This window comes from Rodentibacter pneumotropicus DSM 21403 (assembly GCF_000379905.1).
In the GTDB taxonomy this organism is placed as follows: Bacteria; Pseudomonadota; Gammaproteobacteria; order Enterobacterales; family Pasteurellaceae; genus Rodentibacter; species Rodentibacter pneumotropicus.
The window spans coordinates 1-57671 of record NZ_KB904044.1; the positions used below are offsets into that span (position 1 = coordinate 1).

Annotated in this window: 51 protein-coding genes, 4 tRNA genes, 1 pseudogene and 1 riboswitch (1 of these 57 running past the window's edge); of the genes and pseudogenes, 26 read left to right on the forward strand and 30 right to left on the reverse strand. The window is 40.7% G+C overall.

The features are described 5' to 3' along the window. On the reverse strand, nucleotides 1-167 hold a 167-nt coding region (locus A3GE_RS11025), incomplete at its 3' end, for an HTH domain-containing protein (protein ID WP_033259695.1). A gap of 386 nt (nucleotides 168-553) precedes the next feature. On the opposite strand from A3GE_RS11025, the gene A3GE_RS12340 reads away from it, so the two are divergent. From A3GE_RS12340 to A3GE_RS12530, 3 genes are read left to right on the forward strand one after another with little or no spacing between them, the layout of a single operon-like run. Beyond that, nucleotides 554-757 (forward strand): hypothetical protein, encoded by a 204-nt coding sequence (locus A3GE_RS12340; protein ID WP_026215372.1) that lies wholly within the window; start codon nucleotides 554-556, stop codon nucleotides 755-757. After that, nucleotides 754-1422, forward strand: a complete 669-nt coding sequence (locus A3GE_RS12525; protein WP_018355904.1) for an SEL1-like repeat protein — start codon at nucleotides 754-756, stop codon at nucleotides 1420-1422. Before A3GE_RS12340 ends, A3GE_RS12525 begins: the two co-directional genes overlap by 4 nt. A 45-nt stretch (nucleotides 1423-1467) precedes the next feature. Then, nucleotides 1468-1716 carry a DUF6396 domain-containing protein gene (locus A3GE_RS12530; protein WP_077658213.1) on the forward strand — a complete coding sequence of 83 codons (249 nt, stop codon included), beginning with the start codon at nucleotides 1468-1470 and terminating at the stop codon, nucleotides 1714-1716. A 76-nt stretch (nucleotides 1717-1792) separates the two neighbouring features. Here the strand turns inward: A3GE_RS12530 and A3GE_RS0103560 are convergent, their stop codons facing one another. The 5 genes from A3GE_RS0103560 to uvrD all read right to left on the reverse strand — a co-directional run bounded on the left by A3GE_RS0103560 (nucleotide 1793) and on the right by uvrD (nucleotide 8062). Then, nucleotides 1793-2776, reverse strand: coding sequence for a peptide ABC transporter ATP-binding protein (locus A3GE_RS0103560; RefSeq protein WP_018355905.1), 984 nt, complete (start codon nucleotides 2774-2776; stop codon nucleotides 1793-1795). Beyond that, a complete protein-coding gene (dppD, locus tag A3GE_RS0103565; RefSeq protein WP_018355906.1) occupies nucleotides 2773-3774 on the reverse strand; it encodes a dipeptide ABC transporter ATP-binding protein in 1002 nt (333 codons plus the stop codon). Before dppD ends, A3GE_RS0103560 begins: the two co-directional genes overlap by 4 nt. A gap of 9 nt (nucleotides 3775-3783) precedes the next feature. Next, nucleotides 3784-4671 carry an ABC transporter permease subunit gene (locus A3GE_RS0103570; protein WP_018355907.1) on the reverse strand — a complete coding sequence of 296 codons (888 nt, stop codon included), beginning with the start codon at nucleotides 4669-4671 and terminating at the stop codon, nucleotides 3784-3786. 14 nt (nucleotides 4672-4685) lie between these two features. After that, entirely contained in the window at nucleotides 4686-5687 is a 1002-nt protein-coding gene (locus A3GE_RS0103575) for an ABC transporter permease subunit (protein ID WP_018355908.1), read from the reverse strand. Between the two features lie 194 nt (nucleotides 5688-5881). Then, complete coding sequence (gene uvrD / locus A3GE_RS0103580; protein WP_018355909.1) at nucleotides 5882-8062, reverse strand: DNA helicase II; 2181 nt, start codon at nucleotides 8060-8062, stop codon at nucleotides 5882-5884. Nucleotides 8063-8182: 120 nt separating this feature from the next. Continuing rightward, nucleotides 8183-8271: riboswitch (TPP riboswitch) on the forward strand. Between the two features lie 49 nt (nucleotides 8272-8320). Here uvrD and A3GE_RS0103585 point away from each other — a divergent pair. Continuing rightward, the gene (locus tag A3GE_RS0103585) at nucleotides 8321-9361 is read left to right on the forward strand and encodes an ABC transporter substrate-binding protein (protein ID WP_018355910.1); all 1041 of its coding nucleotides are present in this window, start codon (nucleotides 8321-8323) and stop codon (nucleotides 9359-9361) included. A gap of 88 nt (nucleotides 9362-9449) precedes the next feature. Here A3GE_RS0103585 and fdhD read toward each other — a convergent pair whose 3' ends face one another. Next, nucleotides 9450-10262: a formate dehydrogenase accessory sulfurtransferase FdhD gene (gene fdhD / locus A3GE_RS0103590; RefSeq protein ID WP_018355911.1), complete on the reverse strand. Its 813-nt coding sequence runs from the start codon at nucleotides 10260-10262 to the stop codon at nucleotides 9450-9452. Nucleotides 10263-10532: 270 nt separating this feature from the next. Between fdhD and fdnG the strand changes: the two genes are divergently transcribed. From fdnG to fdhE, 4 genes are all read left to right on the forward strand, one after another. Further along, on the forward strand, nucleotides 10533-13616 hold the full coding sequence (gene fdnG, locus A3GE_RS0103600) for a formate dehydrogenase-N subunit alpha (protein ID WP_136125928.1): 3084 nt from the start codon (nucleotides 10533-10535) through the stop codon (nucleotides 13614-13616). Between the two features lie 3 nt (nucleotides 13617-13619). After that, complete coding sequence (gene fdxH / locus A3GE_RS0103605; RefSeq protein WP_018355914.1) at nucleotides 13620-14543, forward strand: formate dehydrogenase subunit beta; 924 nt, start codon at nucleotides 13620-13622, stop codon at nucleotides 14541-14543. Then, nucleotides 14536-15246, forward strand: a complete 711-nt coding sequence (locus tag A3GE_RS0103610) for a formate dehydrogenase subunit gamma (RefSeq protein ID WP_018355915.1) — start codon at nucleotides 14536-14538, stop codon at nucleotides 15244-15246. The genes fdxH and A3GE_RS0103610 overlap by 8 nt, the downstream gene beginning before the upstream one ends. Before the next feature lie 64 nt (nucleotides 15247-15310). Then, complete coding sequence (gene fdhE, locus A3GE_RS0103615) at nucleotides 15311-16222, forward strand: formate dehydrogenase accessory protein FdhE (protein ID WP_018355916.1); 912 nt, start codon at nucleotides 15311-15313, stop codon at nucleotides 16220-16222. A 42-nt stretch (nucleotides 16223-16264) separates the two neighbouring features. Here fdhE and rimI read toward each other — a convergent pair whose 3' ends face one another. The 3 genes from rimI to A3GE_RS0103630 are packed head-to-tail and all read right to left on the reverse strand — an operon-like array spanning nucleotide 16265 to nucleotide 17698. Continuing rightward, a complete protein-coding gene (gene rimI, locus A3GE_RS0103620) occupies nucleotides 16265-16705 on the reverse strand; it encodes a ribosomal protein S18-alanine N-acetyltransferase (RefSeq protein WP_018355917.1) in 441 nt (146 codons plus the stop codon). A gap of 4 nt (nucleotides 16706-16709) precedes the next feature. Next, nucleotides 16710-17114, reverse strand: coding sequence for a DNA polymerase III subunit psi (gene holD, locus A3GE_RS0103625; RefSeq protein ID WP_026215373.1), 405 nt, complete (start codon nucleotides 17112-17114; stop codon nucleotides 16710-16712). A gap of 5 nt (nucleotides 17115-17119) precedes the next feature. Next, a complete protein-coding gene (locus tag A3GE_RS0103630; protein ID WP_018355919.1) occupies nucleotides 17120-17698 on the reverse strand; it encodes a hypothetical protein in 579 nt (192 codons plus the stop codon). Nucleotides 17699-17809: 111 nt separating this feature from the next. On the opposite strand from A3GE_RS0103630, the gene rsmC reads away from it, so the two are divergent. The 5 genes from rsmC (at nucleotide 17810) to A3GE_RS0103655 (ending at nucleotide 23819) form a co-directional block, all read left to right on the forward strand. Continuing rightward, nucleotides 17810-18802, forward strand: coding sequence for a 16S rRNA (guanine(1207)-N(2))-methyltransferase RsmC (rsmC, locus tag A3GE_RS0103635; RefSeq protein WP_018355920.1), 993 nt, complete (start codon nucleotides 17810-17812; stop codon nucleotides 18800-18802). 6 nt (nucleotides 18803-18808) lie between these two features. Beyond that, nucleotides 18809-19750 carry a LacI family DNA-binding transcriptional regulator gene (locus A3GE_RS0103640; protein ID WP_018355921.1) on the forward strand — a complete coding sequence of 314 codons (942 nt, stop codon included), beginning with the start codon at nucleotides 18809-18811 and terminating at the stop codon, nucleotides 19748-19750. Between the two features lie 310 nt (nucleotides 19751-20060). Beyond that, entirely contained in the window at nucleotides 20061-21479 is a 1419-nt protein-coding gene (gene treB / locus A3GE_RS0103645) for a PTS trehalose transporter subunit IIBC (RefSeq protein ID WP_018355922.1), read from the forward strand. Nucleotides 21480-21613: 134 nt separating this feature from the next. Continuing rightward, on the forward strand, nucleotides 21614-23242 hold the full coding sequence (gene treC, locus A3GE_RS0103650; RefSeq protein WP_018355923.1) for an alpha,alpha-phosphotrehalase: 1629 nt from the start codon (nucleotides 21614-21616) through the stop codon (nucleotides 23240-23242). Nucleotides 23243-23321: 79 nt separating this feature from the next. Further along, nucleotides 23322-23819, forward strand: a complete 498-nt coding sequence (locus A3GE_RS0103655; protein ID WP_018355924.1) for a YbhB/YbcL family Raf kinase inhibitor-like protein — start codon at nucleotides 23322-23324, stop codon at nucleotides 23817-23819. A gap of 23 nt (nucleotides 23820-23842) precedes the next feature. Here A3GE_RS0103655 and uhpC read toward each other — a convergent pair whose 3' ends face one another. From uhpC to rng, 5 genes are all read right to left on the reverse strand, one after another. After that, the gene (gene uhpC / locus A3GE_RS0103660) at nucleotides 23843-25114 is read right to left on the reverse strand and encodes an MFS transporter (RefSeq protein ID WP_018355925.1); all 1272 of its coding nucleotides are present in this window, start codon (nucleotides 25112-25114) and stop codon (nucleotides 23843-23845) included. Between the two features lies 1 nt (nucleotide 25115). Then, a complete protein-coding gene (uhpB, locus tag A3GE_RS0103665) occupies nucleotides 25116-26627 on the reverse strand; it encodes a signal transduction histidine-protein kinase/phosphatase UhpB (protein WP_018355926.1) in 1512 nt (503 codons plus the stop codon). Then, nucleotides 26624-27232, reverse strand: coding sequence for a response regulator (locus tag A3GE_RS0103670; protein ID WP_018355927.1), 609 nt, complete (start codon nucleotides 27230-27232; stop codon nucleotides 26624-26626). Before A3GE_RS0103670 ends, uhpB begins: the two co-directional genes overlap by 4 nt. 123 nt (nucleotides 27233-27355) lie before the next feature. Beyond that, nucleotides 27356-28744: a hexose-6-phosphate:phosphate antiporter UhpT gene (gene uhpT / locus A3GE_RS0103675; protein WP_026215374.1), complete on the reverse strand. Its 1389-nt coding sequence runs from the start codon at nucleotides 28742-28744 to the stop codon at nucleotides 27356-27358. A gap of 190 nt (nucleotides 28745-28934) precedes the next feature. Beyond that, a complete protein-coding gene (gene rng / locus A3GE_RS0103680) occupies nucleotides 28935-30410 on the reverse strand; it encodes a ribonuclease G (protein WP_018355929.1) in 1476 nt (491 codons plus the stop codon). Between the two features lie 131 nt (nucleotides 30411-30541). Here rng and cmoB point away from each other — a divergent pair, with 131 nt between their 5' ends. Next, complete coding sequence (gene cmoB, locus A3GE_RS0103685) at nucleotides 30542-31507, forward strand: tRNA 5-methoxyuridine(34)/uridine 5-oxyacetic acid(34) synthase CmoB (RefSeq protein WP_018355930.1); 966 nt, start codon at nucleotides 30542-30544, stop codon at nucleotides 31505-31507. Nucleotides 31508-31557: 50 nt separating this feature from the next. Here cmoB and A3GE_RS0103690 read toward each other — a convergent pair whose 3' ends face one another. Next, on the reverse strand, nucleotides 31558-33828 hold the full coding sequence (locus A3GE_RS0103690; RefSeq protein ID WP_018355931.1) for an NADP-dependent malic enzyme: 2271 nt from the start codon (nucleotides 33826-33828) through the stop codon (nucleotides 31558-31560). A gap of 165 nt (nucleotides 33829-33993) precedes the next feature. On the opposite strand from A3GE_RS0103690, the pseudogene A3GE_RS11425 reads away from it, so the two are divergent. The 3 genes and pseudogenes from A3GE_RS11425 (at nucleotide 33994) to A3GE_RS0103705 (ending at nucleotide 36639) form a co-directional block, all read left to right on the forward strand. Beyond that, nucleotides 33994-34640 (forward strand): annotated as a pseudogene (locus A3GE_RS11425) (DUF1919 domain-containing protein). 104 nt (nucleotides 34641-34744) lie between these two features. Beyond that, complete coding sequence (gene rsuA, locus A3GE_RS0103700; protein WP_018355932.1) at nucleotides 34745-35449, forward strand: 16S rRNA pseudouridine(516) synthase RsuA; 705 nt, start codon at nucleotides 34745-34747, stop codon at nucleotides 35447-35449. Continuing rightward, entirely contained in the window at nucleotides 35446-36639 is a 1194-nt protein-coding gene (locus A3GE_RS0103705; protein ID WP_018355933.1) for a Bcr/CflA family multidrug efflux MFS transporter, read from the forward strand. The genes rsuA and A3GE_RS0103705 overlap by 4 nt, the downstream gene beginning before the upstream one ends. 36 nt (nucleotides 36640-36675) lie before the next feature. Here the strand turns inward: A3GE_RS0103705 and A3GE_RS0103710 are convergent, their stop codons facing one another. The 3 genes from A3GE_RS0103710 to A3GE_RS0103720 all read right to left on the reverse strand — a co-directional run bounded on the left by A3GE_RS0103710 (nucleotide 36676) and on the right by A3GE_RS0103720 (nucleotide 39980). Continuing rightward, a complete protein-coding gene (locus A3GE_RS0103710) occupies nucleotides 36676-38109 on the reverse strand; it encodes an alanine/glycine:cation symporter family protein (RefSeq protein ID WP_018355934.1) in 1434 nt (477 codons plus the stop codon). 175 nt (nucleotides 38110-38284) lie between these two features. Beyond that, the gene (nagK, locus tag A3GE_RS0103715) at nucleotides 38285-39199 is read right to left on the reverse strand and encodes an N-acetylglucosamine kinase (protein WP_018355935.1); all 915 of its coding nucleotides are present in this window, start codon (nucleotides 39197-39199) and stop codon (nucleotides 38285-38287) included. Between the two features lie 61 nt (nucleotides 39200-39260). After that, complete coding sequence (locus A3GE_RS0103720) at nucleotides 39261-39980, reverse strand: phosphatase PAP2 family protein (protein WP_018355936.1); 720 nt, start codon at nucleotides 39978-39980, stop codon at nucleotides 39261-39263. 68 nt (nucleotides 39981-40048) lie between these two features. Between A3GE_RS0103720 and ribA the strand changes: the two genes are divergently transcribed. After that, nucleotides 40049-40708 (forward strand): GTP cyclohydrolase II, encoded by a 660-nt coding sequence (gene ribA, locus A3GE_RS0103725; RefSeq protein ID WP_018355937.1) that lies wholly within the window; start codon nucleotides 40049-40051, stop codon nucleotides 40706-40708. Nucleotides 40709-40756: 48 nt separating this feature from the next. Here the strand turns inward: ribA and argG are convergent, their stop codons facing one another. Both argG and A3GE_RS0103735 read right to left on the reverse strand, forming a co-directional pair. Further along, nucleotides 40757-42091 carry an argininosuccinate synthase gene (gene argG / locus A3GE_RS0103730; RefSeq protein ID WP_018355938.1) on the reverse strand — a complete coding sequence of 445 codons (1335 nt, stop codon included), beginning with the start codon at nucleotides 42089-42091 and terminating at the stop codon, nucleotides 40757-40759. A 186-nt stretch (nucleotides 42092-42277) separates the two neighbouring features. After that, the gene (locus tag A3GE_RS0103735; protein WP_018355939.1) at nucleotides 42278-43144 is read right to left on the reverse strand and encodes a phosphoribosylaminoimidazolesuccinocarboxamide synthase; all 867 of its coding nucleotides are present in this window, start codon (nucleotides 43142-43144) and stop codon (nucleotides 42278-42280) included. Nucleotides 43145-43320: 176 nt separating this feature from the next. Between A3GE_RS0103735 and prfC the strand changes: the two genes are divergently transcribed. Continuing rightward, nucleotides 43321-44901, forward strand: a complete 1581-nt coding sequence (gene prfC, locus A3GE_RS0103745) for a peptide chain release factor 3 (RefSeq protein ID WP_018355941.1) — start codon at nucleotides 43321-43323, stop codon at nucleotides 44899-44901. Nucleotides 44902-45075: 174 nt separating this feature from the next. On the opposite strand, the gene A3GE_RS0103750 is transcribed toward prfC, so the two are convergent. The 7 genes from A3GE_RS0103750 to gloB form a co-directional block, all read right to left on the reverse strand. Next, nucleotides 45076-45150: transfer RNA gene (locus A3GE_RS0103750), tRNA-Gln, on the reverse strand. Between the two features lie 46 nt (nucleotides 45151-45196). Beyond that, nucleotides 45197-45271 (reverse strand) — tRNA-Gln (locus tag A3GE_RS0103755). Nucleotides 45272-45300: 29 nt separating this feature from the next. Further along, nucleotides 45301-45385, reverse strand: a tRNA-Leu gene (locus A3GE_RS0103760). A gap of 3 nt (nucleotides 45386-45388) precedes the next feature. Continuing rightward, nucleotides 45389-45465: transfer RNA gene (locus A3GE_RS0103765), tRNA-Met, on the reverse strand. 120 nt (nucleotides 45466-45585) lie between these two features. Continuing rightward, nucleotides 45586-46317 (reverse strand): phosphodiester glycosidase family protein, encoded by a 732-nt coding sequence (locus A3GE_RS0103770; RefSeq protein ID WP_018355942.1) that lies wholly within the window; start codon nucleotides 46315-46317, stop codon nucleotides 45586-45588. Continuing rightward, nucleotides 46301-47620, reverse strand: a complete 1320-nt coding sequence (hemA, locus tag A3GE_RS0103775; RefSeq protein WP_018355943.1) for a glutamyl-tRNA reductase — start codon at nucleotides 47618-47620, stop codon at nucleotides 46301-46303. The genes A3GE_RS0103770 and hemA overlap by 17 nt, the downstream gene beginning before the upstream one ends. Before the next feature lie 132 nt (nucleotides 47621-47752). Further along, entirely contained in the window at nucleotides 47753-48454 is a 702-nt protein-coding gene (gene gloB / locus A3GE_RS0103780; RefSeq protein ID WP_018355944.1) for a hydroxyacylglutathione hydrolase, read from the reverse strand. A 21-nt stretch (nucleotides 48455-48475) separates the two neighbouring features. On the opposite strand from gloB, the gene A3GE_RS0103785 reads away from it, so the two are divergent. Next, nucleotides 48476-49204, forward strand: coding sequence for a class I SAM-dependent methyltransferase (locus A3GE_RS0103785; RefSeq protein WP_018355945.1), 729 nt, complete (start codon nucleotides 48476-48478; stop codon nucleotides 49202-49204). 93 nt (nucleotides 49205-49297) lie between these two features. Next, nucleotides 49298-51061, forward strand: a complete 1764-nt coding sequence (gene ycaO / locus A3GE_RS0103790) for a 30S ribosomal protein S12 methylthiotransferase accessory factor YcaO (protein WP_018355946.1) — start codon at nucleotides 49298-49300, stop codon at nucleotides 51059-51061. Nucleotides 51062-51169: 108 nt separating this feature from the next. Here the strand turns inward: ycaO and A3GE_RS0103795 are convergent, their stop codons facing one another. Together A3GE_RS0103795 and A3GE_RS0103800 are read right to left on the reverse strand one after the other, a co-directional pair. After that, on the reverse strand, nucleotides 51170-52804 hold the full coding sequence (locus tag A3GE_RS0103795; RefSeq protein ID WP_018355947.1) for a phosphoethanolamine transferase: 1635 nt from the start codon (nucleotides 52802-52804) through the stop codon (nucleotides 51170-51172). 127 nt (nucleotides 52805-52931) lie between these two features. Then, nucleotides 52932-53726, reverse strand: a complete 795-nt coding sequence (locus A3GE_RS0103800; protein WP_018355948.1) for an IclR family transcriptional regulator — start codon at nucleotides 53724-53726, stop codon at nucleotides 52932-52934. A gap of 229 nt (nucleotides 53727-53955) precedes the next feature. On the opposite strand from A3GE_RS0103800, the gene yiaK reads away from it, so the two are divergent. From yiaK to A3GE_RS0103825, 5 genes are all read left to right on the forward strand, one after another. Further along, nucleotides 53956-54954, forward strand: coding sequence for a 3-dehydro-L-gulonate 2-dehydrogenase (gene yiaK / locus A3GE_RS0103805; RefSeq protein WP_018355949.1), 999 nt, complete (start codon nucleotides 53956-53958; stop codon nucleotides 54952-54954). 79 nt (nucleotides 54955-55033) lie between these two features. Beyond that, a complete protein-coding gene (locus A3GE_RS0103810) occupies nucleotides 55034-55498 on the forward strand; it encodes a NanQ anomerase/TabA/YiaL family protein (RefSeq protein WP_018355950.1) in 465 nt (154 codons plus the stop codon). A gap of 9 nt (nucleotides 55499-55507) precedes the next feature. Continuing rightward, nucleotides 55508-55990 (forward strand): TRAP transporter small permease, encoded by a 483-nt coding sequence (locus A3GE_RS0103815; RefSeq protein ID WP_018355951.1) that lies wholly within the window; start codon nucleotides 55508-55510, stop codon nucleotides 55988-55990. Further along, the gene (locus A3GE_RS0103820; RefSeq protein ID WP_018355952.1) at nucleotides 55987-57267 is read left to right on the forward strand and encodes a TRAP transporter large permease subunit; all 1281 of its coding nucleotides are present in this window, start codon (nucleotides 55987-55989) and stop codon (nucleotides 57265-57267) included. The genes A3GE_RS0103815 and A3GE_RS0103820 overlap by 4 nt, the downstream gene beginning before the upstream one ends. Nucleotides 57268-57340: 73 nt before the next feature. Beyond that, on the forward strand, nucleotides 57341-57671 hold the start of the coding sequence (locus A3GE_RS0103825) for a TRAP transporter substrate-binding protein (protein WP_018355953.1). 656 nt of this gene lie beyond the right edge of the window; only the first 331 of its 987 coding nucleotides appear in the window; the start codon lies at nucleotides 57341-57343; its stop codon lies off the right edge, out of view.

The window sequence follows — 57671 nt, forward strand, 5'->3', positions numbered from 1 at the left end:
TTAGGTGAATCGGTGTGTTGACGTTGATAGTTGGGAATCTCAATCATATTGAGATATTTTTTGACGGTACGACGGCTGAGTCGAAGTTTTTCAGCGATTTTACGCTGAGAAAGCCCCTCTTTATGATAAAGGCGACGTATTTTTAAGATGGTTTCCATGCAAAGCATACCAGGTTATTCCCTGTTTAAATAACAAGGAGTTTATCAAAAGATGCAGTGGATCACTTTTCGATGATCTTACTGCATCAGCCTGGCGCATTTTTGCATGATCATTAACACAATGTATGAAGTTTTATCATTCCAATAAGTTGAGAAAGTTCATTAAAAAGTATAAATACTAAATTGTAGCAATCCCCGTTTCAATATGTCTCCGGCATCGTACAGGGCAAGTATTATGGGATATCAACCATAACTTTTGCCAATCTTGGGACAGGAAAAACAATAAACAATGGGGGAAGGAGGCTATTGAGACGAACTTAACAGCACAGCGTAATACCTTTACCCGTGAACACTATCCGCCTAATCCCTCGTTGGTTGAAAACAGCAAACTCCTGATGGCACAAATCCTGAGCACCTATGAACAGCCGGATGTTGAAGACATTATGAAGGTCTATTTAAAAAACATTAAACAGACTACCAGATATATTTACACGGAAAATCAATATTTTCGTTTTCCACCGTTAGTGAGGGAATTTATCGCCCATTGGGAGAAAATGAAAAATGGCGGACGGAAGAGCCGATTCATTAGTTTACCGTGACCAATTCCTCGGATAGCGGGATTGGCGTAGGCACTTACACCACGAATGAAATGTTCAAATTATTGGGTAAGCAAGATATGATGCCGAACGTGGCAAGAGCGATTAAACAACAGAAGTTGGAATTTGAGTTGGCTGTATGCAAGGGCTATGAAGCGGTTTTGTATAATCAAAAAATGATATCACCGACCCCGGAAGGACGCGCGGCAGCGGAGGCGAAATATCAAGCCAATGAACAAGAAATCAAACGCCTTGAAAAGGACATTGCCGAGCTTAAAGCAAAACAATTACCGGCAACCGCTTATTACAATCTTTATGGTTATTTAGATGTAGGTTATGGGGTACGTACGGAAAAAGACGGGAAATATGCTTATCTACGCAAAGCGGCGGATTTGGGAAGTCGGGAAGCGCAATATTTTGTATCTGACATACTCGGCGGCATAAATGATGAAAAAACATCAGAAATGCGCATAAAATTAATCGATCAGCTACGAGCCTGTGCTTCAGGGCAAGGATTAGGCGATGCTTCTGAAATGTTAGGACTTAGATTAGAAAGAATATCAACAAGCATTAGAGGCTTTTCATCAGGGGGGGAAAATGGGAGCTCTCTTTCTGCAAATATTTTAGCTAGGGTCTTTAATAACACAAGAAGAAAAATACTTAGATAATTTAATCTTAAAGAAGACAATGAATGCTCCCGTCGATATAAATCTATTTGGAAATATTTAGCTTATAAAGACTACCTCCAACCCAAAGTTCCGGATCTAGATGAGATTGTACCATTACCTCCCTCCCCCTTACCCGAATGGGACGGCAAAATTGCTTTCCAGCGTTGGTTTGAAGGAGAGGCACCACCCAAACCCAGTGAGGTGCTGATGATGAAACTGGCAAACCAAGCCGGACTTCGGGTGGATAACGGACTGGATTTAGAAACAGGTTTGCCCAAAAAACCGACAAAATAGTCAAAAAAACGACCGCACTTTTTTCGTTCAGCAATCTGCTCTAGCCTCAAGTGCGGTCATTTTTCTTCGTATTTTACTACTCAATGTGGAAACAGGAAATCTGCTTTCCGCCATCATATTGTTCAAGGGAAGGCTTTTCTTCACGGCATTTTTCTGTGGCCTTCCAACAACGGGGACTAAAGGCACAGCCTTTTGGCGGATTAATTGGGCTTGGCAATTCGCCGCCAAGTTTAATGCGCTCTCTTCGCAAATTAGCAGAAAGACGAGGCGTAGCAGAAAGTAAAGCCTGTGTGTAAGGATGTTGCGGATTAGAAAAAATCTGCTTTGTTGTGCCTTTTTCCACACAACGTCCAAGATACATCACCATCACCTCATCGGCAATATGTTCCACCACAGAAAGATCGTGGGAAATAAACACATAAGAAAGCCCTAATTCATCCTGTAAATCCATCATAAGATTAAGCACTTGCGCCCGTACAGAAACGTCTAACGCAGATACCGGCTCATCTGCCACCACAACATCCGGTTCTAACATTAAGCCACGCGCAATCGCGATACGCTGGCGTTGTCCTCCGGAAAACATATGAGGATAGCGATCATAAAATTCCGGACGTAAGCCCACTTTTTCCATGATAGACAGGACTTTTACCTTCCGCTCTTGAGCAGAAAGTTTTGTATTGATGATTAACGGCTCTTCCAAAATTGAACCGATTTTCTTACGAGGATTCAATGAGGCATAAGGATTTTGGAAAACAATTTGAATTTTTTTACGGCGTAAGGTTTTGATTTCCGAATTATTCTCTAAAAAATTCTGTCCGTTGTAATACAATTCGCCCTCTGTAGGCTGTTCAATCATTGTAAGTAAACGCCCCAACGTGGATTTACCACAACCGGACTCCCCCACTACAGCAAGGGTTTTCCCTCGCTCTAATTGAAAAGAAACCCCGTCTAAAGCCTTTACCTGCTGAGTTTTTGCAAATAAGCCTTTTTTAACTGGATAATATTTTTTTAACCCGATTGCACTCAGTAAAGGAGCATTGTCTTTGATATGATTTGTCATTGATTCTTTTCCTTTACGCCAATAACCGGCTCACCATTGGAATTCAGTGGCGTATGGCATTTCACTTTACGATTATCGATCTGATGCAATTCAGGTTCAACTTGGCGACAATATTCCTCTGCATAAGGACAACGAGGATTCAATAAACATCCGCTTGGTCGGTCATAACGCCCCGGAACGACACCCGATAACGACTGCAAGCGTGATTTTCCTTCTGCAAATTCAGGTAAAGATCGCAATAATGCTTGCGTATAAGGATGTTTAGGTTCACGGAAAATATCCTCAGCACGCCCTTCTTCAACCACTTGACCGGCATACATCACCACAATTCGATGAGCAGCTTCGGCAACGAGTGCAAGATCGTGGGTAATTAAAATTAACGACATACATTCTTTTTTCTGTAAATCAAGTAATAAATCCACAATTTGCGCTTGAATCGTGACATCTAATGCAGTGGTCGGCTCATCGGCAATCAATAGTTTTGGCTTACACGCAATCGCCATGGCAATCATCACACGTTGGCTCATCCCACCGGAAAGTTGGTGGGAATAAACATCAATACGTGATTCCGGATCAGGAATACCCACCAAACGTAATAATTCCAAAGTGCGTTCACGACGTGATTGTTTTGATCCTCCTTCGTGGACTTTTAGTGCTTCCATAATTTGGAAACCTACCGTATAGGCTGGATTTAGACTGGTCATCGGATCTTGGAAAATCATTGTCACATCCGCTCCAATCAAGGATCGTTTGTCTTTGTCACTCAGTGTTAATAAATCTTTATCTTCAAATACTAAAGAATCAGCAGAAACCCGTCCCTGATAATCAATTAATCCCATAATCGCAAGGGAACTCACTGATTTACCTGAACCGGATTCACCGACAATACCTAGCACTTCACCTTGCTCCACTTGGTAACTCACCCGATCTACGGCTTTAAAGGCGTTTTTTTTCTCACCGAAATGAACAGAAAGTTCTTTTACTTCTAATAATGCCATTCTGCCCCCCTATTGTTTCAGTTTTGGATCGAGGGCATCACGTAAACCGTCACCCATTAAATTAAACGCCAGTACCAAGGATAAAATCACTAAACCCGGAATAGTGACCAACCAATTAGCCGCCTGCATAAAACTACGTGCTTCGGAAAGCATAGTGCCTAATTCCGGTGTCGGCGGTTTAGCACCAATACCAAGGAAACCAAGGGTAGCAAGCTCTAAAATCGCATTAGAAATTCCCATGGTCATTTGCACAATAAGGGGGGCTAAACAGTTAGGCAAAATAACGATAAACATCAGACGTAACACACCCGCTCCTGCCACCTTAGATGAAGTCACATAATCTCGATTTTTTTCATTCAGCACAGCGGCACGGGTTAAACGGACATAACTTGGAATAGACACCACTGCAATAGCCAGCGTAGCGTTCACCAAAGAAGGCTCTAAGATCGAGACGACAACAATGATCAGCAATAAGTTTGGAATGGCGAGCATAATATCAATTAAACGCACAATAAGCGTATCTAATGCGCCACCATAATACCCTGCAACCAAGCCCAAGCTCGTGCCTAATAAACAAGAAATGAGCACAATGCCAAATCCGGCAAAAACTGAAATTCTGGTGCCATAAATAATACGTGAGAGAATATCGCGACCGATATCATCAGTACCGAGTAAATAAGTCACATTGCCACCTTCATACCAAGCCGGAGGTAATAATAGTGCGGTGCGATTTTGTTCAGCCGGATCAAAAGGGGCAATATAGGGGGCAAATAGGCTGATTAATACCACCATTAAAATAAAAATTAACCCGATAAGCGCCCCTCGATTTTGATTAAAATAAAACCAAAATTCTTGTAGGGGTGTTCTAGGCGCTAGCATTGACGTCGTGTCTGTCATTTTTTCTCCCACAATTAATGACGAATACGCGGATTCACCACGCCGTAAAGTAAATCAATGGTTAAATTCACCACAATAATAATCGTAGCAATAATTAAAACGGAGCCCTGTAGTACGGGATAATCCCGAGCATGAATAGCATCGATAATCCATTTGCCAATACCCGGCCACGAGAAAATCGTTTCCGTCAATACCGCACCGGAAAGCAATTGACCGACAATTAATCCCACCACAGTCACCACCGGAATCAACGCATTACGCAAAGCATGTATAATCACAATGCGTGTATAACTTAGCCCTTTCGCTTTAGCCGTACGAATATAATCTTCGCCTAACACTTCCAACATAGCAGAACGGGTCATCCGAGTAATAATCGCAAGGGGGATTGTGCCTAATACAATCGCCGGCAAAATCAAGGATTTCACCGCATTTTCAAAGGTACCCGGTACACCGGAAAGCCAAGTATCAATCAGCATAAAACCTGTTGGTGTATCGATCCAAAAATCGTTCTCTAAACGTCCCCCTTGCGGTAAGCCAAGGGAAGGAGACACATATAAAATAAGGATTAAGCCCCACCAAAAAATCGGCATTGAATAACCGGTCAATGAAATGGTGGTCACTGTATGAGAAATCCAGCTGTCTTTTTTTACCGCAGCGATTGTACCGAGAATCACGCCACCGAGTAACGACCAAAACAGTGCAAAAAAAGCCAACTCAGCCGTGGCGGGGAAAAGAGTAAAGAACTCTGTAAGAACAGGCTGTTGTGTACGAAATGAAGCACCAAAATCCCCTTGGATCACATTGCCGATATAGTCGAGATATTGCTGATATAAGGGAAGATCTAAACCCAACTGATGCATCATTTGCTGATGAACCTCAGGCGTTAGCCCACGTTCGCCCATCATAATTTCGACCGGATCACCCGGAATAAAATGCACGAGGGCAAAGGTAACAAAAGTAATGGCGATAAAGGTTGGAATCACCATTAAAATTCGTTTGAAGATAAATTTAAACATTCAATCACTCTGTACTAGAAAGGAAAAGTGCGGTCATTTTCACCGCACTTTTAAAATAAGCCTTTAGCCCCAAAATAAAACACTTTTGGATTCTACCGCACTTTTTTCAATTTTTCCAAATCACCAATTGTTATTAGTCATTCTTTTCCAGAATATGCAAATTTTCATTGTTGAATCTAATGTGGGAATAAAATCTACCGCACTTTCTCCAATTTTGCCAAATGGGCAATCAACCACTTGATACCTTGAGCTTGGAACGCAATTTGTAATCTTGTGTTATTATCGCTCCCCTCGACATTAATCACCGTGCCGAAACCAAATTTTTCATGTTTGACTTTTTGTCCCATTTTCCATTCGTTTTCACTTTCTGTGGACTGTGCCAACGATCCGACTTTAGCTAAATTCATCGCTCGTGTAACCGTTCCCCGCAAACGAACTTCTTGGATACACTCTTGTGGTAACTCTGCGATAAAACGGGAGAGCAAATGTCGCTCTTCTTTTGCATACAAACGGCGGCTTTCCGCATAGGAAATAGTGAGTTTTTGCTTCGCTCTCGTGATGCCTACATAAGCCAAACGGCGTTCTTCTTCTAAGCGTCCCGGCTCTTCAAAAGAACGGAAACTTGGAAATAATCCTTCTTCCACTCCTACCATAAATACCCGTGGAAATTCTAACCCTTTGGCTGAATGTAGTGTCATCATTTCCACACAAGATTGGTGTGGCGATGCCTGTTCCTCACCAGCTTCAAGGGAGGCATGGGTTAAAAAGGCAGTAAGCTCCGTCATCTCATCGGCATCATCCGGTTTCACAAACTCACGAGTAGCGGTAACCAACTCCTCCAAGTTTTCTATCCGTACTTCTCCCTTTTCACCTTTTTCCTGCTTATACATATCATACAAGCCGGAATGTTTAATCACAAAATCCGTTTGGGCAAAAAGCGGCATTTTAAAAGTATCTTGTTGCAACGAATTAATTAACTCTTGAAAGCGCAGTAATGCGGTGGACGCTCGTCCCGTAAGCATATTTTCGTGTATAGCAATCTGTATCGCTTGCCATAAGGTAATTTGTCGTTCGCGGGTTAGATTTCTCAAGATATTTAAGGTGCGATCACCAATACCGCGCGATGGCGTATTAATAACGCGTTCAAAAGCCGCATCATCTTGGCGGTTATTGATCAATCGTAAATAAGCTAAAGCATCTTTAATTTCTTGGCGTTCAAAGAATCGCATTCCACCATAAATACGGTAAGGAATTTGACAACGGATTAAGGCTTCTTCAATTACACGGGATTGGCTGTTGCTACGATAAAGCACCGCACAATCATCCAATTTCCCTCCATTTTCAACCCAGTCTTGAATTTGGGATGCCACAAATTTAGCTTCATCAAGCTCATTGAACGCTGCGTAAATACCAACAGGCTCTCCCTTTTCCCCTTCTGTCCATAAATTCTTACCGAGACGATCCGCATTATTGGCAATTAATTCATTCGCACTATTTAGAATATTGGCGGTAGAGCGATAATTTTGCTCAAGGCGTATGGTTTCGCCTTTGAAATCTTTGAGGAATTTTTGGATATTTTCAATCTGAGCACCACGCCAGCCATAGATAGACTGGTCATCATCACCCACAATCATCACCTTGCCTGTTTGCCCTGCAAAAATTTTAAGCCATTGATATTGAATTTTATTGGTATCTTGAAATTCATCCACCAAAATATGCTGAAAACGTTGCTGATAACGCTGCAAAATCACAGGCTTTTTAGCAAATAATTCATAAGCACGAATTAATAATTCAGCAAAATCAACCAAACCTGCACGGTCACAAGTATCTTGATAAATCTGATAAATTTTAATCCATTCACGCTCTTGGCGATCATTAAAATCCTCGATCTCTTGTGGTCGTAAGCCTTCATCTTTTTTATTATTGATGTACCAACAAGCCTGTTTAGGCGGAAAGGCTTTTTCATCAAAATTATGTAATTTCAACAAACGTTTAACTAAACGAAGTTGATCTTCTGAATCTAAAATTTGAAAATCTTGCGGCAATCCAACATCTAAATGGTGCGCACGCAATAAACGATGAGCAATACTATGAAAGGTGCCAATCCACATACCAAATAAATTTGAGTTGGAATATTGACTCAGCGTGGTTTGAATACGGTGACGCATTTCCGCTGCGGCTTTATTGGTGAAAGTCACCGCCATAATGCTACCTTCAGAAATATTCTCCACTGCCACCAACCAGGCAATACGATGGGTCAATACACGGGTTTTACCACTGCCCGCTCCTGCCAAGACTAAATAATTACCAAGTGGTGCCGTCACCGCCTCACGTTGTTTATCATTCAAACCATCAAGTAATTCAGAAATATCCATAACATTATTTCATCTGTTTAAATTTACAGTCATTATAGACATTATTTTTCAATACCACAACGACACGAACAATAAACAGATCAGACTTTACAAAAATAGAGCAACAGCTTATAGTTTTGGCTCAGTTAGTCGGGGTGCGAAAATCGCTGAGAGATACCCGTGAACCTGAAGCAGTTAGCACTGACGTAGGAAACTAATCTCCTCTTGCTCAAGGGCTGACTTACTTTTTTCTTTGATTAATAATAAGTAAGGATGATGATGACCCACTATGCTTATTTAAAAACTACCTTAAAATTGACCGCACTTTGCACCCTTTTAGGTTTTAGTTTCCCCAATCACGCTGAGGCACAAGGCAAGCTCGTTGTTTATTGCAGCGTTCAAAACACCACTTGTGAGAAAGTGTCTCAAGCATTTAGTAAAAAATACAATGTTGAAACACAATTTGTACGTCATAGCACCGGTACTGTGCTAGGTAAACTTAAAGCAGAAAAAGACAATCCCCAAGCGGATGTTTGGTATGGCGGAACTTTTGAGCCCCATCTTCAAGCAGGGGATGCCGGCTTACTTGCCAGTTATCGTTCGCCTGAGCAAAAAAATATCATGCCTCAATTTAAGAAATTGGTCGAAGAGCGTGGCGATACCACGTCAATTATTTATCTGATGGAACTTGGCATGGGAATCAATGAAAAATTGCTTGCCGAAAAAAATATCCCCCATCCCAAATGTTACGCTGACTTGCTCAAACCTGAATTTAAAGATTTGGTGCAATATCCCGATCCTCGTGTATCCGGCACGGGATATAGTATTCTCTCGACCTTAATTGAAATTATGGGTGAAGATAAAGCGTTCAACTATTTGAAAGCCTTAAACAAAAATATCAACCAATACACCAAGAGCGGAATGGCGACCAGCAATCTTTCGACCGGTGCAACGGCGGTGAATATGAGCTTTATGCACGCCTATGTACGTGAAAAAGATAAAGGCGCACCGGTTGTCGGCATTCTGCCTTGTGAAGGAATCGGCTATACACTGGGTGCAGCAAGTATCATCAAAAATGGACGAAATTTAGAAAATGCCAAACGCTTTATTGATTTTGTTCTTTCCGCTGAAGCACAAGAAATTCCATGGCGTGAAGCTGATTCCTATCAGTTACCGACTAATATCCATGCAAAAGCTCACCCAAATCTTCCTGATCCGATGAAATTAAAATTAATTGATATTGATTTCATTCGATTTGGCGCTGACCAAGAAGCGAAACGTTTAATTGATCGCTGGATGAAAGAAGTGAAAGGGGAATAAATTTTTTAAGCAAAAAAGACGAGGCTACTCAATCAGCCCCGTCTTTTTTACGATCAGAATTAATGAAACAATTTATCGGTAAAAATTCCTAAAAAATCAACCGCTCTTTTCCGGTGTAAATATTCCCTTTGCCTTCCCTTGCAAACCCTATCAATGTCAGATGATGCTCTGCCGCTATTTTTACTGCCAAATCCGTTGCGGCAGAAATGGCAACAAGCAGTTCCACACCACATGAAATGAGCTTTTGTACCATTTCATAACTTGCCCGACTTGAAGTGACGACAAACCCTTGTGGCTTCCCCGTTTTAACGTGCCAACCCAGAAGTTTATCCAATGCCACGTGACGACCAACATCCTCCCGAATCGCAAGCATTTTGCCTTGCAAATCAAAAAATGCACAGGCGTGAGTTGCCCCCGTTTGTTTGCCCAGCTGTTGATGTGCTTGCAATGTGGAAAGGCAGTGATCAAATAAATTTATATCCAAATGAAAAGTGCGGTCCAATTTAGGCAACTTTTTATAAACTTGGTTAAGTTGTTCCGCCCCACAAATGCCACACCCCGTACGCCCTGTCAGATTACGTCGATGGACTTTAAGCGCCATAAATTGGCGGCTGGAAAGTTCAATTTGTACTTCAATGCCATTGCATACTTCTTGTACATCAATACCATAAACATCCGCAGGTTGATTAATAATACCTTCCGTTAAAGAAAAGCCTAGGGCAAAATCCTCTAAATCTTGCGGAGAACACATCATCACAGCATGAGAAATACCGTTATAAACAAGTGAAACCGGCGTTTCAACAGCAAGAAAATCGTTTTTTGTTTGTAAAAGTGCGGTTGATTTTTCTGATGTTTTTAGTTTTTCAAAAAAATTGAGGGATTGTTCAATTAACCCATTCATTGATGACCTGCTTATTAAATCATGTAATAAAAATGTTAACTTTTTTCTCTAGTTTTGTGATCTTAGTCACTCATTTTGTGGATATAATGTATTTTGATTATGGATTTATCGATGAAAAATAGGTATCCTACACAAACTCAAATTGCTGTTTTTCTATACGCAATTTAGTCTATTGATTGGCGTTATTCTAACGAAATCAACCAAATTTTCTATATGAATTTCTTTACTATCCAATAATATCTCAACAATCTATTGTTGAAAGGAGTGATTATGCAGGTCTCAAGAAGAAAATTCTTTAAGATCTGTGCAGGTGGTATGGCGGGAACTTCCGCCGCTATGTTAGGCTTTGCTCCGGCAAATGCATTGGCGGCACCGCGTGAATATAAATTATTACGCGCTTATGAATCCCGTAACACTTGTACATATTGTGCCGTTAGTTGCGGTATGCTGCTTTATAGTACAGGCAAACCTCATACAGGCTTAAGTAGCTACACCGGCACAAATACTCGTTCAAAATTATTTCACCTTGAAGGTGATCCCGACCATCCAATTAGCCGTGGTGCTCTCTGTCCAAAAGGCGCCGGCGCACTAGATTACATAAACAGTGAAAGCCGTGCTTTATATCCTCAATATCGCGCTCCGGGTTCCGACAAATGGGAACGTATTTCTTGGCAAGATGCGATCAAACGCATTGCCCGCTTAATGAAAGATGATCGCGATGCCAATTTTGTAGAAACCGATGCAAACGGGAAAACCGTAAACCGTTGGTCAACCACCGGGATTATGACTGCGTCCGCAATGAGCAATGAAGCTGCGTTACTTACGCAAAAATGGATTCGAATGCTCGGGATGGTACCGGTATGTAACCAAGCCAATACTTGACACGGACCAACGGTAGCAAGTCTTGCTCCATCATTTGGTCGCGGTGCCATGACAAACAACTGGGTTGACATCAAAAATGCCGATTTAATCATTGTTCAAGGCGGTAACCCTGCCGAGGCCCACCCCGTAGGTTTCCGTTGGGCAATTGAAGCGAAGAAAAACGGTGCAAAAATCATCGTTATCGATCCACGCTTCAACCGTACAGCTTCTGTCGCTGATCTTCATGCGCCAATTCGTTCAGGTTCTGATATTGCGTTCTTAATGGGCGTGATTCGTTACCTATTGGAAAATGGTAAGATTCAGCGCGAATATGTTAAACACTACACTAACGCCTCTTTCTTAGTCGATGAAGGCTTTAAATTTGAAGACGGGCTATTCTCAGGCTACGATGCAGACAAACGCAGCTATGACAAATCAACGTGGAATTACCAATTTGATGAAAATGGTCAGGCCAAACGTGATATGACATTACAGCATCCGCGTTGTGTGATTAATGTATTAAAAGAACATGTTTCCCGTTACACGCCGGAAATGGTCGAACGTGTAACAGGGGTAAAACAAAAACTGTTCTTAGAAATCTGCAAAGAAATCGGTGAGACGGCCAAACCGAATAAAACAATGACGCATTTATATGCGTTAGGCTTTACAGAACATACTATCGGTACACAAAATATTCGCTCAATGGCAATGATCCAGCTGTTATTGGGTAATATGGGGATGCCGGGTGGCGGTATTAACGCATTACGCGGGCACTCAAACGTACAAGGTACGACAGATATGGGATTGCTACCAACCTCCCTACCTGGCTATATGCGTCTGCCAAACGATAAAGATTCATCTTACGAGCAGTATATCAATGCAATCACACCAAAAGACATTGTTCCGAGTCAAATCAACTATTATCGTAATACCTCAAAATTCTTTGTGAGCATGATGAAAACCTTTTATGGTGATAAGGCAACCAAAGAAAATGGCTGGGGCTTTGATTTCTTACCGAAAACAGATCGTTTTTACGACCCTATCACTCATGTTAAATTAATGAATGATGGAAAGTTGCACGGTTGGATTTTACAGGGTTTTAACGTACTGAACTCATTACCGAATAAGAATAAAACCCTTGCCGGTATGAGCAAGTTAAAATTTTTAATCGTACTCGATCCGCTTCAAACGGAAAGCTCTGAATTTTGGAAAAACTTTGGCGAATCAAACAATGTAAATCCTGCTGAAATTCAAACTGAAGTATTCCGTTTACCAACCACTTGTTTTGCGGAAGAGGACGGCTCAATCTCCAACTCCGGACGTTGGGCGCAATGGCACTGGAAAGGTTGCGACCAACCGGGTGAAGCACTACCGGATGTAGATATTCTTTCGATGATTCGTGAAGAAATGCATAAGCTCTATAAAGAAGAACCCGGTCCTGGTATTGAATCTTTTGAAGCCATGACATGGAATTATGCACAACCACACTCACCAAGTGCGGAAGAATTAGCGAAAGAATTAAATGGTTATGCTCTTGAGGATCTTTATGATCAAAATGGCAACTTAATGTATAAAAAGGGGCAATTACTCAATGGGTTCGCTCATTTACGTGATGACGGTACCACCACATCAGGTAACTGGCTATACGTAGGACAATGGACAGAAAAAGGTAACCAAACCGCTAATCGGGATAATTCGGATCCATCCGGCTTAGGTTGTACCATTGGTTGGGGCTTTGCATGGCCGGCAAACCGCCGTGTGCTTTATAGCCGCGCTTCCTTAGATATTAATGGTAAACCGTGGGATAAACATCGTCAGTTAATCAAATGGAACGGTAAAAACTGGAACTGGTTTGATATTGCCGACTACGGTACTCAACCACCGGGGTCCGATACGGGTCCATTTATTATGTCTGCCGAAGGTGTAGGCCGTTTATTTGCTGTGGATAAAATCAACAATGGTCCAATGCCTGAGCATTATGAGCCGGTAGAAAGCCCGATTGACACAAACCCACTCCATCCAAATGTTGTGGTGGATCCGACCGTGCGCATTTACAAAGAAGACCGTGAATTTATCGGTTCAAATAAAGAGTTCCCATTTGTGGCGACTACTTATCGTTTAACCGAGCATTTCCACAGTTGGACTGCACAATCTGCACTTAATATTATCGCCCAACCACAACAATTTGTGGAAATAGGGGAAAAATTGGCTACCGAAAAAGGTATCCAAAAAGGCGATATGGTGAAAATCACATCAAAACGTGGTTATATCAAAGCTGTTGCTGTGGTTACCAAACGTTTGAAAGAACTGGTAATCGATGGCAAAACTGTTCACCATGTGGGTATTCCGATTCACTGGAATATGAAGGCCTTGAACGGTAAAGGCAATCGTGGATTCTCCACTAACGTTCTCACACCGTCTTGGGGTGAAGCAAATACACAAACACCGGAATATAAAACATTCCTAGTGAATATTGAGAAAGCGGAGGTATAAACGATGGGTGTACAATCTCAAGATATTATTAAGGTCTCCGCAACCTCAGACCTCACACCTGCACCACAGGCACGAGATCACAAAGTTGAAGTGGCAAAACTGATTGATGTTTCCACCTGTATCGGCTGTAAAGCCTGCCAGGTGGGGTGTTCGGAGTGGAATGACATCCGCTCCGATGTCAATGCACAATGCGTAGGTGTTTATGACAATCCAGTTGATCTTAATGCCAAAGCATGGACGGTAATGCGCTTTAATGAAGTGGAAGAAAACGATCGTTTAGAATGGTTAATTCGTAAAGATGGTTGTATGCATTGCTCTGAACCGGGCTGTTTAAAAGCTTGCCCTGCACCGGGTGCAATCATTCAATACAAAAATGGTATTGTGGATTTCCAATCGGATAAATGTATCGGCTGTGGTTATTGTATTGCAGGCTGTCCATTTAACATTCCTAGAATGAATCCAGAGGACAATCGTGTGTATAAATGCACCCTTTGTGTCGATCGTGTTTCTGTCGGTCAAGAACCGGCTTGTGTTAAAACCTGTCCGACAGGTGCGATTCGTTTTGGTTCAAAAGAAGAAATGAAAATCTATGCGGAACAACGCATTGCCGATCTAAAATCGCGTGGTTATGAAAAGGCAGGGCTTTATGATCCACCGGGAGTCGGTGGCACACACGTGATGTATGTGCTACATCACGCAGACAGGCCTGAGCTTTACAATGGTCTCCCGAAAGATCCGCAAATCGACCTCAGTATCACGTTATGGAAAGATGTGTTAAAACCGGTTGCGGCTGTCGCAATGGGTGGTTTAGCATTAGCTGAGCTTGGCCATTACTTAACTGTTGGTCCAAATGTTGAGACTGATGTCGAAGAACACCATGAAAAATTTGAAAACGAAGATAAACACGGAGGAAAAAAAGATGAGTAAATTTGAAATTACGAACGATACCCGTATCGTTCGTCATCGAATTCCTGCACGTTTAAGTCACTGGTTTTTAGTCATTTCATTCTTTCTAACTATGTTTACCGGTGTGGCTTTCTTTTTCCCTGATTTTGCTTGGTTAACGGAAATTTTGGGAACCCCTCAACTTGCTCGGGCAATTCATCCTTTCACAGGGCTTTTAATGTTTATTGCCTTTATTTTCTTATGTTCATTATATTGGCATCACAATGTTCCGGAGAAAAATGATATTCGTTGGTTGAAAGGGATCACTGAAGTATTAAAAGGTAATGAACACGCCGTATCAGATAACGGAAAATATAATCTTGGTCAAAAAATGTTGTTTTGGACATTAATCTTGGCAATGTTTACCTTATTAGCATCCGGTATCATTATGTGGCGTCAATACTTCTCACACTACTTCTCAATTCCGGTGCTAAGAATAGCAATCCTTCTCCATTCTGCCAGTGCCTTTATGCTATTTACCGGCATTATGGTACATATGTACATGGCGTTTTGGGTAAAAGGATCAATTCGCGGTATTGTGGAAGGTTGGGTAACCGTTCGTTGGGCGAAAAAACACCATCCTCGTTGGTATCGTGAAGAAGTGCTACCGGAGTTGGAAAAAGACGGAGAACGTGAAATAAAAGGTGAAAAACCTAAAGCCTTATTTAAAGGTATTGCGGGCTAAGTCTAAAACTAGCTCCAAAAGTGCGGTTAAAAATGACCGCACTTTTTGTTATTGAAGAGACATTATGAGTATCAAAATTCTATCAGAATCCGAAATTAAGCAACAAAAAACAAATTCTTACGAAACACCGGCTATACTATTTGCCAACCCTAAAAATCTTTATCAACGTCGTGCAAAACGTTTAAGAGAATTGGCAAAAGAACATCCATTTGCCGATTATTTGCTTTTTGTTGCAGACATAGTTGAAAGTCAGCTAAATATTTTAGAAAAAAATCCGCTCGAAAAACAAAGCTTCGAACATCTAAGCAGTGTTGAGCCACTAAATGCAAAAACCTTCAAACGTAATAGCATTTGGCGTGAATATCTCAGCGAAATCTTGCATGAGATAAAACTAAAAGCAAATGAACAAGTTCTGACGACGATTGAATCACTGGAAAAAGCCGGCACCGCCGAACTGGAACAGATGGCAGATCAGCTGTTGGCGGAAGAGTTTAATCTGGTCAGTAGCGACAAAGCAGTTTTTATTTGGGCAGCGCTCTCACTCTATTGGCTCCAATTAACGCAACAAATTCCCCATCATAGTCGGCTAGAAAATGCTGAAAACTTACACCTCTGCCCTGTCTGTAGCTCTCTGCCGATATCAAGCATAGTCCACATTGGTACATCTCAAGGTTTACGTTATTTGCATTGCTCATTGTGTGAAAGTGAATGGAATCTGGTTCGCGCTCAATGTACCAATTGCAATGGTCACGATAAATTAGAAATGTGGTCATTAAATGAAGAATTAGCGTTGATCCGCGCAGAAACCTGCGGCAGCTGCGAAAGCTATCTGAAAATGATGTTTCAAGAAAAAGACCCTAATGTGGAAACTGTTGCCGACGATTTAGCCTCTATTTTCTTAGATGTGGAAATGGAAGAAAAAGGTTTTTCCCGTAGTGGGATAAATCCATTCCTTTTTCCGGCTCAAGAAACTTAGTAAAAGAGTGGTCGTTATTTCTTTCCAATAACGCCCACTCTTTTATAAATAACACGCCATTACAACGGCATTCTCTCTTTTTCCATCAGGCAATGGATAATAATTTTTACGGATATCCGCCTCATTAAATCCGTGCTTTTCATATAACCAACGAGCCGGATTTGATTCCCTCACTTCAAGCCATAGGGTTTGGATCCCCTTTCCTTTAAGCCGTTCCATGAGTTCCTGCAAAAGGAATGTGCCTAACCCTTTTCCTTGCATAACCGGTTCAATGGCAATATTAAACAACGTTGCCTCATCCAATACCAATTGACAAATTGCAAACCCTATAATTTGGTTATCTTTAACCAATTTCAGATTCAAATAACGATCGCCTTGATTATTTTTTAGTGTTCCCAAAGACCAAGGCATTAAATGCGCTTGCTGCTCAATCTCATACAAACGCTCAAAATCACATTCTTCAATAGTAAAAATTTGAAGCATAATATTAAACTTGTTGAATTTGCTGCCAAAGTTCACGCTTGGCGGAGGGTGAAGATTGAAAATCCCGATAGCTCGGTGAACGATAAATGCCTTCAGCATTCAAACAATAAGGCAAAGTGCGGTCAATTTTCTCCATGTTTTCAGCGAGTAGCCAATAGCGTACAGAATGCTTTAACTCAAGATGTTGGATTTGTTCATAATTCAAACATAAGCAATCTTCTTGCTTTATTTGAAGACTCATTAATACATCTTCAAATAAAGGAAATTTACTCAAATTTTCATCGGATACCACCACAAAACGTATATGTTCTGCCACAGTAATGCCCACCAACCCTTGAAATACCTCAGGACGGTGAAGCGCCCATTGAGTTATCCCCATCTCTTTTAGAAGAAGATTGCGTCTTTCCATTTTAATTAGAGAGAAATTGAATCAAACGGGTAGCTCATAAGGCTCTTTATAATCGAACGTTCTTCCGCTTCCGTTAATTTTTGTTGATAAGCTTTTAGACTACGAAATGACAGAATATTTTTTTCAGAATGTACCACTGCAATAAAACGCTGAAAATCCTTACTATTACATGCATAGTAAGAAGAACTGCCATAGCTTAAGGTTTGCAAATCACATACTTTTTTATTGGAATCCAAATATCTATTCGTTAAAGTCGATACATGGGAAAGATCTTTTAGATAGAAAGTTTCACTGGTGATCGATTTACGATTTGAACGATCTAAACTCACTGCTAAGCTAATAAAACGAGGATCATCGCCTTTTACCGCTCTCGTTTGTTTCACATATTTTTCTCCATTAAACTCAATTTCAGTGCCGACTTTTTTTACCCGTTCAAATTGTTCATCTAATTTTTTGAACATTTCAATCTGCTCCGGTGTGATTTCAACCTTAGAAGGGGCTTGCGCTTTACCTTGTATCTGCTCAATGAGCTGACAACCTGATAATAAGCTGACCATTGCTGCCGCAAGTACGATTTTTTTCATAAAAGAATTCCTTGTAATAAATTGGTTAAAAACCAATGAAAAATGTTCTATTAGAGTTATCTTTGCTAGAATAGCACCTAATTTTAACCAATAACCCACAGGATTCAAAGCGTGATTTCCCTTGAAAGCGAAGTTTTAGAGCGCCATCTTCCCTTTTTTTACCATAAGTCTGTTTTACTTGCCGGAGGAATTAACGATCAATTTCCACAAAAACTAGCACAACATTGCCAATCTGTTCAGGTTTGGAGCTGCTATTTCGATTATGCCCGTATGCAAAGTGCGGTCAAATTTTCGATTGAATTTCAAGGTAAGGCTGATCTTATCGTTTATTATTGGACAAAAAACAAACAAGAAGTACAATTCCAACTTCTGCAACTCCTTTCCAACTCAGCCGAGGAACAAGAAATCCTGATCATCGGTGAAAACCGTTGCGGTGTGCGTTCAGTGGAAAAAATACTCGCCCCCTTTGGTGATATTGCCAAAATTGATTCCGCACGCCGTTGCGGTTTATATCATTTTTCTCTGAAAAAACGACCACACTTTTCACTCCAAACCTATTGGAAAACCTATCATCATCCTCAACTACAAGGCTTAACAATCCATAGTTTACCGGGTGTGTTCAGTGCAAATGAATTAGATGCGGGTACGGCACTTTTACTTTCGACACTCAACCACCCAATCAAAGGCAAAGTACTGGATCTCGGCTGTGGTGCCGGTGTGATTGGTTCGATAATCAAAAAAGCGAATCCCAAAGCAGCTATCACGATGGCCGATATTCACGCTATGGCGTTGGAATCCGCCCGGAAAACCCTTGCGGAAAATCAATTGGAAGGAGCGGTTTTTGCCAGCGATGTTTTCTCAGATATTGAAGGAAAATTTGATTTAATCATTTCCAATCCCCCTTTCCATGATGGTATCGATACAGCCTATCGTGCAGTAAAAACACTGATTACTCAGGCCAAATGGCATTTAAATCAAAGGGGAGAACTCCGCATTGTTGCCAACGCATTCTTACCCTATCCAGATTTATTGCAACAACATTTTGGGAAATTTGAGGTATTGGCACAAACTTCAAAATTTAAGGTTTACTCTGTAAAAAATTAATCCAAGATGGAAAAAAATTACACGATTAAGGATATTGCAAAACTTTGCCAAGTGGGAAAATCTACCGTTTCCCGAGTATTAAATCAAGATCCCAAAGTCAGCGAAACCACAAGACAAAAAGTCCAAGCAATCATCGACTCCGTTGGTTTCAGCCCAAACCGTTCTGCCCAAGCTATGCGTGGTGCACAAGAACCGGTTGTCGGTATTATTGTCTCGAGACTCAATTCAAGTGGCGAATCCCAAACATTACGAGCAATTTTGACCGCACTTTACCGCCAAAAAATTACACCGATCATTGTTGAAAGTCAGTTTGACGAAAAACAAGTTGCCCACCATCTCAATCTATTCAAACAACGCCAAGTGGATAGCGTAATTGTATTTGGATTTTCTCCTCTTTCCGAAGACATATTACAACAATGGCAGGGAAACATGGTTGTTATCGCCCGTTATTTTAAGGAGATTTCTTGCGTTTATTATGATGATCAAGGCGCAATTAATGCGCTTATGGATAAATTCTATATTCAAGGATATCGCCACATTGGCTATCTCGGCATACATGACCAAGACGAAACAACAGGGCGATTACGTACACAAAGTTATTTGGATTTCTGTCACCGGCACCAACTCAAGCCTAATTTTGCCCTCACTGAACTTGATATTGAAGCAGGCTATCAGCATAGCGCTCAGCTAGCCCAACCACTTGATGCCGTGTTATGCGCCACCACGAGCCTTGCGGTTGGTATGGTAAAGTATTTACAAGAACATCAATCAATGCGCCCTCTTGCTTACATCGGACAAAATCCTCTGCTGGAACATTTCGTACCAAATTTGATAAACCTTGATTTCGGCTATGAGCAAGCAGGAAACTGGGCGGTGGAACTGCTGCTGGCACAAATTTATGGAAAAAAAACAGTAGAACAACGACTCGTTTCCTTTCATTTGTCGTAAAAACATGATTTCTGAAAATGACGTAAAAATAACCGCTCTTAAACCTAATTTTCTCTATTTTCTTCATTCAGAACTGATATTTATTCATAACTCTAGGGCATTGGTACTATCTCTAATAATCAATCCTGATTTTGCAAAAATGAGTAAAATCTGACCGCACTTAAACAACCAATAACCTTTCAATTTTGTGATCTTGCTCACATTTCCGCTATAATACTGCCCAAAATGGGAACGTTCCCATTTACTTTATAAACCTAAAGCGTATAATTCCCAGCCGTTTAATTTTTATACTAAAAAGAAGGTTTTTCTTATGGCGAAACAAAAAATTGATCCGCAAAATGTGGATAAGCTGATCGTAGCGATCGGCGGACGTGAAAATATTGCAACAGTTACGCATTGTATTACCCGTTTACGCTTTGTGTTAAACGATGAAAGTAAGGTGGATGCCAAGGCGATTGAAACCTTGCCAATGGTGAAGGCAAATTTTTCAACCGGTGGGCAATATCAAGTAGTGATCGGTCAGGAAGTGAGCGACTATTACAAAATTTTATTGAACAAAACGGGCTTAGCGAGTGTAGATAAAGAGCAAGTAAAAGTCGCAGCACGTCAAAATCAAAAATGGTATGAAAGCCTGATTTCACACATGGCGGACATTTTTATTCCGCTTCTACCGGCATTAATTAGCGGTGGCTTGATTCTCGGTTTCCGTAATGTAATTGGCGACATTGCTATGTTTGATGGCAAAACATTAACCCAAATCAGCCCGTTCTGGAACAGTATGCACAGTTTCTTATGGTTGATTGGCGAGGCCATTTTCCATTTCCTACCGGTGGGAATTTGTTGGTCTATTGCCCGAAAAATGGGCACTTCACCGATTCTAGGTATCGTACTTGGGATCACTCTTGTTTCCCCACAACTGATGAACTCTTACGCACTCGGTTCACAACTGCCGGAAATATGGGATTTTGGTTTATTCGGTATTGAAAAAGTGGGCTACCAAGCACAAGTAATTCCGGCAATTATGGCGGGTTTAACGCTCTCTTATATTGAGCGTTTTATGGCGAAAATCGTGCCTGATTTTTTAAATCTTATCATTGTACCGGTCGTATCCATTATCCTTGCCGTGTTCTTAGCCCATAGCATTATCGGACCTATCGGGCGTGAAATCGGTAATGGTGTTGCCTTTGTGGTGAAACATGCAATGACGGGAGATTTTGCGCCAATCGGTGCGGCATTGTTCGGTTTTCTCTATGCACCGCTTGTGGTTACAGGTGTGCATCAAACCTCACTTGCGATTGATATGCAGATGATCCAAAGTATCGGCGGTACACCGGTGTGGCCAATCATTGCTTTATCCAATATTGCTCAGGCTTCTGCGGTCATCGGGATTATCTATGTAAACAAAAGCGCGCAATCTCGTGAAGTGGCTATTCCCGCCGCGCTTTCCGCTTATCTCGGCGTAACCGAACCCGCTATGTATGGGATTAACCTCAAATATCGCTTCCCGATGTTATGCGCAATGATCGGTGCAGCCGTAGCGGGCTTAATCTGCGGTTTATCCGGCGTGTTAGCCGGTAGTATTGGTGTGGGCGGCTTGCCGGGTATTCTTTCCGTTCAACATCAATATTGGGGAGTATTCGGTCTCGCAATGCTCGCTGCGATCGTGATCCCATTTATACTCACCACCCTCGTTTATAAACGTAAAGAAAAAGCAGGTGAGCTTGCTTAATATAAAAAACTTACGGAAAAATGACCGCACTTTCAAGGGGACATAAAACCCTATCATACATGCGGTCAAGTTTCCCCCTATTTAAACGTGAGAGGATTTTTCAAATCCACACATACTTACTCGAGAAAGCAACGATGAATAACAAGACGCAATGGTGGAAAAACGGCGTTATCTACCAAATTTATCCAAAATCATTCCAAGATACGACAGGCAGTGGCACAGGCGATATTCAAGGTATCATCAAACGTTTAGACTATTTACAAACGCTCGGAATTGATGGCATTTGGATTACGCCGATGTATGTTTCGCCACAAATTGACAACGGCTACGATATTGCCAACTATCGTGAAATTGATCCGAGTTACGGCACAATGGCGGATTTCGAGCAGTTGATTGCCGAAGCCCATAAACGCAATATCCGTATTGTAATGGATATGGTGTTTAACCATAGTTCTACTTTTCACCGCTGGTTTAAAGAAGGGGAAAACCCACAAAGCGAGTACCATGATTACTATATTTGGCGTGAAAAACCGACTAACTGGACATCAAAATTTAGCGGTTCGGCATGGAAATGGTCGGATAAAGCGCAAAAATACTACCTACATTTATTTGCGCCTGAGCAGGCGGATTTAAACTGGGAAAATCCCAAAGTGCGGTCAGAATTGTTCGAGATTTGCCGTTTTTGGGCGGAAAAAGGCATTGATGGGTTACGTTTAGACGTTGTGAATTTAATTTCTAAACCTGAACATTTTAAAGATGATCTTGAAGGTGATGGTCGTCGTTTTTATACGGACGGACCAAAAATTCACGAATACTTACAAATGCTCAACCAAAACGCCCTCACTCCTTACGGCTTGATGAGCGTGGGTGAAATGTCCTCCACCAGTCTTGAACATTGCCAGCGATATGCCAATTTGAACGACACGGAATTATCTATGACCTTCAATTTCCATCACCTCAAAGTGGATTATCCGAACGGTGAAAAATGGACATACGCCAAGCCCGATTTTGTCGAACTGAAATCAATTTTTAACTATTGGCAACAAGGAATGCACGGCAAAGCATGGAATGCCTTATTTTGGTGTAATCACGATCAACCCCGTATCGTTTCACGTTTTGGCGATGAAGGGGAACTTCGCACTGTTTCCGCCAAAATGTTAGCAATGCTACTTCACGGTATGCAAGGCACCCCCTATATTTATCAAGGCGAAGAAATTGGTATGACCAACCCGAATTTCACCACGATTGAAGAATATCGCGATGTGGAAAGTTTAAATGCTTATGGGGAACTGAAAGAAAAAGGTATGAATGACGATCTAATTATGAAAATTCTGTCACAAAAATCCCGTGATAACTCTCGCACACCGGTACAATGGAACGCGACTGAAAACGCCGGTTTTTCCACAACTCAACCATGGATTGATGTTGCACGCAACTACACTGAAATTAATGTAGAAAAAGCGTTAGCAGATAAAAACTCAGTGTTCTACACTTACCAAACCCTCATCAAACTTCGCAAAAAATTACCGATTTTAACCGAGGGCAATTATACCGATTTATGCCCGAATCATACCTCTGTTTGGGCATATCAACGTCAAACCAATGGACAAACCTTGACTGTGCTGGCAAATTTGAGCGCTCAACCACAGCGGGTTGAATTAAATGTGAAAGGTGAAGTCTTGATGAATAACTATGATGAATTGGTATTAGCAGAAAATGAAGTGACGTTAATGCCTTATCAAGGCGTATATTTGTTGGCTTAACATCATCAGAGGTGGTTTTCTAAGCAAGATATGCTAGTATTTCAAACCACCGCTCATTAACCCAAACAAGGAGAATATGATGATCGTAACCAGTTCCGCCATCAAAAATGGTGCATTTGAAGACAAATATGGCAAACGTGGCACACAATTTAGCCCAAACGGTATGCCGACTTATTCCATTCCCTTTGAAATCAAAGATGCGCCGGAAGGCACAAAATCTTTCGCTGTGGTGCTTGAAGACAAAGATGCTATTACGGCAAGCGGGTTTGTCTGGATTCACTGGCTAATCGCTAATCTTGAACGCACAAGCGTGAAAGAAAATGAAAGCCAAACCGCAGCGGATTATGTGCAAGGCGCCAATTCTTGGGCAAGCGTATTAGGCAAATTTGAGCTTGACGAAGCCTCAGCCTATGGAGGAATGGCACCGCCAAACTGCTTACATCGCTATGAATTGGTCGTCTATGCTCTTGATACCAAACTTGATCTCAAACCGGGCTTTCGTTTCAACGATCTCCATTTTGCTATGCAAGGGCATATTTTAGATCAAGCGGTGATTATGGGCACTTATGATGTTTAGCGAACAATAAACAGAGGAAAAAGCTAACCCTGTGCTTTCAAAAACGGCAATAAGGAAAGCGCAATGCCGGCTGCACAACAAGCCACCACAATAAAAAATCCTGTCCAGTGAAATTGTTGCACGATGAGTGCTAAAGGATAACCGGCAAGCGCTGCGCCAAGATACGCAAATAACCCGACAAACCCGGTCGCTGTGCCGGGTGTTTTTTTATGGGAACATTCTGCAGCTGCCATACCGATTAACAGTTGAGGACCAAAAACAAAAAAACCGACCACAAAGAAAAGTGCGGTCTGTAAAATATAATTTTCTTTTGGCAGCAACCACAAAGCGGTAATGGAAAAGAAAATACCAATGGCAAAAATTAACGCCATCGGTCCACGATTACTGGAAAACAGGCGATCCGATCCCCAACCTGCCACAAGCGAGCCTAAAAATCCCCCCACTTCAAACAACGCTAAGGCACTGTTGGCTGAAACCAGATCGTAATGATATTTTTCCGTAAGATAAATATTGCCCCAATCATTAATCGCTGTTCGCACCACATAAACGAGGGTATAACTTAACGCTAACAACCAAATATATTTATTCAAAAAAACATAACGGCGCAAAATTTCCCGCCAACTTAAATTGGGTGCAAGAGATTCTTGCTTGAGTTCCAGTTCGTCATTTCGCCAATGCCCGACACTGGGTAATCCCATGGACTCCGGTGTATTACGTAATCGCCATAACAAGAAAAAACCAATAAAAATCGCCGATCCCCCCGCAATGGCAAAACCATGACGCCAACTATAATGTAACGCCACATAACCAATAAGCAAAGGAATCAATGCTCCTCCCGCATTATGTGCCGTATTCCAAACTGACCACCAATGCCCACGTTCATTACGAGAATACCAACTCGTCAATAGCTTAGAACACGCAGGCCAGCCCCATCCTTGAAACCACGCATTAGCCACCCAAAGTACGGTAAAAAACAACACAGAATTTGATAGCCCAAAGAAAATATTGAGAATCCCCGTCACGATCAAACCAATTGCCATAAAATGACGTGGATTTGATTTATCGGAAAAAATCCCTGAAAAGAATTTTGATAACCCATAGGTGATATAAAATAATGTCGCCATTAACCCGATATCATTTTTCTCAATACCAAGCGCAGTGATCATTTCCGGCACAGCAAAATTAAAACTTTTTCGTGTGAGATAAAACCCAGCATAACCAATATACATGGCGATCATCAAATGCACCCGCCAGTAGCCATAAGTGCGGTCAATTTTTGAGGAAAATATTGTCATATTAAATCCTTGGCAAAGTGATTTTAATCGTTGTGCCATTCTGCCCAGGTGAAATTGTCTGTTCACGAGAAATCAACTGGAATGTACCGCATAAAATATCAACCCGCTCTTTCATTCCCTTCAAGCCAAAACCTTGTTTGACTTTTGCCGGATTAAATCCCTTACCGTTATCCTGAATGATTAATTGAATATCTTGACGAATGATAATGGAAAGGCTCACCGCAGTGGCAGAGGAATACTTGACAATGTTATTCAATCCTTCTTGACATAAGCGATAAAGCGTAATTTCTTGAATATGCTCAAGTTTTACATTGTCTTTATTTTCCCAAAAAAGTGCGGTCGAAATCCCGTGAGTTTTGAGATCGAGTTCTAAAAATAAATTCTGAATCGCCTGTTGAAGTGAAACATCATCCAACATTTTGGGGCGAATACGGTTTAATAGTCCCTTTGTAGTGTCGTAAATGTTAAGAGAAAGCTGCTCAATCATCCCGACGACTTGTGCTATTTTAGGAGAATGCTCCAAGCGTTTCATAATAGAAGCTTGCATACGAATTGCCGTGATGTTTTGCCCTATTTCATCATGTAATTCTCGGGAGATTTCTTGACGAATCGCCTCTTCCGTATTAATAAGTTTTCGAGTGAGATGACGATTACGGTTCAGTTCTGTCGATAAACTTTGATTCAGATCCCGTTGCTGTTGAATCGCCAAACCGAGGAAAATTCCCGTAATCGTTTGTGCGGAAAGCGAAAGTAACAAATCCGTTAATGCCTTATTCGAAAAATTCCCCATAGTCGCAGTGAGCGCAATACTATTTAACAATGTACCAAGCAATGCCCCCTGCCAACCATAGGCATAAGCGAGCAAAATAATGGGGACAGAAAGGAAAAATAGGGTAAACCGATGAAACTCTTCCGGTGTATAAACCTGAATAAATATATTCAATAAAAACAACAAGATATAAATTAGAATATGTTTAGCTCGTAACGAAACCGGCTTATGTATCAGCCGTGCGGTAAGCGGAATCCAAGACCGTTTAAAAAGATATTCATCCACTAAAAAGCAGGCTGGCATTATCAATAACATTCCGGTAAAACTGACCAGAAACGTATAAAAAAAGGAAAATGAAAGTGTCGCACCAACCAAGCCATTAATGAAACTCATCACAAGTGCTAATCCGCCCTGTATCTTGAGTTTACGTATTTCATTACCATAGTAATATGTCTTTATCACAAGAGTGATAGGCACACTAACAAAACTCAAAATGCTGACCGACAAATAATATTCATCGGGTGATGCATAGCGCAACAACCCCAAGACAGCAAATTCAGCGCCATAACTTACCCACCAAAACCTTTTTGGCGTATGCAAATTAATCCCTAATCGGAAAGAAAAGGGTAAAAACAGTAATGCCATCAAGGTATTTTTAAGTAAATAATCAGCAATCGCCCACAAAGAAAAGTAGGCACAAAATAGGAGTAAACCACTGTAAAGAAAGGTAATCAATAACGTCATACTTTATAATGTTGGTGAAATAAATTCGTCAACTCTACGTTATTTTTCGCATCTAACTTGCTCATAATATTAGCACGATGAGCATGAATCGTTTTAAAACTCAAGCCTAATTTTTCGCCCATCTCTTTGGCTTCAAGTCCCTGACTTAATAATTCGCAAATTTGCAATTCACGTTTTGTTAGCCGGTCAAACGGATTGTCATTACGGTTTGAAACCAATTTCACCGTTAACTCTGGCATTAAATAAACACCACCAGCATACACGGTACGTACGGCTTGTATCAGCTCATCAGGACTGCAACGCTTGCTTAAATAGCCTTTTGCACCTTGCTCCAAAGCTTTTTTTACCACAATTTCGCTATCATTCACACTGAGCATAATGCAATGAATACCGGAGGGAATACTTTTTAACAATTCCAATCCGCTTTCATCGGGCATTGAAATATCGATAATACACACATCGGCTTTTGTGTGAGGTAACTTTTGGCGGGTTTCCTTCGCCGAACCAAACTCCCCCATTACAACCATATCTTCTTCCAGTGAAAGTAATTGGGCAAATCCTGAGCGTACGATGATATGATCATCAATGAGTACAACTTTTATCATTGTGACTTTCCTCTGTTTAAGGAGGCAAATTGTAGCATTGAAAAAAGTGCGGTAAAAACATTTTCTATTTTGACCGCACTTTGCATAATGAATGGTAGGACTAAACGCGACTTAAACGTTTTTCTAAGATTTTTTCGTTTCCCGTTTTTTCAAATAACGGATTTTGCGCTCTTCGGCAATAGCAACAAAAGCTAATAGCACCATACAGACTACCGCAGAAATATCTAAAGCGGCGAAGGTTCCTGCCCAACCGGTTAAACCCAAAATCGGTGTACCGTCTGCAATCATCCCTAAACCTAATTTTGCGAAACTATCACCGATTAAGTAAGCAAAAGTTCCTTTCACACCATCTGCAACAGCAATCGCTTTTTTCGGTACGAAACCGACAGCAGCAACACCAATTAATAATTGCGGACCGAAAACTAAGAAGCCAAGAATAAATAAGGTTACTAAATACATGGTCTCATTTGTTGCAAATTGATAGAACTCAAGAGAGAACACAATAAGGATTAATGCCACACAAGCCAATAGGGTACGGCGACCATTCGCTAAATCAGATAAATATCCCCATAAAAATGTCCCAACAAGAGCGCCAATTTCAAAGAGGGCAAAACCTGAAATTGCAGCATCTTTTGAAAAACCTAATTCTTGGTAAGCATACACAGGCGACCATTGATCAATACCGATACGTACAATGTAAAGAAAAATATTTGCAAAGCAAAGTAACCAAATCACTTTATTTTTCAAGACATATTGGATAAAAATTTGTTTTTTCGTGAGTTGATTTTCTTCCGCATCTTTATCTTCTTCAGAAATTTCCTCACCAAATAATTCCTCTGCTTTTCCTAAACCATAGGCTTCTGGCGAATCACTACCATAACGTAAACCAATAAAACCAATGATTAACGCAACAATAGAAGGAAACACAAACATCCCAATGACATGACCATCAAAAAATGTGTTCGCACCGAATAATGCGACACCCGCCGCAGCTGCACCACCTACGTTATGGGACAAATTCCAAAAACCTAAAAAGGTGCCTCGTTTTTTACGTGGTGTCCATTTTGTAATTGTAGAATAGCTTGAAGAACCACCGGTACTTTGGAAGAAACCGCTCAACGCATAGAATGCCACCATAAGGAAAATCGCAATACTACCGCTCCCCATACTTGCACTGAATCCCAGCATACAGAGAGCAGAAAGAATTAACATAAACGGAACAAATTGTTTGGTATTTTTACCGTCCGCATAGTAAGACACTAAGGTTTTACCAATACCATAAGTAATGGAGAATCCCAACCCAATCATCCCCAACTGGGTTTTGGTTAACCCATAAGTATCAATCAAATCATTTTGGGCGATATTAAAATTTTTACGCACCAAATACATGCCCATATAACCGAAAAATACAACCAAATAAGATTGCATAAAGGGTTTAAACCACATTTTGCGACGTTCCTCGATCGGTAAATCAAGTGTCGGTTTTCTTACTTCGTTTAAGAAATTAAGCATAAGATAGACTCCGAATAAAATAATTTCGCGCATATTAGATCGGAATCTATTATTTCTCTTGCAAACACCACGTAGAAACCCTAAGAATTTTTCCTAGAACGCTTAGTTTTCTTATAAAAATGTGAGGTAGATCACAAATTATGGAAAAAGAGCGGTCAATTTGACCGCCCTTTTTTTCCTAACCTTCTTGTTACATCACTACGACATCAAACTGTTCTTGATTATAGAATTGCTCGGTTTTCACCTGAACACGTTTACCAATAAACACTTCGACTTCCGGTAAAAGGCCGTGAGATTCTTCATTAATTAAATACTCTGAAACGGAAGGAGACGCATACACGACAAATTGCTCACTACTAAATAAATGGTAAACACGGATAATTTCCCTCATAATTTCATAACATACGGTTTCCACCGTTTTTACATGACCCCGACCACGGCACGCCGGACATTCATCACACAGGATATGTTCAAGGCTTTCACGGGTGCGTTTACGTGTCATTTCCACCAAACCAAGTTGGGTAAAGCCATTTACATTAGTTTTCACACGATCCTTCGCTAACGCATCTTGTAATGATTCCAACACACGATTTCGGTGATCTTCTAGCTGCATATCAATAAAATCAATAATGATAATACCACCAAGATTACGTAACTGAAGTTGCTGGGCAATAGTTTTTGTTGCCTCAATATTTGTGTTGAAAATAGTTTCTTCTAAATTTCGACGCCCCACAAATGCACCGGTATTGATATCAATAGTGGTCATCGCCTCTGTTTGCTCAATGATTAAATAACCGCCGGACTTTAGATTCACACGTTTATCCAAAGCTTGCTGAATGCTGCTTTCTACGGCATATACATCAAAGAGCGGTTGATTTCCGGTATAGAGCACAAGTTTATCACTTAACCCTGGCATAAATTCATCAGTAAATTCTTTTACTTCGTTAAAACAAAAGTTGGAATCGATACGAATTTTTTCTAATGTTGTACCGATAAAATCACGCAAAATGCGCTGTGGCAATGCAGGCTCTCCGTAAATTTTTGAACGGGTAGGATACTTACTTTTACGCTCTAGCACCTTTCTCCATAGACTTTTGAGAAATTCAGCATCTTGGCGAAGTTCTTCCTCTGTTGCGCCTTCTGTCGCGGTGCGAATAATAAATCCCCCTAAGTCATCACAAAATGGCTCTACCAGCGCTTTTAGACGCGCCCGCTCTTCCTCACTTTCAATACGTTGTGATACCCCTACATGACTATTTTCCGGCATAAAAACAAGATAGCGGGACGGCAAGGTAATATCAGTGGTCAAGCGCGCGCCCTTTGTTCCAAGGGGATCTTTCACCACTTGTACCACAATATCCTGCCCTTCGCGTACCAGCTCTGAAATACTCTTGACTTTAAATTGTTTCTGCTCATTCTCATCCACGCATTCAGTATGAGATACAATATCGGAAGCATGCAAAAATGCCGCTTTTTCCAAGCCGATATCTACAAACGCAGATTGCATTCCGGGCAATACGCGTGTAACCCGACCTTTATAAATATTCCCTACAATTCCACGCTTTGCTTGGCGTTCAATATGTACTTCTTTTAATACACCCATTTCTACTAATGCAATACGTGTTTCATTGGGCGTTACATTCATCAATAACTCTACGGCATTCATTATTTATTGTCTCTGAATCTTCTTTTCACAAATAGAATAATAAATCTAAATAAGGTAGAATGCGAGCTTTCTTAAATTCTCAATACCTTTTCTAGGATTATTTTGATCTCAAAAGCCCGTAAGGAAACAAAATGATCGATTTTCGCCCGTTTTATCAACAAATCTCAACAAGCCCATTATCCGATTGGCTGGAAACCCTCCCCCTTCAACTCAAAGAATGGGAAAAACAAACTCATGGCGACTATGAAAAATGGTCAAAAGTGGTGGATTTTCTACCTGCTTTGCATGCCGAGAAGATTGATCTCAAAAATTCAGTAAAATCTGACCGCACTTCTCCTCTTTCGGAAGGCGAAAAACAACGCATCATTCATCATTTAAAACAACTTATGCCATGGCGAAAAGGGCCTTATCATTTATTTGGTATTCATGTGGATTGCGAATGGCGTTCTGATTTTAAATGGGAGCGCGTGCTTCCTCACCTCGCCCCATTAAAAGATCGCACCATTTTAGATGTGGGTTGTGGAAGTGGTTATCATATGTGGCGAATGCTGGGTGAAGGCGCCAAAATGGTGGTAGGGATTGATCCTACCGAGCTTTTTCTTTGCCAATTTGAAGCGGTTCGTAAACTACTCAATAACGATCGCCGTGTAAACCTTATTCCCCTTGGCATAGAGCAAATGCAACCGCTCGCCGCATTCGATACGGTTTTTTCAATGGGTGTGCTATACCATCGTAAATCCCCTCTCGATCATCTTACCCAGCTTAAAAATCAATTAAAGAAAGGTGGGGAATTGGTATTAGAAACCCTTGTGGTGGATGGTGATGAGAATACTGTTCTGGTACCGGCAGACCGCTATGCCAAAATGAAAAACGTCTATTTTATTCCTTCTGTTGCCGCGTTAATTAACTGGTTGGAAAAAGTAGGATTCACCCATGTTCGCTGTGTCGATGTTGCCCCGACTACGGTGGAAGAACAGCGTAAAACCGATTGGTTGGAAAACGAAAGTCTGATTGATTTTTTAGATCCGAATGATCCGAGTAAAACGATTGAAGGCTACCAATCCCCGACAAGAGCGGTTATTTTGGCGAATAAGTAACACAAAAAAAGTGCGGTTAAAATTAACCGCACTTTCTATTGATTAAATATCTAGCCTTGCTGCGCTTGTACCGCCGCATAAGCAATCATGTTAATGATCCGGCGAACCGATGCACTTGGGTTCAAAATATGGGCTGATTTATTCATTCCCATTAAAATTGGACCGACTGTGACGGCAGTAGTCGTGCCTCGCAATAGACTATAACTAATGCGTGCCGCACTTAAATTCGGGAATACAAGCAGATTTGCCGAGCCTTTTAACGGACTATCCGGCATGACTTCAGAGCGTTGCGCCGCACAAAGTGCAATATCCCCTCGCATTTCACCATCAATCATTAACTGTGGATTATGTTCTTGTACAATCTTCAGGGCATCACGAACCTTCGGTGCGCCTAGTGTATTTGATGAGCCAAAATTTGAGTGAGAAAGCAAAGCGACTGCCGGTTCGATACCAAAACGATGTACTTCATCCGCTGCCATTAAGGTAATTTCCGCCAATTCTTCCGCACTTGGATCATCATTGACATGCGTATCCGTTAAAAATACATTACCACTCGGCAATACAAGGCTATTTAAAGCTGCGGCGGTTTTTACACCATTTTTTAAGCCAATAATATCTTTAATAGAGTCTAAATGTTTACCATAAGAACCAAACAAGCCGCATACTAACCCGTCCGCATAGCCTAAATTTACCAAGACGGAGGCAAGCACCGTTGTGTTTGAACGCACAACACGTTTAGCAATTGCCGGCGTGATACCTTTGCGTTTTGTCAGATTGTAATAATATTTCCAACATTCTTCATACCGTGGATTATTTTCATTATCCACTACTTCTACGTTTACCCCCACTTCTAAGCGTAAACCCAACTTTTTAATTTTTTCCTCAATCACTTCTTTACGACCAATTAAAATTGGCGAAGCAAGATCCATTGAAATCACTTCTTGTACAGCGTGTAAAGCTTTTGCTTCTTCACCTTCCGCAAGAATAATGCGCTGTTTTGCGGATTTGGCTTGGCTAAAAATCGGACGCATAAATAAGCTTGTTTTATAAACAAACTGAGTGAGTTTTTCGGTATATTCGCCCCAATTCTCAATAGGACGTGTTGCCACGCCAGATTCCATTGCGGCTTTTGCCACTGCCGGTGCGATACGTACAATTAAGCGAGGGTCGAATGGGCGTGGAATTACATACTCCGGACCAAACGTCGCACCTTCACCACCATAAGCAGAGGTTACCACATCATTTTGTTCTTCAAGGGCAAGATCGGCAATGGCATAAACCGCCGCCCGTTTCATTTCTTCATTAATCGTGGTTGCGCCAACATCCAGTGCTCCACGGAAGATAAATGGGAAACAAAGCACATTATTGACTTGGTTTGGATAGTCGGAACGACCGGTACAGACTATCGCATCAGGACGCACAGCTTTCGCTTCCGGTGGGGTAATTTCCGGGTTCGGGTTTGCCAAAGCAAGAATAATAGGGTGTGCCGCCATGGTTTTTACCATATCTTGTGTCAACGCCCCTGCAGCTGAACAACCGAGGAAAATATCTGCATTCGGAATAGCATCAGCTAAGGTACGCCAGCCGTTATCTTTAATAGCATAATCTTCTTTCGTTTTATCCATGCGATCACCACGATTTTTATAGACCACGCCTTTAGAATCACAAATGGTGATATTTTCACGTTTCATTCCGAGAGAAAGCAATAAATTCAAACAAGCAATTGAAGCCGCTCCTGCACCAGAGGCAACAAGACGAACTTCTTCAATTTTTTTACCGATAATACGAAGTGAATTAATAATCGCCGCCGCACTAATAATTGCCGTACCGTGTTGATCATCATGGAACACAGGGATATTCATTCGTTCACGTAATTTTTGCTCAATATAGAAACATTCCGGAGCCTTAATATCTTCAAGATTTACGCCGCCGAAGGTAGGCTCAAGAGAAGCGATAATATCTACTAATTTGTCTGGATCATGTTCATTCACTTCAATATCAAATACATTAATACCCGCAAACTTTTTAAATAAGACACCCTTTCCTTCCATCACCGGTTTACCGGCAAGAGCTCCGATATTCCCTAATCCAAGAACTGCCGTACCATTTGAAATCACTGCGACCAGATTGCCACGTGCGGTATATTTATAAGAAGCCAAAGGATCTTTTTCAATTTCTAAACACGGTTCCGCCACGCCGGGAGAGTAAGCTAGGGCTAAATCGCGCTGGGTTGCCAATGATTTGGTGGGGGTAACTTCAATTTTACCGGGAATAGGAAATTCGTGAAAATCCAATGCTGCTTGGCGTAGTTGTTCGCTCATATAAATACTCCATTGTCGTGATACGGAACTTGGTTCACTCAGAACCAAATCGAAAAAACGGCTTGATTATACCCCCTTTTCTCTCCCAAATTTGTGATGAACCGCAAATTTTCACAAATATTTTACAAAAATTATCGGTTGAATTAATAAGTTAAAAAGAGTACTATGACCGAGTCGGGAGATACTCTTTTGCTATCAAAAATCAAAACTACAGTTAATCAACTGCAAAGAAAATTCATTAATCATCAACTCAAATCACGTTTAAAAAACCATGGTATGACGGTTATCTCCGCTAACTGTGTAGGCGCGTTTGTTTTGCACGATCTCGGTGAACCTTTTAACTCACCTTTTGTGAATCTTTACTTAAGTCCTAAAAACTTTATTCGTTATTTGCAAAATATTGATTTTTATCAACAGCAATCCCTTGAGTTTATCTCCTCTAAAAAAACTACCCAATCGGTAAATTGGCAGATATTGAAATTCATTTCATGCATTATCGTGATGAGCAAGAAGCAAGAGAAAAATGGAAAACCCGCTCTGCTCGGATCAATCCGGATAATTTATTTATCATAATGACAGATAAAGACGGCACACAAGGTATTACTTACGAGAATCTTGTCGCCTTTGATCAGCTTCCGTTCAAAAATAAAGTGGTGTTTACCCACAAACCTTATCCGGAGCTACGTACTGCGTTTTATATCAAAGGTTTTGAACAACACAATCAAGTGGGTGATTTATTTGCTTTTTCCGGTTGGAATGGAATGAAGTATTATGATCAATTTGATTATGTAGCTTGGTTTAACCAAACTTAATTTATCATTATTCCCTATCCCATAGGGTGTTTTTATTTTTCCTTTCCTACCGACAGATTCAAATCTGTGTAAAACACCTCTAAATAGTAAAAAAGAGAAATCTTATGCGATTAGATAAATTCATAGCCGAAAATACCGGTTTAACCCGTTCTCAAGCCACCAAAGCCATTCGCCAAAGTGCGGTCAAAATTAACGGTGAAATTGAAAAAAACAGTGCCCGTAAAATTTCCAAAGAGGATGAAATCTATTTTGAAGAAACCTTGCTCAGCTGGCTGGAAAGTGGACAATATTTTATGTTGAACAAGCCTCAAGGTTACATATGTTCCAATGATGATGGCGACTATCCTACCATTTATCAATTTTTTGATTACCCGCTCTACGGAAAATTACATAGTGCCGGACGTTTAGATGTCGATACAACGGGGCTTGTGTTACTCACCGATGATGGGCAATGGTCGCACCGTATTACTTCCCCGAAACACCATTGTGAAAAAACCTATCTTGTGACTTTAGCCGATCCTGTTGAACCTCATTATGCACAAACCTTTGAAGAAGGAATTTTATTACGTGGGGAAAAAACACCCACCAACCCCGCAAAACTTGAAATTTTAGATGATTACAACGTCAACCTGACCATCTCGGAAGGACGCTATCACCAAGTTAAGAGAATGTTCGCCGCACTCGGCAATAAAGTTGTCGGATTACACCGTTGGAAAATCGGTACAGTAGAATTAGACGAAAGCCTAGAAGAAGGCGAATACCGCCCACTCACACAAACAGAAATTAACAGTTTAAGTAAAATAATATGAACCAAAATATAAAACCAACCTTTATTTTTATTATGACCCTTGGCATTTTGTCCATGTTGCCGCCTTTTGGCGTCGATATGTATTTGCCTTCTTTTTTAGAAATTGCCAAGGATCTGAAAATTAGCCCTGAACAAGTCCAACATACCCTCACCGCCTTTGCCTATGGTATGGCATTCGGACAATTATTTTGGGGGCCTTTCGGCGATAGTTTTGGACGCAAGCCAATCATCTTGCTTGGTGTCATTATCGGTGCTATCACGGCATTAGTTTTAACAGAAATCAATTCTATAGGAAATTTCACCGCACTTCGTTTTGTGCAAGGCTTCTTCGGTGCAGCACCTGTGGTGCTTTCAGGAGCATTATTGAGAGATTTATTCAGAAAAAACGAGCTCTCAAAAGTGATCTCCACCATCACATTGGTGTTTATGATTGCGCCATTAGTTGCACCAATTATCGGCGGTTATATTGTAAAATATTTCCACTGGCACGCCATTTTTTACGTCATTGCGTTGATGGGGGCACTATCTACACTACTGGTATTTTTTATCATTCCCGAAACCCACAAAAAAGAAAATCGTATTCCACTCCGCTTGAACATTATTGCTCGAAACTTTATGAGCCTATGGAAACAAAAAGAAGTATTAGGCTATATGTTCGCCGCCTCTTTTGGTTTTGGTGGTCTATTTGCTTTTGTTACTGCCGGCTCTATTGTGTATATCGGTATTTACGGCATTCCCGTGGATCAATTCGGCTATTTCTTTATGCTGAATATCGCCATTATGACCCTCGCCTCTTTCCTTAACGGACGATTTGTAACAAAAATCGGTGCCGAAACGATGTTACGCATTGGCATTGCCATTCAGTTTTTATCAGGAATGTGGCTCATTTTAACCGCACTTTTTGACTTTGGTTTTTGGTCGATGGCAATAGGTATCGCCTTCTTCGTCGGGCAAAATCCACTGATCTCTTCAAATGCTATGGCATCCATTTTAGAAAAATTCCCCACAATATCCGGCACGGCCAATTCCTTGGTGGGCAGCGTGCGTTTTGCGACCGGTGCGATAATGGGAAGCTTAGTCGCCACCATGAAAATGGACACCGCCGCCCCAATGCTCTTCACCATGGGAGCTTGTGTCATCATTGCAGTATTAGCCTATTATTTTCTGACCTATCGAAATTTGAAAAGGTAAAAAAATGCGATCAATTTTGACCGCACTTTGACTTTTCTATTTCCAAGTTTCTTGTTCAAACACTCGTTGTTTTAATTCAGGATAATTTTCAATTTTAAATTCCGGTATTTTTCCGGCTTTCAGTTGACGTTGATAATCCTTCAATAGCTTCCACACAATAGGTGAAAGCAGCACGATTGCCACCAAATTAAGAATGGCCATTACTGCCATTACCGTATCGGCGAAATTCCATACCACATTGCCGGAACGTACTGCACCAAAGTAAACGAAAAACAGGACAACCAAACGGAATAACAACAAAAACCAAGGTTTATTTTTAATAAAACGGATATTGCTTTCTGCGTAAGCATAGTTACCGATAATAGAAGAGTAAGCAAAAAGTAACAAAATAAATGCAAGGAAATGTAGACCAAATTCACCCACATGATATTGCAAAGCATTTTGTGTAAGAGAAATACTTTTGAGCTCTTCACCACCGTAATTATTGGAAAGCAAAATCACTACAGCCGTACAAGTACATACCATCATGGTATCCACAAATACACCTAGCATTTGCACTAAGCCTTGACTAACCGGGTGTTTCACATGGGCAGCTGCTGCGGCATTAGGGGCTGACCCCATACCGGCTTCATTGGAAAACAAACCTCGTTTAATCCCCATCATCATGGCTTTGGAAACCATAGCACCGAAAAAACCGCCTGCTGCGGCATCAAAGGTAAATGCGCTTTTTATGATGTTATTGATCACTGTTGGTACCAATTCAATATTCATACCAAGGATAATCATTGCCATAATCAAATAGAACAATGCCATCATTGGCACAAGGCTACTGGAAATCACAGCAATACGTTTAATCCCACCAAAAATAATAGCAGCAGTTAAAATAACCAACGCAATACCAACATATTCACCTTGCCAGTTCCAAGCATTACGCGTGGCTTCCACAATGGAATTTGATTGCACGGAATTGAAGGCAAAACCAAAGGTAAAAATAAGTGCAATCGCAAACGCCACCGCCATACTACGAGATTTTAATCCCTGCACCATATAGTAAGCCGGCCCGCCACGAAATGAACCGTCTTTATCTTGAATTTTAAATAACTGCGCCAAGGTCGATTCCGCAAAGGCACTCGACATCCCAATAAAGGCTGTGATCCACATCCAAAATACCGCACCTTCTCCGCCAAGTGCTATCGCCGTTGCAACGCCACCGATATTTCCTACCCCAACCCGGCTGGCAAGCCCTGTCGCAAAAGCTTGGAAAGGGGTCAAAGAGCTACCTTCTGCCGCCCGCCCAAACCACATTTCTCGAATACTCATCGGGAATAATCGTAACTGCACAAAGCCCGTTGTGATAGTGAAAAATAAACCAACACCAAGTAAAATTACAATGGTCAAATTCCATATCGGTCCATCAAGATGATCAACAATCCATACTAATAATTGTTCTAAATAGTGAATCAGTTCCATAGAGCTCCTCTCAAATGAAAATAAAGAGAGGGAATTGTAGAGAAAAAGAGGAAGAAAAACGATATTTATCAAAAAATATTGAAAAAAAGTGGAGTTTGAGAAGATTTTATTTAATTAAATGGAGAATTATTAGATAAAAACAAAGGCGCATGGAAAATTTATGCGCCTTAAAAAATTATTTAGTCAAAAATAGCGCCGCTGCACCACGTACCCCACCAGAATCACCATGTTTGGCTTTTTTAATTGGCGGTACTTTTGCTGTACGCATTAAATGAGCCGGTAATGCTTTTGGTAAAGCCTCGTATAAATAATCAAAATTAGATAATCCCCCACCCAGCACGATCATGTGAGGATCGAACGCCGTAATAATATTACCGATAGAAATCGCCGCTAATTCCACAAAAAGATTCACGAAATCGACCGCACTTTCTTTGCCACGATAAAAACTATCAATAATTTCACGGGCAGATAATTTTTCACCTTTAAGATCATGGTACAACATTTCAAATCCACGACCGGAAAGATAGGTGTCTAAGCAGGCTTTATTGCCACAACCGCAATCATAAATCGGTGCGTTATCCCATCCAAGCAACTTCAAGGCGTGATAATTTAATTGCAAATGTCCAAGCTCACCTGCCATCCCCACTTGACCAGAATGGACTTTCCCGTTTAACACAAAACCGCCACCAAATCCTGTGCCAAGAATTAACCCAAGTACGCTAGGATATTGCTGATTTTCTTCGTCCCATGCTTCAGATAAGGCGAAACAATTCGCATCATTTTCCGCCCGTACTTCACGTCCCAAACGTTCGGAAAGATCACGTAAAATAGGCTTGTTATCCGCCACACGAATATTGGTAATTTCCGCAAGCCCCGTTTGTTGATTAACAAATCCCGGTACGCCTAATCCAACAGTACCACGCTCACCAAATTGCTCGTCAGCACGGTTGACTAAATCCACAATCACATTGAGCCACTCATCGTAATCCGTTTTTGGGGTAGGAACCCGCTCGGAATACAGTTTTTCTAACTTCTTATTAAATACCGCAAGCTCAATTTTTGTGCCACCGATATCCAAACCATAGTACATAATCTACTCCTATCACTAAAAATATATTAAGTGAGATTCTAACCGCTCTTTTCTTTTTATTTTATGACGAAGATCGTTTTTTTTGTAAAAAACCAAAAATAACGAGATTCACTATCCACGCAAAAACCGTTGCAACAAAAAGATCTATCGGATAATGCATGCCCAGACGCACACGGCTGATTAACATAAGCAGACTCCATACCGCCATAATGCCTACTAATAACTTAGCTTTCCACGAACGATTGCCTAATAGTTGGGTGAATCCTACGGCAAGCATTAACCATGTAGCCGCAAAAATAGTATGCCCTGATGGGAAAGAATAACCTGTTTCATTTTCATAGTGATTCACAAGCCAAGTGGGAGTGTTTGCCTGAGTAGAATAAAAGTTTTTTGCTATAACAGCACGCTGAGTGCGGTCATTTTCATAGAAGTTTTCTACAGTTTGATTGGTTTGTTCCGCTAAATATACCGTGAATGGGCGAGGTTCTTTAAACATTGCCTTTAATCCCGTTTTTACCGCTTGCGTTGCCACCACAGAAAATGCCATTACAGCCACGCCCAACATCCATTGTTTACGGCTTTTGAACAAAAACCCAAAAATCAACGAAAATACAGCACAAGTAATAAGAGCATAAGGCACACTACCGGTTTCAGTAAGCAAATAAAGCCAATAATCTGCTTCCGTTAATTGTTCATTGCCATGCCATTGATAGGAAAATCCCCACATAAAAAATGGTACAAGACAAAGTAATAACGTATATAATGACAGCCTCTTAAACATGCTTACCCCTTAATAATAAGAATAAAGTGGGCATTTTAGCAGAAATGAAAATGAATAAGGATAGCTTTATGACAAAAATTCAGCTGGTTACCCAAGCTAATTTACCTACCGAATACGGTATTTTTAAGATGGTAGGTTTTGAATTTCCTGATACAAAAAAAGAACATGTTGCATTAGTAATGGGCAATATTTCAAATAGCGATGAACCTGTTTTAGCCCGCATTCATTCTGAATGTTTAACCGGTGATGCCCTCCATAGTTTAAAATGTGATTGTGGTTTCCAACTTGCCACTGCACTTCGTCAGATTGAGGAGGAAGGTCGCGGGGTTTTAATTTATCACCGCGAAGAAGGGCGTGGTATTGGCTTAATTAATAAAATTCGTGCTTACTCACTACAAGATCAGGGTATGGATACGATTGAAGCAAACCTTGCCCTCGGTTTTAAAGCTGATGAACGCAATTTTGAAGTCTGTGCCGATATGTTTGAATTATTAGGTGTAAAGAAAGTACGTTTAATGACAAATAATCCTGAAAAAGTGGAAACCATGAAAAAGGCAGGGATTAATGTTGTTGAGCGTGTACCGTTAAATGTTGGTGAAAATCGCTACAATACAAAATACTTAGACACAAAAGCCAAAAAAATGGGGCATTACATTGTGCATAACAACGAAGAACATTTAATGAATTGTCCACATTGTCAAGAAGAAGTGATTCTTGATAAAAAATAAAACAAAAAATAACCGCACTTTTGTGCGGTTATTTATATCAATTTAGTGTTATTTCTTGCCTAATTGTGGCAAAACAGAATTTTTATTCGACACGAGCAATCCGGTTTCCGCATAGATACCCAATTTTCCACGAGTATCGGCAACATCAAGGTTACGCATAGTTAATTGACCGATACGATCGATTGGATCGAATGGAGCGTCTTCCACTTTTTCCATACTTAAGCGTTCTGCTTCATAGGTTAAATTCGGCGATTCTGTATTTAAAATGGTGAAATCATTACCACGACGCAATTCCAGAGTAACAGTGCCGGTAATTGCTTTGGCAACCCAACGTTGCGCCGTTTCACGCAACATTAAAGCTTGCGGATCAAACCAACGACCTTGGTACAATAAGCGACCTAAACGTAAGCCGTTAATACGGTATTGTTCAATGGTATCTTCATTATGAATACCGGTGATTAAACGCTCGTAAGCAATGTGTAATAATGCCATTCCCGGCGCTTCATAAATACCACGGGATTTTGCCTCAATAATACGGTTTTCGATTTGGTCGGACATCCCTAAACCATGACGACCACCAATACGATTGGCTTCTTGCATCATTTCTACCGCATCATCAAAACGTTGACCGTTTAACGCCACCGGTACGCCTTCTTCAAAGGTAACAGTGACGGTTTCCGGTTTGATTTCAACACTTTCATCCCAGAAGGCTACGCCCATAATTGGTTTGACGATCTTCATACCGGTGCTCAATTCTTCCAAATCTTTCGCTTCGTGGGTAGCGCCAAGCATATTAGAGTCTGTCGAATAGGCTTTTTCTACTGACATTTTGTAATCAAAGCCGTTTTCAATTAAGAATTGCGACATTTCAAAGCGCCCGCCTAGTTCGTGAATAAACTGATCGTCCAACCAAGGTTTATAAATTTTTAATTTCGGGTTGGTAAGTAAACCATAACGATAGAAACGTTCAATATCATTGCCTTTGAAGGTTGAACCATCCCCCCAAATATTCACATCATCTTCCTTCATTGCTGCAACAAGCATGGTACCGGTCACGGCACGACCAAGCGGTGTGGTATTAAAGTAAGGAATACCGCCCGTTGAAATGTGAAATGCACCACATTGAATTGCAGCAATACCTTCGTGAACAAGTTGAGCACGGCAATCAATTAAGCGGGCATTTTCTGCACCATAAGCCATCGCTTTTTTAGGGATTGCATTATAATCATCTTCATCAGGTTGACCTAAATTAGCGGTGTAAGCATAAGGCACTGCGCCTTTTTGACGCATCCAAAGTAATGCTGCGCTGGTATCCAAACCACCGGAGAAGGCAATGCCTACTTTTTGGCCTTTGGGTAAATTTTGTAAAATCGTATTTGACATATTTTTTCCTTACTTAATATTATATTGAATATTTAATCATTTAATCTGAATAAAAACGCAAATAAATATAACTGCACTTTTGCCGCTTGTCTAGTGATTTTCGATATTCGTCGGATAATTTTTAGACTCTGATCATTTGCTTTTCATTCATAAAAATCCCTGCTGTTTAAGCAGGGATGATAAAAATTACTGAGTTAAAAGATCTAAGGCTTCTTGGTATTTCGCTACCGTCTTTTCAATAACATCGCTAGGCACTCTAGGAGCCGGAGGTTGTTTGTTCCAACCGCTATTTTCTAGCCAGTCGCGTACAAATTGTTTATCAAAAGAAGGTGGGTTTGTACCTTCTTGGTAAGTATCAACCGACCAAAAACGACTGGAATCCGGCGTTAATACTTCATCCATCAGGGTTAGTGTCCCCTTTTCATCCAAGCCGAATTCAAACTTCGTATCACAAATAATGATACCTTTTGTGAGTGCATATTCCACCGCCGCCGTATAAAGGGCAATAGCTTTTTCTTTTACTTGCGCCGCCAAATCTACGCCAATTAATTTTTCACATTCTTCATAGCTGATATTAATGTCGTGGTTTCCCACTTCCTCTTTGCTTGAAGGGGTAAAAATAGGCTCTGGCAATTTGCTTGCTTCCACTAAGCCTTTCGGCAGTTTCAAACCACAAATCGTACCGGTTTGTTGATAGTCTTTTAACCCGCTTCCGGTTAAATAGCCACGCACAATGGATTCAATTTTGATAGGACTCAAACGCTTACAAACCACGGCACGATCTTTCACTAAATCGGCTTCTTCTTTTGGCAACACATCATAAACCGAATCACCGGTGAAATGATTGGGCATAATGTGCGCTAATTGATTAAACCAAAAATTAGAAATTTGTGTCAGAATTTCACCTTTTCGTGGAATAGGATCATCTAAAATCACATCAAACGCAGAGAGGCGATCTGTGGCGACCATCAACATCCGCTTATCATCAATTTCATAAAGATCACGCACTTTGCCTGAATAGATTTTTTTCAGACTGAGAGTTTGTTGTGTCATGGTTTGCACCTTTTTTATTGCGGTAAAAATCGGCGCGTATTGTACCGCACTTTTTAAGCAAACGTTTGCTATTTTTGAAAAAAATAATGAAATTCGATGAATTTATTAATTTAATTTGAGCAAAATGCCAAAATCAGCGAGAATAGCGGACATTTTTTAACGAACAAGAGAAGATCATGACTTATCCTCAAGAAGTGAATAAACGCAGAACCTTTGCGATTATTTCCCACCCCGATGCGGGTAAAACCACTATCACCGAAAAAGTGCTTTTATACGGTAATGCGATTCAAACTGCCGGCTCGGTAAAGGGTAAAGGCTCGGCGGCACACGCAAAATCCGACTGGATGGAAATGGAAAAGCAACGTGGAATTTCGATTACCACCTCCGTGATGCAATTTCCCTACAATGATTGCTTAGTGAACTTGCTTGATACCCCCGGACACGAAGATTTCTCTGAAGATACTTACCGCACTTTAACGGCGGTGGACAGCTGCCTAATGGTGATTGATTCCGCAAAAGGGGTTGAAGAACGTACAATTAAATTAATGGAAGTCACCCGCCTACGTGATACGCCAATTATCACTTTTATGAATAAACTTGACCGTGATATTCGTGATCCGATGGAATTACTGGATGAAGTGGAAAATGTCCTGCAAATTCGTTGTGCCCCGATCACTTGGCCAATCGGCTGCGGTAAATTATTTAAAGGCGTCTATCATCTCACCAAAGATGAAACTTATTTATATCAATCCGGGCAAGGTTCAACCATTCAAGAGGTTCGTATTGTGAAAGGCTTGAATAATCTGGAACTGGATGCGGCGGTAGGCGATGATTTAGCCCAACAATTGCGTGACGAATTAGAATTGGTACAAGGGGCAAGCAATGAATTTGAATATGATGCCTTTATCAAAGGTGAATTAACCCCTGTATTTTTTGGTACTGCACTGGGTAATTTCGGAGTAGATCACTTCCTTGATGGCTTAACGGAATGGGCACCAAAACCACAATCACGTCAAGCAGACACCCGTACAGTGGAAAGCTCAGAAGAAAAATTTAGCGGTTTCGTGTTCAAAATCCAAGCGAATATGGATCCAAAACACCGAGATCGTGTCGCCTTTATGCGTGTGGTTTCCGGTAAGTATGAAAAAGGTATGAAACTTAAGCATGTCCGTATCGGTAAGGATGTGGTGATCTCTGATGCCTTGACCTTTATGGCAGGGGATCGTTCACATGCAGAAGAAGCTTATGCCGGCGATATTATTGGTTTGCATAACCACGGTACGATCCAAATTGGCGATACCTTCACTCAAGGCGAAAATTTAAAATTCACAGGAATTCCAAATTTTGCCCCTGAATTATTCCGTCGGATTCGTTTGAAAGACCCTCTCAAACAAAAGCAGTTGTTAAAAGGTTTAGTGCAGCTTTCTGAGGAAGGCGCAGTGCAAGTATTCCGCCCTCTAACCAATAATGATTTGATCGTAGGTGCTGTGGGGGTGCTACAGTTTGATGTGGTAGTTTCCCGCCTGAAAACAGAATACAACGTAGAAGCCATTTACGAAAATGTGAATGTAGCAACAGCCCGTTGGGTTGAATGTAGCGATGGGAAAAAATTTGAAGAATTTAAACGTAAAAACGAGCAAAACTTAGCCCTAGACGGAGGTGATAATCTCACTTATATCGCCCCAACAATGGTGAATTTGAATTTAGCTCAAGAACGTTATCCGGATATTGCCTTCTTTAAAACCAGAGAACACTAGAAAATACAAAAAGTGCGGTCACAAAAAACAACGTTTTTTGAGCGTTGGCTTTGCCAACGCCCCCGATAGGGGTGAGCAAATGAGTAAGCGAGTTTGTGAATAATTTTGATCGCATTTTTGTTTTAGTAGAACGAATGAAAGACTCAATTTAAAGTGAAACATTCAAAATAAAGATGGCTGGGGTACTAGGATTCGAACCTAGGGATGCCGAGATCAAAACCCGGTGCCTTACCGCTTGGCGATACCCCAACAGAGAAATTCTTTTTGCTAAGAATACAGAAAATTTAGGATAGTATGGCTGGGGTACTAGGATTCGAACCTAGGGATGCCGAGATCAAAACCCGGTGCCTTACCGCTTGGCGATACCCCAACTACTATTTTGACTTACAAAGCGATAAATGGTGCGGGACGAGGGACTTGAACCCACACACCTCTCGGCGCCAGAACCTAAATCTGGTGCGTCTACCAATTTCGCCAGTCCCGCAAATGGTGGCTACAGCGAGATTCGAACTTGCGACCCCAACATTATGAGTGTTGTGCTCTAACCAACTGAGCTATGTAGCCATTCTGCTAACCATATCGGCTTTGCGGAGCGTATTATGCTGATTTGCCTCTACCTCGTCAATCATTTTTTGTAAAAATCCCAATTTTTAGATTCAGTTGATTATAAAAAAAACGCTTTTGTTATTTTTTATCCATTTCGCTCACTGAGATCATTCCGACAAAATGATGCCAGTGAAAACTATTAAACCTATTGGGGATATACCAGTCAGAAATTGTGCCGTCTAAATACAGCGCTTGATAACAACCCATTTTTTGTAATCCCTGACTGAATGTATAAAGATTCGGTTTTCCTGATATCGTTAAAATAAAAAACAGTCGGTTTTGCTTATCCAAACATACTGCGTTACGTTTATGATAACTTTCCAAGCCGGCTCTAAATTGACGATTTATCTTCCCCTCAATGAGTAACATAGGACCGGATTGCATGGCAAATGTCGGTTTTAATCGCTTTTTTTGATAGGCATTCGTCGTGAGAATGTGAGGCATCTTACCCACTACAGCAAATACGCCATTAGGCTGAACATGAAAATTCCCCTTCCCTCGTTTATTATTCAACGGGTTTAATTCTTGGCCATTTTCAATCCATAACCCTGCCGGCGTATTATTTTTGCTATAAATACCGGCATTCATGAGCATTTTGATTTGGTAATCTTTTTGTAAGGCACGTTTCAGATTAGTAAGAGAATGGTAGTTTTGACCTTCACTATCCCGCCAATGCAAGCGCACTTCTTCCGGTTTGGCGTGAAAAATACCATAGGTAATATTCGCATCGGTAAAAGTTCGATATTCCGCCATCGTAGATAATGCGAGAAAGCCACAAAGTGCGGTCAAAAATTTAACTATTTTTTTCATCAAGAGGTGAAAGATTAAGTGTATTAGAGAATAAATGTAGCCCCTCCGCATTGCCTGCTTTCATCATAGATTGCATGGTTTGCGTAGGTGCATGAATAAGTTTATTCATTAATTTATAACTTAATTCCTGCAATACAGCTTCCGCATTATCGCCCTGTTGCAAATGTTGTAAGGCTTTTCCCAATAAATCTTGGCGCATCTGCTCCGCATCTTCACGATAACGCTTAATCAGATTGGAAAATTGACGCACTTTCAACCATTCAAAAAAATCTTCGCATTCTTGCGCAATAATTCCTTCCGCCTGTTTTGATGCTTGCTCCCGCTGGCTCAAATTACGCTGAATAATATCCTGTAAATCATCCACAGTGTAATGATAAACGCTATCCAGTTTGGCAGCCGTCTCATCAATGTCACGCGGAACGGCAATATCGACTAGCAACATTGGAGAATAATGTCGTTTTTTCTGAGCAAGACTCACCATTTCTTGACTAATGAGTACATTCGGACTACCCGTTGAGCTAATCACAATATCCGCTTGATCCAGCGCATCTTGTAATTGATCAAGGGAAAAAACTTCAATAGGAGTATTGCTTGCCAATTTTTCGACGAGTAACTCCGCTTTTGCCACAGTACGGTTTGCGATCATTAATCTTTTCACGCCATGGCGTAGCAGGTGACGGCTCACCAATTCAATGGTTTCCCCTGCTCCGACCAACAAAATATTCACACCATGCAAGGATTCAAAAATTTGACGGGCTAGGCTACAAGCGGCATACGCCACCGATACGGCACTTTCACCAATATCAGTTTCTGTACGCACACGTTTCGCCGTAGAGAAGGTTTTTTGAAATAAACGGGAAAATTCACTTGAGAGTGCCACTTTAGACTGTTGATAATAGGCTTCCGTAATTTGAAAAGCCTGCTTAACCTGCCCCAGAATTTGCGGTTCGCCTAAAATTAACGAATCCAAGCCACAAGCTACCCGCATAAGGTGATTAGCGGCCTGTTGGTTTTGGTGGGTATAAATACTCGACGAAAGTTCCGCCAACGAAAGTTGATGAATATCCGCAAACCAATTTTCCACATTTTGCTGCCATTTATCGCATTCTTGCGGTGAAATTTGGCGATGGTGCAAATATACTTCCGTGCGATTACAGGTCGAAAGAATCACAGCCCCTTCGGCAAGATTTTGTTGCTGAATTTGTTGTAAGGCAAGATGTCGCTTTTCATCAGAAAAAGCGACTTTCTCACGCACCGAGACAGAAGCGGTTTTATGATTAATGCCAAGAACAAGAAGGGTCATAATACATTTAGGGGTTACCGCACTTTCAATATGCAGTAAATATTCAATAAAAAATTAATGCGCTATTCTAATGAATTGTACGACGTTGAGCAAATCAACAAATGATAACTCGTCAAGAATAACTAAAAAGAGTTAAAAAATATCTTTTGCTTTCCGTAAAATAATGAAATCTTCCAGCGTTAACGCTTGCAAAAAAGGATTAATGGACTTTTCCAATCCTAACCTTGTGGGCAAACTCGGTTTTCCTTCGGCACGCAGTTTTTCGACAAAAGTGCGGTGATTTTTGACCGCACTTTTCTCTTTTATAACGGTTTCCGCAAAAGCTAAATTACTCAAGGTATATTCATGCGCCGGGCAAACTACGGTTTCATCAGGTAATGCTTTTAGGCGTGACACCCCCTCAAACATTTGCGCATAATTGCCGGTAAAAACACGCCCGCAACCGGCAGAAAATAACGCATCACCACAAAACAGGTGATTATCCATCAAAAAACTCACGTGCTGCGCCGTATGCCCTCCGGTCGGGATAACTTGAATACGATAATTCGGTGTGATTATTTCCCCTTCATTGACGATCTTTGTCGCCCCTTTTTTCGCACATTCTTGCGAACCATAAATCGGCACGTTCGGATAACGCTGTTTGAAATCCGCCACGCCTTGCGTGTGATCTTCATGCTCGTGGGTCAATAAAACCGCTTCAATCGGGAAATTGTGTTGTTCAATCCACGAAAAGAGCTTGTCCGTTTCCGGTAAATCGACAATAATAATCGGCAAATTTTCACGTTGATAAAGCCAAATATAATTGTCATTCAACACTGGTAGCGCAACTAACATAATTCCTCGCTAAATTTATTTATGATCATCAATTGGCACGCTAAAACAAAACGCCCCTTCATATCACCGACAAGTTGGCAACAACTGCCACAAGGCGAAACCTATTGTAACGCATTAAAGCAAGCATTTGCCCCTTGGTTATCAAAAATTTTAGGCTATCAAATCGTAAAAATTGGTGCATTAAGCGCGGAAATCCCGACCGAACTACCAATGCGCCACCAAATTCTGATCAGTGAAAAAATTTCTCAAAATTTAACCGCACTTTTAACGCCTAACAATAGCTTACTTCAGGCAAAACCCACAGAGTTGCCCTTGATTCAACAAGAAATCAATGCTTGTTTTCTTACCAACACGCTCAATTTTTCTCAAGATCCCCACCAAATTTTACGGGAAGCCCATCGTGTACTGGCGGATGACGGTTGGCTATTTCTCTCTTTGTTTAATCCTCTCAGCCCGTTGATTTTCAAACAAAAGCTCGACCATTTCCCTTTCCGTCAATATCCTACTTGGCGCATTATTGACTGGTTGGAATTACTTCATTTTGAAATTATGGAACGCAAAAATCTTTCCATAAAACATCAACGCGCCACGCTGTTTTCGCCTTTAACCTTGATTGTGGCACAAAAACAAACTTACCCGCTAACCCTGAATACGGAAAAAGTGCGGTCAAAAATTCCTACATTTTTGCAACCGTCCGAGGCCTTTCAAGAAGATATTTCCCCCTGTCGTATTTCGCCCGATAATAAATAGAAAATTCTCCCACAAAGTAAAAATCAATTCTTGCTACCTTGGCAAAACTCCCCTATTATTCACCGCACTTTTATCTTGAGTTTAGGAACAAAAATGATTGAACAAACCTTTATTCCCGGCAAAGATGCAGCACTTGAAGACAGCATTGCCAAATTTCAGCAAAAATTGACCGCACTTGGTTTTAATATTGAAGAAGCCTCTTGGCTAAACCCCGTACCGAATGTGTGGTCAGTACATATTCGTGATAAAGATTGCCCTCAATGTTTCTCCAACGGCAAAGGTGCAAGCCAAAAAGCCGCTTTAGCTTCCGCATTAGGTGAATATTTTGAGCGTCTTTCCACCAACTATTTCTTTGCTGATTTCTATTTAGGTCAAGAAATTGCAAACGGTGATTTCGTTCATTATCCAAGTGAAAAATGGTTTTCCATTGAAGATGAATCCGTCTTACCGGAGGGGATTTTAGACGATAATTTGCTTAACTATTTTGATCCGGAAGACGAGCTTACGCCGGAATTATTAGTGGATTTACAATCTGGCAATTATGATCGTGGCATTGTAGCAATGCCTTATGTTCGCCAATCCGATGAAGAAACTGTCTATATTCCGCAAAGCGTTATCGCCAATCTTTATGTGTCTAACGGAATGTCGGCGGGCAATACCAAATTTGAAGCTCGCGTGCAAGGCTTGTCAGAAGTTTTTGAACGCTATGTCAAAAATAAAATTATTGCTGAAGCTATTAGCTTGCCGGAAATTCCAAAAGAGGTGATGGATCGCTATCCTTCTATCCAAGCCTCTATCGCTAAATTAGAGGAAGAAGGTTTCCCGATTTATGCCTTTGATGCCTCTTTAGGTGGGAAGTATCCGGTTATTTGTGTAGTCTTGTTGAATCCGAATAATGGCACATGCTTTGCTTCTTTTGGCGCACACCCTAATTTCCAAGTGGCATTAGAACGTACGGTTACAGAACTTCTGCAAGGTCGTAGCTTGAAAGATTTGGATGTGTTCGCTCCACCTTCTTTCAATAATGAAGATGTTGCCGAACACGCTAATTTAGAAACCCATTTTATTGATTCCAGCGGTTTGATTTCATGGGATTTATTCAAACAAACGCCTGATTATGAATTTACCGATTGGGATTTTTCCGGCACAACCCAAGAAGAATATGAAAATTTAATGGCGATTTTCCGCAAAGAAAATAAAGAAGTCTATATTATGGATTACAGCCATTTGGGCGTGTATGCCTGCCGCATTATCGTACCGGGTATGTCGGATATTTATCCGGTAGATGATCTCATTTACGCCAATAACAATATGGGAATGGATTGGCGTGAAATTCTGCTTGATTTACCGAATTGGCATCATGATTTGGCGACTTACCAAGAATTATTGGAAGAATTGGATACGCAAAATATTGATGATGCCACCCGCGTACGTGAATTTATTGGCATTGTTGCGCCTAAAACCAGCGGTTGGACAACATTACGAATCGGTGAGTTAAAATCAATGCTACATTTGGCTTTAGGCGAACTGGAACAGGCATTAGATTGGGCAAACTGGACACTGAATATGAACGCTTCCGTTTTCACGGCGGAACGTGCCAATTATTACCGTGCGTTGATCAGTACTATTGAACTTCATTTAGATGAAAACCGTGAGCCGATGCAATATCGCACCGCACTCGAAAAAATGTACGGTAAGGATGCGGTGAAACAGGCTTGGGTAGCCACGGCAGAAAAAGGGAATCCTTTCTATAACTTACCGGCAAGTGATGAGATGTTGAAAAATTTCAAAGAACATCAAGCCTTGTTAAATGCTTATGGGAAACTACAAAAAGCCAAACGTGAAAATTGGAAATAATAAACCGTAGCTCATTAGCAAAGAAATTGGGCGTTAATTTGGTAAGAAAAAATAGGCGGAGCTATTTCCGCCTATTATAATCAAATATCGTACGAATTAGATTTAGGTTTAAATTTTACACTGCGCCAAGATATCCAGTTTTTTATCGTAAATATTTAAATCGTTCTTTATATCTAACATTGAAAAAATCGTGTGAAAATAATTGTCGTGAGAATATTCTTGGGTCTCCGCATTTTTACGTAAACAGTTCAAATCAAAGCCTTCATTTTTTGCCCATGCCGGTGAAAACCACATCACCATCGGAACTTTGGTTTGGTATTCAGGTGCAATAGCGTAAGGCGCAGCGTGCAAATAAATACCGTCTTCACCTAAACTTTCACCGTGGTCGGACACATAAAACATAATACTTTCCCAATTTGTTTTTTGTTCCAAAAGTTTGATTACCTCATTCAAAAAATTATCAATATAGAGAATGCCGTTATCATAAGTATTTACTAATTGTTCATTTGAACATTTTTGAATTTCGTTGGTTTCACAAGTCGGCGTGAATCGTTCAAAAGCTTTGGAATAGCGTTCGTTATAAGTCGGTCCATGGCTGCCGATCGTATGTAATACGATTACTGTGTCTTTGTCCGACTTATTTAGTTCCTTATCCAAATCTTTTAATAAAATTTCATCTAGACATTCCCCATTTCTACAATAATCAGCTAAATCTAATTCCGTCAGATTTTGCGTAGGAACACGTTCGCATACACCTTTACATCCCATATCGTTATCACGCCATAAAACATCAACGCCGGCACGCTGTAAAATATCTAATAAATTATCTTCATTTGCGGCTTTAGTCGCGTTGTACTCGGCACGGGTATAGCGGGAAAACATACAGGGTACGGAAATTGCCGTTGCCGTACCGCAACTGGACACATTTTTAAAATTGATAATATCATCACGATCTGCCAATTTTGGTGTAGTTTGGCGGGCATAACCATTCAATCCCCAACTTTGTGCCCGTGTTGTTTCCCCGACCACTAAGATCGTCACATGACGATATGTATCCGGTTTTTCCACAGCAGTATTCAGACCAACTTTTGTAAAGGGTAAATTCGTCCGATAATTTTTCTTTACTAATTGTATCGTTGAACCAATAAAATTTGATGGCACAATTAAATGCACGATTTCTTTATTATTACGCGAGAATGCCGCATAGTCCTTATAATAAAATTTCCCAATAATGACGATAATCACGCTAGAAAAAGCAACCATTCCCAAACGAACTAAAATTTCCTTATACCAACGACGGTAATTCACTTGTGTACGAATATACAACCAAGCCGGAATAATTCCTAAGGTAAAGATCCATAACAGATAAGCGGGTGTAATCATTCGAGAACTTTCGGCAAAATTCGTTTGAAGAACATTATTCAGCTGATTACTATCAAAATAAATACCAAAGAAAATTTCCTGATAACTAATTGCCGCACTAATTACCAAAAGTAACGGAATGATTACTTTATGGAGAATAGGTAAACTAATGAGCTGAAATGCAGCATTTAGCGTAAAAAAAACAAAAAATGGTACTGTAAATAAAAAATAGTCTTCAGTATTACCTGTAAAAGGATGGATTTTTAATATCGTTTTATAAAACTGATAATTTAAAACCAGTGTGAAATAAAGAGAAACTAAAGCAATAAGTGCCGTTGATGAAAGAGAAAACTTTCTAAAAAAATATTGTGAAAATCGCATAAAAACCTTGTTCAATTAAATATAAAACTGAGTAAATAAACAGAGCGAACCTTAAGACAATCTTAAACATTTAAAGTGCGGTCAGTTTTAATGTAATTTTTATGCGAAATTATAAATACTTTTTTAATTAGCTATCAGAGGAAAAATAACCTAGTTCAAAGGAAATATCACGGGCAGTTTGTGCAATTTCCTTGAGAAAAAATTGGATACCCAGTTCCTGTAATTTATAAACCGACATCGAAACAGAGACCGAGTAATCCACATGACCACGGAAATCAAATATCGGACAGGCAAGACACACTACCCCCAGCTCATTTTCTTCTTTATCCATTGCATACTGCTTTCTAGAAATGTCCTCTAATTCTTTACGCATTTCCCCCAATTCCGTTATGGTATTGTGGGTAAGCTTATGAATAACATCTTGATGAGATGCCCAGTATTCGTCTAAATAATCACTATTTTTATCGTAGGCAAGATAAATTTTACCCATCGCAGAACAATATAATTGAAGATGCTGCCCAATATATGCTCTCGTTCTAATCATCCCTACCGTTGGCTCTAACTTATAAATCATAATCGCCCGTTCCCCCTCCCGTTTTGAAAAATTCACTGTTTCTCCGAGAGTTAAATTCAATTTTTCCAAATGTGGCGCTGCAATATGTATGATATTCAATGAAGAAAGAACCTTATGACCAAGACTCAAACATTTGGTCGTTAAACGATAGCTACCATTTGAACTAGCTGCTTGTACATATCCTTCGTTTTGCAATCCCTGCAACAGGCGGTGTACCGTACTTTTATTTAGCTCTGCTATCTCAGCCAGTTTTGCCAAAGGGCAACCGTTGGGGAAATTGCTTAAAATATCAAGAATGCGTAATCCACGAATTAAACTCTGATTTCCACTTGGCTTTTCACCTACCATATCACATATCCTTCCGAGTAAATTTTCAATTAACACTGACATTATAATAGTATCGTTTTACATATTGAAATTGTATTTACATATATTGTGATCAAGATCACAAATTCCAAAAATAATATGCAAGCATATGATTTTAAATAAATTATTATTTCGTACATTTATTGACATTATAGTGTTGAGATCTTAAATTATGAAATGAAAATCCACTATATGAAATAAAGAGGTATCTATGAGAGTTTCTTATAATGAATTAAAAGCGGAATTTAAACGTATTTTGCTTTCACGTCATATGCGTGAGGATATTGCCGAAGATTGTGCCAGTTTATTTGCCGATACAACTCAAGCAGGCTCATATTCACACGGGGTAAACCGCTTTCCTCGTTTTATTCAGCAGCTGGAGAATGGGGATATCGTACCTGAAGCCGAGCCAACCAAAGAACTCTCTTTAGGTGCTATTGAACAATGGGATGCTCATCAAGCAATTGGTAATCTAACCGCTAAGAAAATGATGGATCGTGCAATGGAAATCGCCCAACAGCATGGTATTGGTGTGGTAGCCTTGCGTAATGCGAATCACTGGATGCGTGGCGGTAGTTACGGATGGCAAGCTGCAGAAAAAGGTTACATTGGTATTTGTTGGACTAATGCTTTAGCCGTAATGCCACCTTGGGGTGCGAAAGAGTGCCGCATAGGTACTAACCCACTAATTATTGCCATTCCAACAACCCCTATCACTATGGTAGATATGTCTTGTTCTATGTACTCATACGGTATGCTTGAAGTTCATCGTTTGGCAGGTTGTCAAACTTTCGTGGATGCCGGCTTTGATGATGATGGTAATTTAACCCGTGATCCGGCAATAGTAGAAAAAAACCGCCGCCTACTACCAATGGGATTCTGGAAAGGCTCAGGTTTGTCCATCGTATTGGATATGATTGCAACATTACTCTCTAATGGTGAATCTACCGCAGCAGTGACAGAAGATAAAGATGATGAATACTGCGTTTCTCAAGTATTTATTGCAATTGAAGTCGATCGCCTAATTGATGGTGAGACTAAAGATGCCAAACTTCAACGTATTATGGAGTATGTGAAAACTGCCGAGCGCGCCAATCCACATGTTGAAGTTCGTTTACCGGGTCACGAATTCACGACTATCTTGGCTGACAACAAAGCGAATGGTATTCCGGTAGATGATACGGTTTGGGCGAAATTAAAATCTCTGTAGTAGCATTCGGTTTAACATTTGCCTCACCAATGCATAAAAGTGCGGTCAATTTTCACTGAGTTTCATAAACGAGGTATCTATGTTTTTTGGGCATATATCTAAAGTTAATAAGAAAGAATATCCTGTGGCTATCCAGACAGCCTTGGATTATTTGGCTTCGACTAATTTCGATTGTATGGAAACGGGGCGTTATCCTATTAAAGGTGATCTAATCTATGCACAAGTACTGGATTTAGAAACAAAAGACAAATCTGATATTTTACCGGAAGTTCACCGTCAATATCTTGATGTGCAATATCTCCATTCCGGCAAAGAGCGGATTGGCGTTGCTGCGGATTTAGGTAATAACCCGATTGCAAAAAATTATGATACGGAGCGTGATATTTTATTCTATACCGATATGCAGAATGAAATAGAACTGATCATGCGTCCGGGCAATTTTGCCGTCTTTTTTCCTGAAGATATTCATCGTCCCGCTTCTATGGATGGTCAATCGGAAAAAATACGTAAAATCGTCGTAAAAGTTGCCATTAGTGAACTTTAGGAGCGCATGATGAAATCTCTCTCGATTTACACTGGCAAAGTGCTTGAAATCTTGGTAGTAACTATACTCAGCATAATGTCTTGCTTAGTCTTTCTTAACGTAATTTTACGCTATGGTTTTAACAGTAGCATTAACATTACCGAAGAAGTTTCCCGCTATTTGTTTGTATGGCTAACATTCTTAGGAGCAATTCTTGCTTTTAGTGAAAAGCAACATGTTAGCGTTACTGTGCTTACAGAGCGTTTATCCAAGAAGAAACGTAGCATACTTTATCTTTTGACTGATGCGATTATGTTCTTCTGCAGTTATTTAATTGTAAAAGGTAGCTGGGTACAGTTTCAGCTAAACATCAATAATATCGCACCAATCTCCGGTATTCCAAGCGGTGTCACTTATCTCGCCAGTGTTATTGCCGGTATGCTATTCGGAATACTAATATTAACTCGTTTTATTTCCACATTAACCCTATTAGTTAAAGGAGAAGAACAATGACCGTAGTAATTTTCCTTTCTGTTTTACTGGGGTCAATTATGCTGGGTATTCCTGTGGCATTCTCTTTGTTGGTATGCGGTATCGCCCTGATGGTGCATTTAGATTTATTTGATGCCCAAATTCTTGCCCAACAAATCGTGAGTGGGGCAGACAGTTTCTCTTTAATGGCAATTCCATTCTTCATTCTTGCTGGTGAAATTATGAATGAAGGCGGTTTATCCAAACGAATTATTGATTTACCAATGAAATTGGTTGGTCATAAACGTGGTGGGCTGGGTTTTGTTGCCATTCTTGCCGCTATGATTATGGCAGGCCTTTCCGGTTCTGCCGTAGCAGATACAGCTGCGGTTGCTGCAATGTTACTACCGATGATGAAAACCACAGGCTATCCTCTAGATAAATCGGCAGGCTTAATCGGCACAGCGGGAATTATTGCACCAATTATTCCTCCATCAATTCCATTTATTATCTTCGGCGTTGCAAGTGGCGTATCTATCACCAAATTGTTCTTAGCCGGTATCTTCCCCGGTATTTTGATGGGCGTGAGCCTCTCAGCCCTGTGGTGGTGGCAAGCAAAACGCTTGAATTTAATGACATTTTCTAAAGCGACTCGCGAAGAACTCTGCATTTCTTTTAAAAACAGTATCTGGGCGCTTATGTTACCTGTCATTATTATTGGTGGATTCCGTTCCGGTATGTTTACACCAACCGAAGCCGGTGCAGTAGCAGCATTCTATGCCCTATTCGTGTCACTGTTCATTTATCGCGAGTTAAAACTTAGGGATCTCTATCCTGTCATTCTAGCTGCTGCAAAAACAACAGCAGTGGTCATGTTCTTAGTCGCAGCGGCAAACGTAACCGGTTGGTTGATTACTGTTGCCGAACTTCCTCAAGCCATGACAGAACTATTAGAGCCATTAATCGATAATCCAACGGTGCTATTAATCGTTATCATGATTGCTGTATTTATTATCGGTATGGTAATGGATTTAACGCCAACCGTATTAATTCTGACCCCAGTATTAATGCCATTAGTCGAAGAAGCAGGCATTGATCCTGTGTATTTCGGTGTACTGTTTATTCTGAATACTTCTATTGGGCTGATCACACCGCCTGTGGGTAATGTACTCAATGTGATTACCGGCGTATCAAAATTACCTTTCGAGCAGGCTGCAAAAGGAGTTCTACCTTATCTGTTAATGATGATTACCTTGCTATTCATTTTTATCTTCGTGCCATCATTAATTATTGAGCCACTCAATTGGATGTCGGCATAAAATGAAAGTGAGGCTGTCGTGAATGACTTTATGACAGCGTTGAAAAACGCTTAATTTCTATAGGAGAAACAATATGAAATTTTTCAATCTAAAAATCTTAATCGCATTGACGGCGGGAATGGCTGTATTTGCCGGCAGTGCAAATGCCTCAACGACACTACGTTTCGGTTATGAAGCACCACGTAGTGATACTCAACATATCGCTGCAAAAAAATTCAATGAATTATTAAAAGAAAAAACAAAGGGGGAGCTTAAACTCAGCCTCTTCCCTGATAGTACATTAGGCAATGCACAAACCATGATCGGCGCTGTACGTGGCGGTACAATTGATTTAGAAATGTCCGGTTCACCAAACTTTACCGGATTAGAGCCGAAATTAAACGTCATTGATATCCCATTTATTT

What these genes read in the sequence shown, in the direction of transcription:
- A3GE_RS12340 (WP_026215372.1), top strand. Translation starts at nt 554, where the DNA reads ATGGCACAAATCCTGAGCACCTATGAACAGCCGGATGTTGAAGACATT.
- A3GE_RS0103560 (WP_018355905.1), bottom strand. Translation starts at nt 2,776, where the DNA reads ATGACAAATCATATCAAAGACAATGCTCCTTTACTGAGTGCAATCGGG.
- dppD (WP_018355906.1), bottom strand. Translation starts at nt 3,774, where the DNA reads ATGGCATTATTAGAAGTAAAAGAACTTTCTGTTCATTTCGGTGAGAAA.
- A3GE_RS0103570 (WP_018355907.1), bottom strand. Translation starts at nt 4,671, where the DNA reads ATGACAGACACGACGTCAATGCTAGCGCCTAGAACACCCCTACAAGAA.
- A3GE_RS0103575 (WP_018355908.1), bottom strand. Translation starts at nt 5,687, where the DNA reads ATGTTTAAATTTATCTTCAAACGAATTTTAATGGTGATTCCAACCTTT.
- uvrD (WP_018355909.1), bottom strand. Translation starts at nt 8,062, where the DNA reads ATGGATATTTCTGAATTACTTGATGGTTTGAATGATAAACAACGTGAG.
- A3GE_RS0103585 (WP_018355910.1), top strand. Translation starts at nt 8,321, where the DNA reads ATGACCCACTATGCTTATTTAAAAACTACCTTAAAATTGACCGCACTT.
- fdhD (WP_018355911.1), bottom strand. Translation starts at nt 10,262, where the DNA reads ATGAATGGGTTAATTGAACAATCCCTCAATTTTTTTGAAAAACTAAAA.
- fdxH (WP_018355914.1), top strand. Translation starts at nt 13,620, where the DNA reads ATGGGTGTACAATCTCAAGATATTATTAAGGTCTCCGCAACCTCAGAC.
- A3GE_RS0103610 (WP_018355915.1), top strand. Translation starts at nt 14,536, where the DNA reads ATGAGTAAATTTGAAATTACGAACGATACCCGTATCGTTCGTCATCGA.
- fdhE (WP_018355916.1), top strand. Translation starts at nt 15,311, where the DNA reads ATGAGTATCAAAATTCTATCAGAATCCGAAATTAAGCAACAAAAAACA.
- rimI (WP_018355917.1), bottom strand. Translation starts at nt 16,705, where the DNA reads ATGCTTCAAATTTTTACTATTGAAGAATGTGATTTTGAGCGTTTGTAT.
- holD (WP_026215373.1), bottom strand. Translation starts at nt 17,114, where the DNA reads ATGGAAAGACGCAATCTTCTTCTAAAAGAGATGGGGATAACTCAATGG.
- A3GE_RS0103630 (WP_018355919.1), bottom strand. Translation starts at nt 17,698, where the DNA reads ATGAAAAAAATCGTACTTGCGGCAGCAATGGTCAGCTTATTATCAGGT.
- A3GE_RS0103640 (WP_018355921.1), top strand. Translation starts at nt 18,809, where the DNA reads ATGGAAAAAAATTACACGATTAAGGATATTGCAAAACTTTGCCAAGTG.
- treB (WP_018355922.1), top strand. Translation starts at nt 20,061, where the DNA reads ATGGCGAAACAAAAAATTGATCCGCAAAATGTGGATAAGCTGATCGTA.
- treC (WP_018355923.1), top strand. Translation starts at nt 21,614, where the DNA reads ATGAATAACAAGACGCAATGGTGGAAAAACGGCGTTATCTACCAAATT.
- A3GE_RS0103655 (WP_018355924.1), top strand. Translation starts at nt 23,322, where the DNA reads ATGATCGTAACCAGTTCCGCCATCAAAAATGGTGCATTTGAAGACAAA.
- uhpC (WP_018355925.1), bottom strand. Translation starts at nt 25,114, where the DNA reads ATGACAATATTTTCCTCAAAAATTGACCGCACTTATGGCTACTGGCGG.
- uhpB (WP_018355926.1), bottom strand. Translation starts at nt 26,627, where the DNA reads ATGACGTTATTGATTACCTTTCTTTACAGTGGTTTACTCCTATTTTGT.
- A3GE_RS0103670 (WP_018355927.1), bottom strand. Translation starts at nt 27,232, where the DNA reads ATGATAAAAGTTGTACTCATTGATGATCATATCATCGTACGCTCAGGA.
- uhpT (WP_026215374.1), bottom strand. Translation starts at nt 28,744, where the DNA reads ATGCTTAATTTCTTAAACGAAGTAAGAAAACCGACACTTGATTTACCG.
- rng (WP_018355929.1), bottom strand. Translation starts at nt 30,410, where the DNA reads ATGAATGCCGTAGAGTTATTGATGAATGTAACGCCCAATGAAACACGT.
- cmoB (WP_018355930.1), top strand. Translation starts at nt 30,542, where the DNA reads ATGATCGATTTTCGCCCGTTTTATCAACAAATCTCAACAAGCCCATTA.
- A3GE_RS0103690 (WP_018355931.1), bottom strand. Translation starts at nt 33,828, where the DNA reads ATGAGCGAACAACTACGCCAAGCAGCATTGGATTTTCACGAATTTCCT.
- rsuA (WP_018355932.1), top strand. Translation starts at nt 34,745, where the DNA reads ATGCGATTAGATAAATTCATAGCCGAAAATACCGGTTTAACCCGTTCT.
- A3GE_RS0103705 (WP_018355933.1), top strand. Translation starts at nt 35,446, where the DNA reads ATGAACCAAAATATAAAACCAACCTTTATTTTTATTATGACCCTTGGC.
- A3GE_RS0103710 (WP_018355934.1), bottom strand. Translation starts at nt 38,109, where the DNA reads ATGGAACTGATTCACTATTTAGAACAATTATTAGTATGGATTGTTGAT.
- nagK (WP_018355935.1), bottom strand. Translation starts at nt 39,199, where the DNA reads ATGTACTATGGTTTGGATATCGGTGGCACAAAAATTGAGCTTGCGGTA.
- A3GE_RS0103720 (WP_018355936.1), bottom strand. Translation starts at nt 39,980, where the DNA reads ATGTTTAAGAGGCTGTCATTATATACGTTATTACTTTGTCTTGTACCA.
- ribA (WP_018355937.1), top strand. Translation starts at nt 40,049, where the DNA reads ATGACAAAAATTCAGCTGGTTACCCAAGCTAATTTACCTACCGAATAC.
- argG (WP_018355938.1), bottom strand. Translation starts at nt 42,091, where the DNA reads ATGTCAAATACGATTTTACAAAATTTACCCAAAGGCCAAAAAGTAGGC.
- A3GE_RS0103735 (WP_018355939.1), bottom strand. Translation starts at nt 43,144, where the DNA reads ATGACACAACAAACTCTCAGTCTGAAAAAAATCTATTCAGGCAAAGTG.
- prfC (WP_018355941.1), top strand. Translation starts at nt 43,321, where the DNA reads ATGACTTATCCTCAAGAAGTGAATAAACGCAGAACCTTTGCGATTATT.
- A3GE_RS0103770 (WP_018355942.1), bottom strand. Translation starts at nt 46,317, where the DNA reads ATGAAAAAAATAGTTAAATTTTTGACCGCACTTTGTGGCTTTCTCGCA.
- hemA (WP_018355943.1), bottom strand. Translation starts at nt 47,620, where the DNA reads ATGACCCTTCTTGTTCTTGGCATTAATCATAAAACCGCTTCTGTCTCG.
- gloB (WP_018355944.1), bottom strand. Translation starts at nt 48,454, where the DNA reads ATGTTAGTTGCGCTACCAGTGTTGAATGACAATTATATTTGGCTTTAT.
- A3GE_RS0103785 (WP_018355945.1), top strand. Translation starts at nt 48,476, where the DNA reads ATGATCATCAATTGGCACGCTAAAACAAAACGCCCCTTCATATCACCG.
- ycaO (WP_018355946.1), top strand. Translation starts at nt 49,298, where the DNA reads ATGATTGAACAAACCTTTATTCCCGGCAAAGATGCAGCACTTGAAGAC.
- A3GE_RS0103795 (WP_018355947.1), bottom strand. Translation starts at nt 52,804, where the DNA reads ATGCGATTTTCACAATATTTTTTTAGAAAGTTTTCTCTTTCATCAACG.
- A3GE_RS0103800 (WP_018355948.1), bottom strand. Translation starts at nt 53,726, where the DNA reads ATGGTAGGTGAAAAGCCAAGTGGAAATCAGAGTTTAATTCGTGGATTA.
- yiaK (WP_018355949.1), top strand. Translation starts at nt 53,956, where the DNA reads ATGAGAGTTTCTTATAATGAATTAAAAGCGGAATTTAAACGTATTTTG.
- A3GE_RS0103810 (WP_018355950.1), top strand. Translation starts at nt 55,034, where the DNA reads ATGTTTTTTGGGCATATATCTAAAGTTAATAAGAAAGAATATCCTGTG.
- A3GE_RS0103815 (WP_018355951.1), top strand. Translation starts at nt 55,508, where the DNA reads ATGAAATCTCTCTCGATTTACACTGGCAAAGTGCTTGAAATCTTGGTA.
- A3GE_RS0103820 (WP_018355952.1), top strand. Translation starts at nt 55,987, where the DNA reads ATGACCGTAGTAATTTTCCTTTCTGTTTTACTGGGGTCAATTATGCTG.